The sequence below is a fragment of the Mycolicibacter sinensis genome, from assembly GCF_001667375.1.
In the GTDB taxonomy this organism is placed as follows: Bacteria; Actinomycetota; Actinomycetes; order Mycobacteriales; family Mycobacteriaceae; genus Mycobacterium; species Mycobacterium sinense_A.
Genome location: NZ_LZIN01000015.1, coordinates 1 through 57671, shown reverse-complemented (window position 1 = coordinate 57671; position 57671 = coordinate 1). Strand labels below are relative to the sequence as shown.

The 57671-nt window shown below is 69.6% G+C and carries 41 protein-coding genes and 1 pseudogene (1 of these 42 running past the window's edge); 30 read left to right on the top strand and 12 right to left on the bottom strand.

Annotation, left to right across the window (positions count from 1 at the left end; genetic code table 11):
- Positions 1-329 carry the 5' portion of a hypothetical protein gene (locus A5771_RS02765; protein ID WP_234782918.1) on the bottom strand. It extends 634 nt beyond the left edge of the window, so 329 of the gene's 963 nt are visible here — the first part of the coding sequence; it begins with the start codon at positions 327-329; its stop codon lies off the left edge, out of view.
- Between the two features lie 169 nt (positions 330-498).
- Here A5771_RS02765 and A5771_RS02760 point away from each other — a divergent pair.
- From A5771_RS02760 to mbtN, 3 genes and pseudogenes are all read left to right on the top strand, one after another.
- Positions 499-762, top strand: a pseudogene (locus A5771_RS02760) (acyl carrier protein); the annotation flags it as partial.
- Positions 759-2342 carry a long-chain-fatty acid--ACP ligase MbtM gene (mbtM, locus tag A5771_RS02755; protein ID WP_064853667.1) on the top strand — a complete coding sequence of 528 codons (1584 nt, stop codon included), beginning with the start codon at positions 759-761 and terminating at the stop codon, positions 2340-2342. The pseudogene A5771_RS02760 and the gene mbtM, both read left to right, overlap by 4 nt.
- Positions 2339-3490 carry a mycobactin biosynthesis acyl-ACP dehydrogenase MbtN gene (mbtN, locus tag A5771_RS02750; protein WP_064853666.1) on the top strand — a complete coding sequence of 384 codons (1152 nt, stop codon included), beginning with the start codon at positions 2339-2341 and terminating at the stop codon, positions 3488-3490. The genes mbtM and mbtN overlap by 4 nt, the downstream gene beginning before the upstream one ends.
- Here the strand turns inward: mbtN and A5771_RS02745 are convergent.
- A complete protein-coding gene (locus A5771_RS02745; protein WP_064853665.1) occupies positions 3454-4080 on the bottom strand; it encodes a GNAT family N-acetyltransferase in 627 nt (208 codons plus the stop codon). The two genes, mbtN and A5771_RS02745, sit on opposite strands and share 37 nt — an antisense overlap.
- Positions 4081-4208: 128 nt before the next feature.
- On the opposite strand from A5771_RS02745, the gene A5771_RS02740 reads away from it, so the two are divergent.
- The 3 genes from A5771_RS02740 to A5771_RS02730 all read left to right on the top strand — a co-directional run bounded on the left by A5771_RS02740 (position 4209) and on the right by A5771_RS02730 (position 9195).
- Positions 4209-6785 (top strand): ABC transporter ATP-binding protein/permease, encoded by a 2577-nt coding sequence (locus A5771_RS02740; RefSeq protein WP_064853664.1) that lies wholly within the window; start codon positions 4209-4211, stop codon positions 6783-6785.
- Positions 6782-8512 (top strand): ABC transporter ATP-binding protein, encoded by a 1731-nt coding sequence (locus A5771_RS02735; RefSeq protein ID WP_064853706.1) that lies wholly within the window; start codon positions 6782-6784, stop codon positions 8510-8512. The genes A5771_RS02740 and A5771_RS02735 overlap by 4 nt, the downstream gene beginning before the upstream one ends.
- A 74-nt stretch (positions 8513-8586) precedes the next feature.
- Positions 8587-9195: a DUF3060 domain-containing protein gene (locus A5771_RS02730; RefSeq protein WP_064853663.1), complete on the top strand. Its 609-nt coding sequence runs from the start codon at positions 8587-8589 to the stop codon at positions 9193-9195.
- Here A5771_RS02730 and A5771_RS02725 read toward each other — a convergent pair.
- On the bottom strand, positions 9192-10739 hold the full coding sequence (locus tag A5771_RS02725; protein WP_109400999.1) for a (2,3-dihydroxybenzoyl)adenylate synthase: 1548 nt from the start codon (positions 10737-10739) through the stop codon (positions 9192-9194). The genes A5771_RS02730 and A5771_RS02725 overlap by 4 nt on opposite strands.
- 71 nt (positions 10740-10810) lie before the next feature.
- Here A5771_RS02725 and A5771_RS02720 point away from each other — a divergent pair, with 71 nt between their 5' ends.
- Entirely contained in the window at positions 10811-14245 is a 3435-nt protein-coding gene (locus A5771_RS02720) for a non-ribosomal peptide synthetase (RefSeq protein ID WP_064853662.1), read from the top strand.
- Positions 14246-14929: 684 nt separating this feature from the next.
- On the opposite strand, the gene A5771_RS22935 is transcribed toward A5771_RS02720, so the two are convergent.
- From A5771_RS22935 to A5771_RS02710, 3 genes are all read right to left on the bottom strand, one after another.
- The gene (locus A5771_RS22935) at positions 14930-15205 is read right to left on the bottom strand and encodes a DUF7161 family protein (protein ID WP_428844378.1); all 276 of its coding nucleotides are present in this window, start codon (positions 15203-15205) and stop codon (positions 14930-14932) included.
- Positions 15206-16204: 999 nt separating this feature from the next.
- Positions 16205-16336, bottom strand: coding sequence for a YlcI/YnfO family protein (locus A5771_RS21580; protein WP_082947017.1), 132 nt, complete (start codon positions 16334-16336; stop codon positions 16205-16207).
- 264 nt (positions 16337-16600) lie between these two features.
- Positions 16601-17851 carry an HNH endonuclease signature motif containing protein gene (locus A5771_RS02710; RefSeq protein WP_064853660.1) on the bottom strand — a complete coding sequence of 417 codons (1251 nt, stop codon included), beginning with the start codon at positions 17849-17851 and terminating at the stop codon, positions 16601-16603.
- Positions 17852-18028: 177 nt separating this feature from the next.
- Here A5771_RS02710 and A5771_RS02705 point away from each other — a divergent pair, with 177 nt between their 5' ends.
- Positions 18029-18712 carry a cutinase family protein gene (locus A5771_RS02705; protein ID WP_082947016.1) on the top strand — a complete coding sequence of 228 codons (684 nt, stop codon included), beginning with the start codon at positions 18029-18031 and terminating at the stop codon, positions 18710-18712.
- A gap of 24 nt (positions 18713-18736) precedes the next feature.
- Here A5771_RS02705 and A5771_RS02700 read toward each other — a convergent pair whose 3' ends face one another.
- Positions 18737-19108 carry a nuclear transport factor 2 family protein gene (locus tag A5771_RS02700; RefSeq protein ID WP_064853703.1) on the bottom strand — a complete coding sequence of 124 codons (372 nt, stop codon included), beginning with the start codon at positions 19106-19108 and terminating at the stop codon, positions 18737-18739.
- Positions 19109-19319: 211 nt separating this feature from the next.
- Between A5771_RS02700 and A5771_RS02695 the strand changes: the two genes are divergently transcribed.
- From A5771_RS02695 to A5771_RS02665, 7 genes are read left to right on the top strand one after another with little or no spacing between them, the layout of a single operon-like run.
- Positions 19320-20060, top strand: a complete 741-nt coding sequence (locus A5771_RS02695) for an alpha/beta fold hydrolase (RefSeq protein WP_109400997.1) — start codon at positions 19320-19322, stop codon at positions 20058-20060.
- Positions 20053-21387, top strand: a complete 1335-nt coding sequence (locus tag A5771_RS02690) for a polyketide synthase (protein ID WP_064853658.1) — start codon at positions 20053-20055, stop codon at positions 21385-21387. The genes A5771_RS02695 and A5771_RS02690 overlap by 8 nt, the downstream gene beginning before the upstream one ends.
- Positions 21381-24308 carry an SDR family NAD(P)-dependent oxidoreductase gene (locus A5771_RS02685; RefSeq protein ID WP_082947015.1) on the top strand — a complete coding sequence of 976 codons (2928 nt, stop codon included), beginning with the start codon at positions 21381-21383 and terminating at the stop codon, positions 24306-24308. Before A5771_RS02690 ends, A5771_RS02685 begins: the two co-directional genes overlap by 7 nt.
- On the top strand, positions 24301-30795 hold the full coding sequence (locus tag A5771_RS02680) for a non-ribosomal peptide synthetase (protein ID WP_064853657.1): 6495 nt from the start codon (positions 24301-24303) through the stop codon (positions 30793-30795). Before A5771_RS02685 ends, A5771_RS02680 begins: the two co-directional genes overlap by 8 nt.
- Positions 30792-35243 carry a non-ribosomal peptide synthetase gene (locus A5771_RS02675; protein ID WP_064853656.1) on the top strand — a complete coding sequence of 1484 codons (4452 nt, stop codon included), beginning with the start codon at positions 30792-30794 and terminating at the stop codon, positions 35241-35243. The genes A5771_RS02680 and A5771_RS02675 overlap by 4 nt, the downstream gene beginning before the upstream one ends.
- Entirely contained in the window at positions 35240-36559 is a 1320-nt protein-coding gene (mbtG, locus tag A5771_RS02670) for an NADPH-dependent L-lysine N(6)-monooxygenase MbtG (protein ID WP_064853655.1), read from the top strand. Before A5771_RS02675 ends, mbtG begins: the two co-directional genes overlap by 4 nt.
- On the top strand, positions 36556-36786 hold the full coding sequence (locus tag A5771_RS02665; RefSeq protein WP_064853654.1) for an MbtH family protein: 231 nt from the start codon (positions 36556-36558) through the stop codon (positions 36784-36786). The genes mbtG and A5771_RS02665 overlap by 4 nt, the downstream gene beginning before the upstream one ends.
- Before the next feature lie 13 nt (positions 36787-36799).
- Here A5771_RS02665 and A5771_RS02660 read toward each other — a convergent pair whose 3' ends face one another.
- Positions 36800-38338, bottom strand: coding sequence for a xylulokinase (locus tag A5771_RS02660; RefSeq protein WP_064853653.1), 1539 nt, complete (start codon positions 38336-38338; stop codon positions 36800-36802).
- A 60-nt stretch (positions 38339-38398) separates the two neighbouring features.
- Positions 38399-39793 carry a pyridoxal phosphate-dependent decarboxylase family protein gene (locus A5771_RS02655; RefSeq protein WP_064853652.1) on the bottom strand — a complete coding sequence of 465 codons (1395 nt, stop codon included), beginning with the start codon at positions 39791-39793 and terminating at the stop codon, positions 38399-38401.
- 112 nt (positions 39794-39905) lie between these two features.
- Here A5771_RS02655 and hrcA point away from each other — a divergent pair, with 112 nt between their 5' ends.
- The 9 genes from hrcA (at position 39906) to A5771_RS02610 (ending at position 49131) form a co-directional block, all read left to right on the top strand.
- Entirely contained in the window at positions 39906-40949 is a 1044-nt protein-coding gene (hrcA, locus tag A5771_RS02650) for a heat-inducible transcriptional repressor HrcA (protein ID WP_064853651.1), read from the top strand.
- Between the two features lie 33 nt (positions 40950-40982).
- Positions 40983-42134: a molecular chaperone DnaJ gene (dnaJ, locus tag A5771_RS02645; RefSeq protein WP_064853650.1), complete on the top strand. Its 1152-nt coding sequence runs from the start codon at positions 40983-40985 to the stop codon at positions 42132-42134.
- A 3-nt stretch (positions 42135-42137) separates the two neighbouring features.
- Complete coding sequence (locus A5771_RS02640) at positions 42138-42881, top strand: 16S rRNA (uracil(1498)-N(3))-methyltransferase (protein ID WP_064853649.1); 744 nt, start codon at positions 42138-42140, stop codon at positions 42879-42881.
- 181 nt (positions 42882-43062) lie between these two features.
- Complete coding sequence (locus tag A5771_RS02635; protein ID WP_064853648.1) at positions 43063-44115, top strand: PhoH family protein; 1053 nt, start codon at positions 43063-43065, stop codon at positions 44113-44115.
- Positions 44112-44648 (top strand): rRNA maturation RNase YbeY, encoded by a 537-nt coding sequence (ybeY, locus tag A5771_RS02630; RefSeq protein ID WP_064853647.1) that lies wholly within the window; start codon positions 44112-44114, stop codon positions 44646-44648. Before A5771_RS02635 ends, ybeY begins: the two co-directional genes overlap by 4 nt.
- Positions 44645-45943, top strand: a complete 1299-nt coding sequence (locus A5771_RS02625; protein ID WP_064853646.1) for a hemolysin family protein — start codon at positions 44645-44647, stop codon at positions 45941-45943. Before ybeY ends, A5771_RS02625 begins: the two co-directional genes overlap by 4 nt.
- A 99-nt stretch (positions 45944-46042) precedes the next feature.
- A complete protein-coding gene (gene era / locus A5771_RS02620; protein ID WP_064853645.1) occupies positions 46043-46939 on the top strand; it encodes a GTPase Era in 897 nt (298 codons plus the stop codon).
- Positions 46940-46989: 50 nt separating this feature from the next.
- Complete coding sequence (locus A5771_RS02615) at positions 46990-47664, top strand: DUF5642 family protein (protein ID WP_165606125.1); 675 nt, start codon at positions 46990-46992, stop codon at positions 47662-47664.
- A gap of 9 nt (positions 47665-47673) precedes the next feature.
- Complete coding sequence (locus A5771_RS02610) at positions 47674-49131, top strand: flavin-containing monooxygenase (protein ID WP_064853644.1); 1458 nt, start codon at positions 47674-47676, stop codon at positions 49129-49131.
- A gap of 9 nt (positions 49132-49140) precedes the next feature.
- On the opposite strand, the gene A5771_RS02605 is transcribed toward A5771_RS02610, so the two are convergent.
- From A5771_RS02605 to A5771_RS02595, 3 genes are all read right to left on the bottom strand, one after another.
- Positions 49141-49995 carry a sulfurtransferase gene (locus A5771_RS02605; RefSeq protein WP_064853643.1) on the bottom strand — a complete coding sequence of 285 codons (855 nt, stop codon included), beginning with the start codon at positions 49993-49995 and terminating at the stop codon, positions 49141-49143.
- A gap of 13 nt (positions 49996-50008) precedes the next feature.
- Positions 50009-50347, bottom strand: coding sequence for a hemophore-related protein (locus A5771_RS02600; RefSeq protein WP_064853642.1), 339 nt, complete (start codon positions 50345-50347; stop codon positions 50009-50011).
- Positions 50348-50468: 121 nt separating this feature from the next.
- Positions 50469-51917, bottom strand: a complete 1449-nt coding sequence (locus A5771_RS02595) for an amidase (RefSeq protein WP_064853641.1) — start codon at positions 51915-51917, stop codon at positions 50469-50471.
- A 76-nt stretch (positions 51918-51993) separates the two neighbouring features.
- Here A5771_RS02595 and recO point away from each other — a divergent pair, with 76 nt between their 5' ends.
- The 6 genes from recO (at position 51994) to A5771_RS23230 (ending at position 57659) form a co-directional block, all read left to right on the top strand.
- Positions 51994-52788: a DNA repair protein RecO gene (gene recO / locus A5771_RS02590; RefSeq protein WP_064853640.1), complete on the top strand. Its 795-nt coding sequence runs from the start codon at positions 51994-51996 to the stop codon at positions 52786-52788.
- Positions 52789-52899: 111 nt separating this feature from the next.
- Positions 52900-53400 carry a hypothetical protein gene (locus tag A5771_RS24250; RefSeq protein WP_207545374.1) on the top strand — a complete coding sequence of 167 codons (501 nt, stop codon included), beginning with the start codon at positions 52900-52902 and terminating at the stop codon, positions 53398-53400.
- Between the two features lie 135 nt (positions 53401-53535).
- A complete protein-coding gene (locus tag A5771_RS02580) occupies positions 53536-54756 on the top strand; it encodes a class I SAM-dependent methyltransferase (protein ID WP_064853638.1) in 1221 nt (406 codons plus the stop codon).
- An 82-nt stretch (positions 54757-54838) separates the two neighbouring features.
- Positions 54839-55726 (top strand): decaprenyl diphosphate synthase, encoded by an 888-nt coding sequence (locus A5771_RS02575; protein ID WP_064853637.1) that lies wholly within the window; start codon positions 54839-54841, stop codon positions 55724-55726.
- Positions 55726-56118: a hypothetical protein gene (locus A5771_RS02570; protein WP_064853636.1), complete on the top strand. Its 393-nt coding sequence runs from the start codon at positions 55726-55728 to the stop codon at positions 56116-56118. The genes A5771_RS02575 and A5771_RS02570 overlap by 1 nt, the downstream gene beginning before the upstream one ends.
- Before the next feature lie 95 nt (positions 56119-56213).
- Positions 56214-57659, top strand: a complete 1446-nt coding sequence (locus A5771_RS23230; protein WP_064853635.1) for a PGRS repeat-containing protein — start codon at positions 56214-56216, stop codon at positions 57657-57659.
- Positions 57660-57671: the final 12 nt, after the last annotated feature.

Sequence of the window (57671 nt, the reverse complement as noted above, 5' to 3'; positions counted from 1 at the left end):
CCGGCCAGCGAGTCCTTGATGCTGTTACTGGCGACATCGCCGTAGTACGAGGTGAGCTCGCCGATGGCGTTGCCGAGCGGGTCCGGGTTGGCCGCGAAGATCTCCTGTAGGCTCGCCCAGTTGTCGGCGGCGGTGTCCCAGGTGCCGGTGAGCTGCACGGCGGGCTGTTGGCCCGCCACCGGGATCAGCGGTGCGACCGGGTTGACGGCGATCACGCCGGCGCCGGCCAGGGCGACACCGACGGCCAGGAGCCGGTTGGTGCGGGTCGTCGGAAGAAAGTCAGGTGCGGGAACGCGATCGAGGGAGCCGTCCGCGAGGGCGAGCTTCATTGCTTCTCCTTATTGTGACCTCATCTGGTATGAGGTTGCTGTGCGGGTAGAACGCTGGGCTACCTTAGGCAGATTCTTACTCAACAGGCAAGCCTTACCTAACCGTGTGTCGACCGTCACAAACTAGGGTAAGGCTAACCTTACTTTCAGTGGTCGTGTAGCGTCCCTCGACATGAGTTCTTCGCCGACCGATGCCGTCAGCGCCGCGCTGCGTCAGATCCTGCGCGACGACCTGAGTGTCGACCTCAATCGGGTGACTGCGGAGTCCCGGCTGGTCGACGACGTGGGCCTGGACTCCGTGGCCTTCGCGATCGGCATGGTGGCCATCGAGGACCGGCTCGGGGTGGCCCTGTCCGAGGAAGACCTGCTGACGTGTGACACGGTCGGCGACCTCGAGGCCGCCATCCGGGCGAAAGTGCCCGCCGACGCGTGAGCGTGCTGGCAAGCGCCCTGACCAGGGCGATGACCGCCTCGGACCAGGACCTGGTGATCTTCGATCAGGGCAGCGGCACTTGGCAGCATCACCCGTGGGCGCAGGTGCACTCGCGCGCGCAGGGCGTGGCATCGACGATCCTCGACTCAGATCGCCCCGGCGCGGTCGGACTGGTCGGGGAGCCGACCGTCGAGCTGGTCGCCGCGATCCAGGGGGCCTGGCTGGCCGGACGCAGCGTGTCGATACTGCCCGGGCCCGTCCGCGGCTCCGATCCACAGCAGTGGGCCCACGCGACTTTGAGCCGGTTCCGCGGCATCGGTGTCGACACGGTCTTCAGCCAAGGCGCACCGCTGCCGTTGCTGGCTGAGCACGATGCCGGCGCCGCGGTGCACGACGTCGCCGCCGCCGCCACCGAGCGTTCGGCCGCCTTCACGCCGGTGCCCGGCGCACCGGAGGTGCCGGCGGTGCTGCAGGGCACGGCCGGGTCCACCGGAACCCCGCGCACCGCGCAGTTGTCGCCGGCCGCGGTGCTGAGCAACGTCGCCGGACTGCTGGCCCACGTCGACGTCGACGCGTCCGCCGACGTCGGTTGTTCGTGGCTGCCGCTGTACCACGACATGGGGCTGACGTTCCTGCTCAGCGGCGCGTTGTCCGGGTCGCCGATGTGGCTGGCGCCTACCGCGGCCTTTGCGGCGTCGCCGTTTCGCTGGCTGACCTGGCTGCACCAGAGCGCCGCGACCATGACCGCGGCGCCGAACTTCGCCTACAGCGTGCTGGGCAAATATGCGCGCCGGATACCGGACGTCGACCTGGGCCGGGTGCGGGTGGCGATCAACGGCGGCGAACCCGTCGACTGCGCGGCGTTGCAGCGGTTCGTCACCGAGTGCGCGAAGTTCGGTTTCGACCCGGGTGCGGTCACCCCGTCCTACGGCCTGGCGGAGGCCACCTGCGCGGTGACCGCGCCGCGACCGGGCACCGGTCTGCGGTATGACGAGATCGCCGGCGCCGCAGACGCGGTGCGCCGACACGCGCTCCTGGGGGTGCCGATCCCCGGTATGCAGGTCCGGATCGCCCCGGCCCCCGGTCACGATGCCGGCCAACCCGGACGCGACGTCGGCGAGATCGAGATCCGCGGCACCTCGATGATGTCCGGTTACGTCGGCGAACCGGCCCACGATCCGGAGTCCTGGTTCGCCACCGGCGATCTCGGCTACCTCACCGATGAGGGCCTGGTGGTCTGTGGTCGCGCCAAGGAGATCATCTCGGTGGCCGGACGCAACGTGTTCCCCACCGAGATCGAACGGGTCGCCGCCGAGATCCGTGGCGTGCGGGAGGGCGCGGTGGTGGCCTTTGGAACCAGTGAGGCCACCGACGACGTCCGCCCGGCGCTGATCGTCGTCGCCGAATTCCGGGGCCCCGACGAGGCCGGCGCCCGCAGCGACCTGGTCTCCCGGGTCGCATCCGAATGCGGGGTGGTGCCGGCCAAGGTGGTGTTCCTGACGCCCGGCTCGCTGCCCCGAACGTCGTCGGGCAAGTTGCGGCGGCTCGAGGTCAAACGCAACCTGGAGGTTATGACGTGACTGACGATGCCTATCGCAATCTGCTTGACGAGGTCTTCGACCAGCAGGTGGTGGAGTGGACCGCGGAGGCCGAGGTCAGTGGGCGCTTCCCCCGCAAACTGATCGAACACCTCGGGCAGGCAGGGGTTTTCACCCGGAAATGGGCTGACGCGGCGCCCACCGACGTGGCCAAGCTGGTGGAGCTGGCCTACGCGCTGGGGCGGCTGGGGTCGGCCGGCATCGGCGTCGGGGTGAGCTTGCAGGACTCGTCGATCGCGATCCTGCATCGGTTCGGGCGGTCGGAGTACCTCAAAGACATCTGCCAGCAGGCCATCCGCGGTGAAGCGGTGCTGTGCATCGGCGCCTCGGAGGAGTCCGGCGGATCGGACTTACAGCGGGTGCAGACCGAAGTTCGTTCCTTGCGTGACGGTTTCGAGGTGCGCGGCCGCAAGAAGTTCGTCTCGCTGTCGCCCATCTCCGACCACATCCTGGTGCTGGCGCGCAGCATGGACCACGACGAGAACAGCCGGCACGGCAACGTCATGATGGTCGCGGTGCCGACCGCGCAGGTGCAGGTGCACGCGCCGTTCAGCAAGGTCGGGGCGGCCCCGCTGGACACCGCCCCGGTCGACATCGACACCTGGGTGCCGGCCGACGCCCTGATCGCCCGCCCGGGTACCGGACTGGCCGCGATCTCCTGGGGGCTGGCGCACGAACGCATGTCGATCTCCGGGCAGGTCGCCTCGTCGTGTCAGAAGGTGCTGGGCATCACCCATGCCCGGATGATGCACCGCAAGCAGTTCGGCGCCAGCCTGTTCGAGCATCAGGCGCTGCGGTTGCGGCTGGCCGACCTGCAGGCCCGGGTCGATCTACTTCGGCACGGGCTCAACGGTTTCGCCGCCGAGGGCCGGCTCGACCTACGGACCTCCGCGGCGATGAAGGTCACCGCGGCGCGGCTGGGCGAAGAGGTGATCGCGGAGTGCATGCACCTCTTCGGCGGCGCCGGCTACCTGGTCGACGAGACGCCGATCGGGCGCTGGTGGCGCGACATGAAGCTGGCCCGGGTGGGCGGCGGCACCGATGAGGTGCTCTGGGAACTGGTGGCCGCCGGGATGCGCCCGGACTACGACGGTTACGCCGAGCTGTTCGACAGCGGGTCGTCGGGGTAGCGCAGCACCGCGTAGAGCGCCATCCGTCGATTGCTCATGTCGTGCTCGCCGAGGAAGGTGCCCCCTACGTACTCGGCCAGCCGTCGCATGGCGGTGTTGCGGTACTCGGGGTCGAACATCATCCGCCGGCACTGCGGTTCGAGGTCGAACACGCTGGCCATCACGCGCGGCAACAGGATCGCGGCGAACCCGCGGTTGACCACCGCCAGATCAGCGACCGCGGCATGAACACCCAGATCGTAGGGATGTGCGGCATAGCGGGTGGCGATGCAATCCTTTGCGCCCCGGTATATCTCGACATAGCCGCCGTCTTCCCCGTTGCGGCTGACGATCAACGGCCGCGAGTAGCTGCCGGCGACCTGGGCGCTCAGGTAGGCATGCCAGCGCGCGGCCGGCCAGGCGGACTCCCACGTCTGCGCCAGATGCGGCCGGCTCATCCACTCGGCGACCATCTCCGCGTCGGCATCGGGGTCGGCCACCCGGATCGCGTAGGGGTCGGCCAATACCGGGATCGGAGGTGCCGGGACGCTGCGGACCTCGTCGGATATGTCGGTGAGCTCGCGGGGCAGGATGGCGGCGGCGTCAGTCATAACGAACGGTGAGCCTACCCCGAGGCCCTGTTCGGTTTAGTGAGGGTAGGGTAACCTAGGTCGGGCTTGGCGGCGCGAGTACCGGGTCTCACCCCGCGGGGCGGGAAACCGTAGGCGAAAGGACCTTGATGGCGCGCGGTTTGCAGGGCGCGATACTGCGGGGCTTCGGCGCCCGGGACCACGTCGCGACGGTGCTCGAAACCAGCTGGATCGCTCCGCACTGCATCCGAGTGTGGATGCATTCACCGACCTTGTTCACCGACGCGACCGTCGAACCCACTGCCTGGCTGCGGTTCTGGTTCCCGGACCCGGACGGCTCGAGCACCGAGTTCCAGCGTGCCTACACCATCGCCGAGGGGGATGCGGCCACCGGACGCTTCGCGGTGGACATGGTGCTGCACGAACCGGCCGGGCCCGCGACCCTTTGGGCGCGCACCGTCGAACCCGGAGCGCGCATCGCGGCGATGTCGCTGATGGGCTCGTCGCGCTTCGAGGTGCCGGACGCCGACGCGCAGCCCGCCGGTTACCTGTTGCTGGGGGACTCGGCCTCCATTCCGGGCATCAACGGCATCATCGGAGCCGTCCCGTCCGATGTGCCGATCGAGCTGTACCTCGAACAGCGCGAGGACAACGACCTGCTGATCCCGCTGCAAGAGCATCCCCGCCTGCGGGTGCACTGGGTGCCGCGCCGGGATGCGAACTCCCTGGCCGCCGCCATCGAAGCCCGCGACTGGTCGGACTGGTATGCCTGGGCGACACCGGAAGCCGCGACGTTGAAGGCTTTGCGGGCGCGGCTGCGTGACGAGTTCGGCTTCCCAAAATCCGAGATTCACGCGCAGGCCTACTGGAATGCCGGCCGCGCCATGGGCACGCAACGCGAGCTTCCCTCGTTGACTCTGCCGCCACCAGAGGAAAGTGCGAGTGAGCCCCCTGCTGAGCGCAGAGTCAACGCCAAGGGGGAGTGGCGCGCGCAGGCCGCGGGCCGGCTGCTCGCCCCGCTGAAAGCGCCGCTGATCGTCTCCGGCGTGCTGCAGGCCGTGATCACGCTGCTGCAGCTGGCCCCGTTCGTCCTGCTGGTGGAGCTGGCCCGGCTGCTGGTTTCCGGTGCCGACGAGTCACGGCTGTGGACGGTCGGCATCGCGGCGGTCTCGCTGCTCGGCCTGGGGACGCTGCTGGGCGCGGGGCTGACGCTGTGGCTGCATGTGGTCGACGCCCGCTTCGCCAGCGGTTTACGCAACCGGCTTTTGGGCAAGATGGCCCGGCTGCCGCTGGGCTGGTTCACCGCCCGCGGATCCGGATCGATCAAACAACTCGTCGCCGACGACACCCTGTCCCTGCACTATCTGGTCACCCACGCCATCCCCGATGCCGTCGCTGCGGTCGTCGCGCCGGTGGCGGTGCTGGTCTACCTGTTCGCGGTGGATTGGCGGGTGGCGCTGGTGTTGTTCGTTCCGGTGCTGGTCTACCTGGTGCTGATGTCGGTGATGACGACCCAATCCGGGCCCAAGATCAGCCAGGCCGTGCGCTGGGCGGAACGGATGAACGGCGAAGCCGGCACCTACCTGGAGGGCCAGCCGGTGATCCGGGTGTTCGGCGGGGCGGCCGCGTCGACCTTCCGTCGCCGCCTCGACGACTACATCGACTTCCTGGTGTCCTGGCAGCGCCCGTTCGTCGGCAAGAAGACGCTGATGGACCTGGTCACCCGCCCGTCGACCTTCCTGTGGCTGATCGTGCTGACCGGCGTCCCACTGATCGTGGCCGGCCGGATGGACCCGGTGAGCCTGCTGCCGTTCCTGTTGCTGGGCAGCACCTTCGGTGCCCGGCTGCTGGGCATCGGGCTGGGCGTCGGCGGTATCCGCGGCGGCATGCTGGCGGCGCGGCGGCTGCAGATCGCCCTGGACGAGCCCGAACTGGTAGTGGGTGAGCCGGAATCGGCGCCGGCGCAGACGCAGCCCGGCACGGTGCGCTTCGGGTCCGTCAGCTTCGGCTACCGCCCGGGTGTGCCGGTGATCTCCGAGGTGTCGCTGACGCTGCGGCCGGGCACGGTGACCGCGCTGGTGGGGCCGTCGGGATCGGGCAAGTCCACCCTGGCTGCGCTGCTGGCCCGCTTCCACGATGTCGAGTCCGGCTCGATTCTGGTTGACGGGCAGGACATCCGGTCGTTGACCGCCGACGAGCTCTACCGCCGGGTCGGTTTCGTGCTGCAGGAGACCCAGCTGGTGCACGGCAGCGTGCGGGACAACATCGCGCTGGCGGTTCCGGATGCGACCGACGAGCAGGTGTGGGCCGCCGCCCGCGAAGCGCAGATCCACGAGCGCATCCTGCGATTGCCGGACGGCTATGACACCGTGCTGGGTGCCGCCGCCGCGCTCTCCGGCGGTGAGCGCCAACGGCTCACCATCGCCCGCGCCATCCTCGCCGACACTCCGGTGCTCATCCTCGACGAGGCCACCGCCTTCGCCGATCCCGAATCGGAATACCTGGTGCAGCAGGCCCTGAACCGGCTGACCAAGGATCGCACCGTGCTCGTCATCGCCCACCGGCTGCACACGATCACCGGCGCCGATCAGATCGTGGTGCTCGACCATGGCGCCGTCGCCGAACAGGGCACCCACGAGGAGTTGCTGGCCGCGGGCGGGCGCTACCTGCAGCTGTGGGAGACCGGGCGGCGGGCGGTAACCGCTGGAGCGGAGGCGGCACCGTGATCCGCACCCTGATCCAGCTGATCCCGCACGAGCGCCGCGGCCGGGTACTCGGCTACACCGCGCTGACGTTGTTGTCGGTGGCGGTGCGGGCGGTGGGCACTGTCCTGCTGGTGCCGCTGGTGGCCGCGCTGTTTTCCGAGACCCCGCGGCACGCACTGACCTGGCTGGGCTGGCTCACGGTGGCGACCGTGGCCGGTTGGCTCATTGACTTCGCCTGCGCGCGAATCGGATTCGCTCTCGGATTCGCCGTCCTCGACCACACCCAACACGACGTGGCCGACCGGCTGCCGACGATCCGGTTGGGCTGGTTCACCCCCGACAACACCGCCACCGCGCGGCAGGCGATCGCCGCCACCGGCCCCGAACTCGTCAGCCTGGTCGTCAACCTGCTGACCCCGCTGCTCAGCGCCATCCTGCTGCCACCGGCGATCGCGGTGGCGCTGCTCGGGGTGTCGTGGCAGCTGGGTGTCGCCGCCCTGGGCGGGGTGCCGCTGCTGCTAGGCGCGTTGTGGGCGGCCAACCGGCTCAGCGCCCGCGCCGACACCGCCGCCGGGGAGGCCAACACCGCGCTGACCGAACGCATCATCGAGTTCGCCCGCACCCAGCAGGCGCTGCGCGCGGCACGGCGGGTCGAACCCGAACGCAGCACCGTCGGTGCGGCCCTGGCCGCCCAACACGGCGCGGCAATGCGACTGCTGCGCATGCAGATTCCGGGTCAGCTGTTGTTCAGTCTGGCCAGCCAGGGGGCGCTGATCCTGCTTGCCGGCGCCACCACCGCGCTGACCGTGACCGGCACCTTGAGCGTTCCACAAGCCATCGCGCTGATCGTCGTGATCGCCCGCTATCTGGAACCCTTCACCGCCATCAGTGAGCTGGCGCCGGCCCTGGAATCGACGCGGGCCAGCCTGGAACGGATCCGGGCCGTGCTCACCGCACCGGCCCTGACGGTGGGAGACGGCGGGCTAACCGACACGGCGCCGCGCATCGAGTTCGACAATGTCACCTTCGGCTACGACGCCGGCGCCCCGGTGCTCGACCGGGTCAGTTTTGTGTTGGAGCCGGGCACCACGACCGCGATCGTCGGACCGTCTGGTTCGGGTAAGAGCACGGTTCTGGCCCTTATCGCCGGCCTGCACGAACCGACCGGCGGCCGGGTCCTGCTCGACGGGGCCGACGCCGCCGGGCTGACTGCCGCGGCGCGGCGCGCGGCGAGCAGCATGGTGTTCCAGCATCCCTACCTGTTGGACGGCACGATCCGCGACAACGTCCTGGTCGGTGATCCCGGCGCGGATCCGCAAGCATTCGGCCGGGCGGTCGAACTCGCCCGGGTCGATGAGCTGACCGGCCGGCTGCCCGACGGCGCCGATACCGCGGTGGGGGAGGCCGGGAGTGCGCTGTCCGGCGGTGAGCGCCAACGGGTCAGCATCGCCCGCGCGCTGCTCAAACCGGCGCCGGTGCTGTTGGTCGACGAGGCGACCAGCGCGCTGGACACCGAGAACGAGGCGGCGATCGTCGACGCGTTGAGCGCCGAGCTGCGGCCCCGCACCCGGGTTATCGTCGCGCACCGGCTGGCCAGTATCGCCCAGGCCGATCGGGTACTGTTCCTCGACGACGGCCAGATCGTCGAAGACGGCACCATTGAGGAATTGCGTTCCGCCGGTGGGCGTTTCGACGAGTTCTGGCGGCAGCAGAACGACGCCGCCGGTTGGCAGATCCACACCGGGTAGCGGCGGTCGCAAGCGCGCCGGAGCCGGGCGCAACGGCCCACCGCCATCGCGTCGGTTGTGCGATCATCGCAGGTGTGAACGCCGACGACGACCCGGAAGCCCGGATTCGGGATCTGGAGCGCCCGCTGTCGGACTTCGCCAGGGCCGCGGAACTGACCGTGCCGTCCGCCGGCACCGAGGGGCAGGTGCTGCCGGCGCTTCGCGTCCGACGAAGAATCGCCGTTGCGGTCAGTGCGATGGCGGCGGTGTTCGCCGTCGGTGCCGCCGCTGCCGTGTTCCTGATCGCCGGCAGCTCGACGAACACCACGCCGGGGCACCCGGCCATGCCCAGCGGCGCGGCACCGGAGCCGCCGGCCGCGCCGGTCGAGGCCCCAGAGCCGCCCGTCGCGGCGCCCCCGGCCGTCCCGGTGCCCGACAGCGCCGCCACCATCATCATTTCCGGGGCCGGGGAGAACAAGACACTGGCCTGCGTCGGCCGCAAGGTCTCCGTAAGCGGTGTCAGCAACACGGTGGTGCTCACCGGGCCATGCGGCGACCTGACGGTGTCGGGAATCGGCAACGTCATCACTGTCGATTCGACGCCCAAGGTCACGGCATCCGGCCTCAACAACCGGGTGACCTACCGCTCCGGGAATCCGGAGGTACAAACCTCCGGGTTCGACAACGTCGTCGAACGAGGTTAAGCCGGGTGCCCCACCTGCCGCACGATCGCCTTCTTGTCGATCTTGCCGACCGCGGTCGTGGGCAGTGCCGGTAGCGGCGCAAGCTGATCGACCCGGACATGGGTGGCCGCGCCTTGGGCTTCGAGATGGCTGTTCAGCTCTGCAAGCGTCAGCGGAGGAGCATTGAAAACGACTGCAGCGCAGACCCTTTCGCCCAGGTATTGGTCCGGCAGGCCGACCGCGGCAGCCGATCGGATCGCCGGATGGCTCAGCAGATGCGCCTCCAGCTCGTCGGCCGCGATGTTCTCGCCGCCGCGGACGATGACGTCTTTGATCCGCCCGGTCACCTCCAGGTAGCCGTTGGGCAGGCGGCGGACTCGGTCGCCGCTGCGGTAGAAGCCGTCGGGGCTGAAGGATCGTTCATTCGCCTCGATTGCGTTGTAGTAGCCGTTGATCGTGTACGGCCCGCGCACCATCAGCTCACCCTCGGACGCCTCGGCGCCGTCCTCGTCCACCACCCGCACCTCGTCGTCGGCGCACAGTGGCCGACCCTGGGTGGTGTCCAGCACCTCCGCGGAATCGCCGGGCCGGGTGTAGCAGAGCAGGCCCTCGGCCATGCCGAACACCTGCTGCAGGCCCGGGGTCACTACCTCCCGAATCCGGCGGGCGTCGGCTGCGGCCAGCTTGGCGCCGCCCACCTGCAGCAATCGCAGCGTCGTCGGCTTCTGCGGTTCCCAATCGCAGGCCTGCGCCCACAGCGTGGCCAGTGCCGGCACCAGCGCGGTGACGGTCACCCGGTGGCGGGCGATGGTGGCGAATGCCGCCTCGGGACTGGGATCGGTGCCGAAGACGGTGGTCGCACCCATCGACATGGCGCCCAACAAGCCCGGGCAGGCCAGCGGAAAGTTGTGGGCGGCCGGCAACGCCACCAGGTAGACGTCCTCGGTGGTCAGCTCGCACAGCTGGGCGCTGGCGGTGGCGTTGTAGACGTAGTCGTTGTGGGTGCGGGGGATCAGCTTGGGCAGGCCGGTGGTGCCGCCGGAGACCAGCAGCACCGCCGGGGTGGCCGGATCGGGGCTGCAACGTGGTGCGGGCGGGCCGGCGGCCGTGTCGTCGATGGTGATGCGCCGCAGCCCCAGGTCGGCGGCCATCGCCGGGTAGTCGAAACCCGCAGTGGCATCAGGGATCACGATCCCGACCGCATCGCTCACCGCGGCCAGATGCCCGATCTCGGCGGCACGGTGACCGGGCAGGCACAGCACCGGGATGGCGCCCACCCGCAGCAGCCCGAACAGCGCGACTGCGAAGGCAGCGCTGTTGGGCAACTGCAGCAGCACTCGATCCCCGGGCTTGATATCCAGCGCGTGCAGGCCCGCCGCTGCCTTCTCGGCCGCCGCGTCCAACTGCGCATACGTGAGCGTCGTGGTGGCATCGATGACCGCCACGCGGTCCGGCCAGCTTTCGGCGGCGTCGTCAAGCAGCGATGCCAGCGGCCGGCCACTCCAGTAGCCGGCCGCGCGGTAGGCGGCGGCCCGCTCGGCCGGAAACGGTACGAACCCGTGCATGAGACTCCCTAGCTTTGCGGTGACCGAACCTAGATAGAGTAGCTTCGACGAAATTAGGGCAGCCTTCACTAATGAAAGGTGGCGGGGTGGGGCCGGACGACATTCGCGCGCAGGTCGCTGAGCTGCTCGGCGTCCCGGCCGGTGCCCTCGACAGCGATGCTGATCTGGTCGGACAGGGCCTGGATTCCATCCGGATGATGAGCCTGGCCGGGCAGTGGCGGCGCCGCGGCCTGGACGTCGACTTCGCCACGCTCGCTGCCGAACCGACCGTCGCCGCCTGGGCGGCACTGGTCTCGGGGGCGTCATCGGCAGCGCAGCCGACCCCGGGCCCCGAACCCGGCGACGAGACTGCACCGTTCCCGCTGGCTCCGATGCAGCACGCCATGTGGGTGGGACGCGACGACGACGTCGCGCTCGGCGGGGTGGCCGGCCACCTCTACGTCGAGTTCGACGGCCCGGGGCTCGATCCCGAGCTGTTGTCTGCCGCTGCCGACGCGCTGGCGGCCCGACACCCGATGCTGCGCGTTGAGTTCCTGCCCGACGGCACCCAGCAGATCCGGCCCGACGCCGGCCTGCCGGTCGCGGTGCAGGATCTGCGCGGTAGGGGCGCCGACGACGTTTCCGCGGGTCTTGCCGCTACCCGGGAGGCGAAATCCCACCAGCAACTCGAGGGGGCGGTCTTCGAGCTCACCGTGTCACTGCTGCCGGATGGCACCGCTCGGCTGCACGTCGACTTGGACATGCAAGCCGCCGACGCGATGAGCTACCGCACCCTGATGGCCGACCTGGCCGCCGCCTACCGAGGTGCGACGCTGCCGCAACTGGACTACACCTACCGGCAGTACCGCCACGCGGTGGCCGACCGGGCGCCCGACGAGAACCACCGGCAGTGGTGGACGCAGCGCATCCCCGACCTGCCCGACCCGCCCAAGCTGCCGCCGCCGGCCGGTGCTCCCGCCGACCCGCGCCGCAGCACCCGGCGCTGGCACTGGCTGGACCCGGCCACCCGCGACGCACTGTTCGGGCACGCCCGCACCCGCGGCGTCACCCCGGCCATGACACTGGCCGCATCGTTCTCGCACACCCTGGCCTGCTGGTCAGACGGACCGCGATTCCTGCTGAATGTGCCGTTGTTCGGCCGGGATCCGCTGCACGACGACGTCGATCGGCTGGTCGGTGACTTCACCTCGTCGCTGCTGCTGGATGTGGATCTGGGCTCGGCCGCCACCGGTGCCCAACGGGCCCACGCCGTGCAGGACGCCATGCGGACCGCCGCCGCGCACGCCGACTACCCGGGGCTGGCGGTGCTGCGGGATCTGGGCCGCCACCGCGGCACGCAGGTGCTGGCCCCGGTGGTGTTCACCAGTGCGCTCGGGCTCGGCGAGTTGTTCGCCCCGGAGGTCACCCAGACGTTCGGCACCCCGGTGTGGATCATCTCCCAAGGCCCGCAGGTGCTGCTGGACGCTCAGGTCACCGAGTTCGACGGCGGTGTGCTGGTGAATTGGGATGTGCGCGACGAGATGTTCCCGCCCGGCGTGATCGACGCCATGTTCGCCCACCACATCGCCGACCTGACCCGGCTGGCCGCCGGCGACGGCTGGGACGAACCGGCGCCGGCTGCCCTGCCGGCTGCGCAGGCGCGGGTGCGTGCTGTCGTCAATGCCGGCATGTCCGAACCGAGCCGGGAAGCCTTGCAGGACGGGTTTTTTCGGCGTGCCTCATTGGCGCCCGATGCGCCCGCCGTGCTGCATGGTTCGGGCGGGCTGAGCTACGGCGCGCTGCGTGACCAGGCCCTGGCGGTGACCTACACGTTGCGTGAGCGCGGCGTGCGGCCCGGCGACACCGTGGCACTGTTGGGGCCCAAGGGCACCGAGCAGATCCCGGCGCTGCTGGGCATTCTTGCCGCCGGGGCGGTGTATCTGCCGATTGCTGCCGACCAGCCCCGTGAGCGGGTGGACCGCATACTGGATCTCGGTGGTGCCTCGGTCGCGGTGGTAACCGGGGAATCGATTCCGGCGCTGCCGATTCCGGCTGTGAGCGTCCGGGAGGCCATCGCGCAGTCCGGTGCGGCCGACCCGGTGACGACCGATCCGGGTGCCTTGGCGTACGTGGTGTTCACCTCGGGGTCCACCGGCGAACCCAAGGGTGTGGAGCTCACCCACGACGCGGCGATGAACACCGTCGAAACCCTCAGCGCACGTTTCGGATTCGGGCCGGACGATCGCAGCCTGGCACTGCTCACCTTGGACGCCGACATGTCGGTGCTCGACGTCTTCGCCATGCTGCGCGCCGGGGGAGCGATCGTGATGGTCGACGAGGCCGATCGCCGCAGCCCCGAGATATGGGCGCGGCTGGTGCGACAGCACGGGGTCAGCGTGCTCAACTTGATGCCCGGCGCGCTGGAGATGCTGGTTTCGGTCGGGGGTGAACTGCCCTCGGTGCGTGCGGTATTGACCGGCGGCGACTGGGTGAGCCCCGAGCTGGCGCGCCGCTTTGCCGCCCTGGCGCCCGGAGTGCGGTTCGCCGGGCTGGGCGGGGCCACCGAAACGGCCATCCACGCCACCATCTGCGAGGTCGACGGCGAACCGCCGGCCGACTGGGCGTCGGTGCCCTACGGCACGCCGCTGCCCAACATCGCCTGCCGCGTCGTCGGCGCCGACGGGACCGACCGCCCGGACTGGGTGGCCGGTGAGCTGTGGGTGGCTGGGCGCGGTATCGCATCCGGGTATCGGGGGCGGCCCGACCTGACCGCCGAGAAGTTCGTCGAGCATGACGGCCGAACCTGGTATCGCACCGGCGATCTGGCCCGCTACCGTCCTGGCGGCATCCTGGAATTCGTCGGCCGCGCCGATCACCGGGTCAAGATCAGCGGGTATCGCATCGAACTCGGCGAGGTCGAAGCCGCGCTGCGCCGGCTGCCCGGGGTGGCCGAGGCGGTGGCGGTGGCGCTGTCGGAGGCCGGGCGTGAGGTGCTGGCCGCCGCGGTGCGGGCCGACGATCCGGCGCTGACCGTGACGGGGCTACGTTCCGGGCTGGCCGAAGCGCTGCCCGAGCACATGATTCCGCGGCAACTGGTGCTGGTTCCGGCGATTCCCTATACCGTCTCCGGCAAGATCGACCGGCGCGCGGTGACTGCCGAGCTGGCCGCGGGTGTCGCGGCCTCCGACGGCTACCGCGAGCCGGCTACGCCGTTGCAGCGGGCGTTGGCGGCGATCATTGCCGAGGTGCTCGGCGCGGATCGGGTGGGCGCCGACGACGACTTCTTCGCTCTCGGTGGGGATTCGGTGCTAGCCACCGCAGCGGTGGCACGTATCCGCGCTTGGCTGGATGCACCCGGCGCGGTGGTCGCCGATATCTTCGCCACCCGCACCGTGGCCGGGCTGGCTTCTCGGCTGGCCGCCGCGGAGGCCGATCCGGGCCGCCTGGATGCCGTCGCCGAGGTGTACCTGGAAGTGGCGCAACTGGATTCGGCAGCGGTGGCCGAGGCGCTGGCTGAAGTCGACTGATATTTCGTTGGCTCTTGGTCAATTCCTCGCATCGCGTGGTGTTAGGTCGTCAAGTTCACTGCTTAGATTGGCACGTGCCCGTGTTTCCCAGTTGTCGCGGGCATGCGGTGTTTGGTATATGGCGGGTCCCCTAAGCAGTGCGCGCAAGATTTTGGCCCGGCCAGCCCGGAAGGCAGTCGTCCGAGACGTGGGTGTACTCGGCGCGAACCGCGGCGACGTAGGCCGAGTATCGGTGGGGTGGTGCGGCGAGGATCGCCAGGTCGGCATCGGAGAGGGTTTCACCATTGCGGTCACCGGTTGCCGGGTCGTGAGACGCGGTTAGCCGGATCAACCGACAAACCTCCCGGACGAGAACAGGCGTTAGTCCGAGGGCATTGAGGTCGGCTTCGGCCCGACGCGCGCTGTTTTCCTCGTCGTCGGGTAGACCGCGGTAGACGACGTCGTGATACCAAGCGGCAAGTCGTACCGCGTCCGGGTCGACAGCATGTCCCGCTAGTTTGTCTACGCGAAGCAGTACCTCGCGAAGGTGGGCAGTGGTGTGATATCTCCCGTGCGGCTCACTCCACGAAGCCAACAGCTCCTGGCCAATGTCCGCAATTTCCGCTGCGCTGCAATGCGTTCGGATGAGCGCTCGCCATACCGAGAGCAGGTCCCTCAATTCCGCAACTCCTGACCCCGGCGGAATCAATCTTCGCTACAGAGAGCCAGCTGGTCGAACGCAACAAATGCGATCCGTGTGGGATCGCCCACAGGGTGGACTTGGAGGCTGAGGGTGACGTTAGGGGTGTCATCAACTGCAATGACATCCGTGATGCCTGCCGGCAGATCGGCATTTATCCCAGCGTCATCTGTGGGGTAGGCCGCCATCACGCGCAGTCTCCTGCCCCGCAGTCCGGTTGTGTCGTAGGGAAACGGCCGGAATTCGGGCTTTTGGCCTGGAACATGCTCTGCTCGGCTCATTCGTTCATGGTTCCTTATCCCGCGATGGCGGTGAGAAATGCGTGGTGGACGGCATCACTGAGGGCGATGATGTTGTCACGGAGTCTTTCGAGAGACCTCGACTCGATGAATAGGTCGTGCAGGATCAGGAGGCCGCGCCCCTTGTCGTAGTTGGCGACGTAGGTGCTGTGCTGTGCCCAAACCTGGAGTCCAGCGGTGTTGAAGTACCCGCTGCTGCGTAGCGCGATAGTGCCTGGGACGGGGGGAAGGGCGACGTCCTGCGTGTTGATCCCAGTAGCGCGGAGATCACGCAGGGTGCGGTCGGCCTCATCCCGAATGACATCGAAAGGAAGCACACCTGTGAAGCCAAGGATGCTGATGGTTTCGCAGCCGAGCCCCCGCGGCCGTCTGGCGGTAGGACCGCGATCCGTGAGGGCTGTGCGGCCGGTTCTTCCAGGTGCGCGAGATGCCAGCCGGCCGGTAAACCCAAGATAGCCAACCACTCCGGCAAACCCTCGGGATCAACTGGGGCGAGGTCATTCACATGGCCGGCCGCCACCTCGACTAGCGATGACACCGCCGCTAACCGCCCCCATTCGCCAGAAGGGTCTTGTGTTGTCGTGGTCATGGACTGAATGGGTGTACGAGCTTAGGCAGCTGGGACAAGATCCACACTCCGACTGCTCCAGCGCCAGCGAGTACGCCTCCCTTTGCTGGTGAAGGATCCTGTAACCAAGATGGGAGCGGGCGGCCGCGCCGGCCAGATCCGCGCACGCGCCAGCACGTGCGGTGCTCACCGCGGTTGCGTTGGTCTGCCATGTAAGGGCGGCCACTGCCGGCGCGGCAGCAGACGCGGAAAGCCCGCCGGCGATGGTGTCGCAACGCGCGCCCACCTGGCGCAGGCCGGCAGCAACTAGCTTTATGCGGTGGCCGGTCGTGTCGGCGGGTATGGGCTGAATATAACGCTTCATTCTCGGCGAGGATTACCGAGCAGGTCGGCGGCCAGCGGGCGGTGACCGATCACGAACCACGCAGTTCGTGCTCCACTGCCTGGCGCACCCACACCGATAAGGTGCGGTCATCAGCTTGGGCGGCCTTGCGGACACGTTCCAGCAGCTCGGGCGGAAGGTGCACCGATATGGGAACGGGCATCGTGCGGCGTCGTCGGACGGGCGTCCCTTGCGGCACTTGGTTTTCGGGTCGTGCATAGAACGCGTAGCCCTGGCCGGGGGTGAATCACCCATGGCATAAGCGTCGTCGCGCCCACGTCCTCCGGCTATGCGTTGCGCACTCCGACGGTTTGGCTTTCGGCCGTGATTCTGACGCTCGGTGACGGAAAGCGATGCAACGACCTGGTTATTCTCCAGCGTATTTGAGGATCGACGAGGCGGTGCGCTGGCTGGCCGGGGGGCGAACCTAGTTGGTGTTCGGTGGTGGTTGGGGTTGGAAGGGTTGGTACCACCACCATTGGGCGCGTTCGCCGGTGGGTCCGGGGCAGGGTGGGACGGCTGGTGGGGGTCGCTTGGGTGGTCGGGCTAGCGATGCCGACTCCAGTGGTCGGTTGGTGTTGTCGGTGATGGTGAGGTTGGCGGCATCGCCGGTGATGGTGATGATGCCGCGGTGGTGCAGGCGATGGTGATAGGGGCAGATCAGTACCAGGTTGGCCAGCTCGGTGGGGCCGCCGTCTTCCCAATGCTGAATATGGTGCGCATGCAGGCCGCGGGTGGCGCCACAGCCGGGAACCGCACAGCAGGAGTCGCGGTGCTCCAGGGCCCGGCGAAGCCGGCGGCTGATCGTGCGGGTCGATCGACCACAACCGATCACTTCGCCATCGCGTTGGAACCACACTTCGCAGGTGGCATCGCAGGCCAGGTACTGCCGTTCGGCGTCGGACAGCAGCGGGCCTAGGTGTAAGGCACCGACCTGCTGCTCGACGTCGACATGCATCACCACGGTGGTGTGGTGGCCGTGGGGGCGGCGGGCGGCCTCGGTGTCCCAGCCGGTTTCGATCAAGCGCATGAACGCATCGGCGGTGCTCGGCAACGGCGGCCGCTGCTCTGAGGCACCGCCGCCATCCTCGTGATCGCGCTTCCATTCAGCCATCAGCGCATCGAGATGGGACTGCAGGGCGGCGTCGAACTTTGCCGCATCGAGGGGGTTGAGTTTGATGCGCCAGCAGCTGCCGTGTTCGTCGCTGGTCTTGGTGATCGAGCGTTCCGGTTCGGCTCGCGGGTCGGGGTCGGGGCGTGGTTCGAGCTTGACTGCGGTGCGCAGTTGGGTGACGGTGGCGACCCCGACCAGTTGCGCGTAGTGCTCGTCGGATCCGTCGGCGGCGCGCTGCGCGATCACGCCGACTTGATCGAGGGAGAAGCGGCCTTCGCGCATGCCTTCAGCGCAGCGGGGGAATTCGTCGAGCCGGTGGGCGATCGTGGCGATGGTGTGGGCGTTGCTCGGCGACACCCCCGTTCGCCAGGCCACTAGGGCCGGGATTGAGCGGACGCCCGTGGCGCCCCACAGCTTGTCGCGGTCGATCTCGGCGACGATCTCCACGATGCGCCCATCAATGGCGTTGCGTTGACCGGTCAGCTCGGATAACTCCTCGAACAGCACGTCCAGACGCTGGGCAGGACCCCTCCGAGGGGTGCCGGACAGTGCGGTCGTTGACATGAGTTCATCATCGCAGCGGGGTCCGACAACTTCGGGCCATCGGGTCCTTGATGGATGGCCGACCCCACTTCAGGCGGCACATCCGCGTCTCGATGCCCGGAAAGTGTCTGAAAACCCCAGCTAGATGTCGCGATCAGGGGTGGTGGACCGCCGTCGCGGTGTGCCAGCATCGATGACATGACAACGGGCCGATCGATCGTATTGCTCGGTGTTCCGGTGCTGACCGCCGTGGCGACGCTGGCCGGTGCTCCAGCTCCCTCGGCGTCCGCTGCCGCCTGTCCCGACGTCGAGGTGACCTTCGCCCGTGGCACCGGCGAGCCACCCGGCCTCGGCGGAGTCGGCCAGAGATTCGTCGATGCACTGCGCCCCCAGGCCGGAGGGCGGTCCGTCGGGGTATACGCGGTCAATTACCCCGCCACCGACGATTGGCCGCCGTCGGCGTCCGCCGGCGCCGGCGATGCGAACGCTCACGTTCAATCCATGGTCGCGAACTGCCCCGACACCAAGCTGGTGCTCGGCGGATACTCCCAAGGCGCGATGGTCATCGACCTGATCACCATCGCGCGGGCATCGGTGGCGGGCTTCAACGCTGCCACCCTGTCGGAGGACGAGGCGCAACATGTGGCTGCGGTCGCTGTCTTCGGGAACCCGACCGACAGGTACCTGGGGGGACCGATCAGCGAGATCAGCCCGTGGTACGGCGCCAAGGCCATTGATCTGTGTGCGGACGGCGATCCGATTTGTACACCGGGCGCCCTGGCGCTGCCTTCACCGGAGGAGATGGTCTCCGCGCCGCACCTGTCCTACGCGCAGTCGCCGATGCCCGGTCAGGCCGCGACCTTCGTGGCGAGCCACCTCTGACGCAGGACGTATACCCAACCCGCTTTACCCGACGACCTCTGAAGCCCAGTACTCGCGCAGGCTGGCGATCCGCTCCCCGGCGAACTCCAGGATCGCGACCTCGCGCATCCGCTTGCGGTGGCCCTGCACCCGGTCGTCGAAGGTAGCCTCCCACTCGGCGATCACCGTGGTGCCGTCGGTGGCGGTGTAGAGGTTGAGCAATCGGGCGTCGATATTGGCCTGTCCCTCAACCACCTTGCTCTGCCAGTAGTCGCGGATCCCGGCCCGGGTGCGGATCGGTTCGCCCAGCACCCGCTCGTGATACGTCGCGTCGTCGGTGAAGATCGTGACGATCAGGTCCGGGTCCTGCTGCATCCAGGCCCGAAGGTAGGTATCGATCGTGGCGCGGACGTCCATCAGGGGAGTGTGGCCCATGGCGCGGCGCCGCCTTCGCCGAACGTGTATTCAGTGCGAAAAAACCGCGCTCAGTGCACGTTCGGCGCGGCAGAGGGGCCAGGGCCAGCCAAGAGCCCGCCCGGATTTCCGGCGCGCCCGCCAGAGGGGTAATCTAACCCGGGAAATTAGGGCAGCCTTTACTAACAGACTGACTTGCATGCGAGGGGACCGGATGGACGACACCTCGGCCGTCGCGCAGTTTCCGACCTGGATGGGCCGCTTTTCCGGGCCCGGGCCGGCAACCCTGGTATTCCCGCACGCCGGGGGAGCGGCGGTCAACTACCGCCCCTTGGCGCTGGCCTTGGCCGCCGGCGTCGACACCTACGTCATGCAGTATCCGCAGCGCGCCGACCGGTTCCGCGAACCGCCCGCCGAAACCGTCCCGGAGCTGGCCCGCAGCCTCTTCGACGCGGCGCCCTGGCACCAGGTCGGGCCGCTGCGGCTCTTCGGGCACAGCATGGGCTCGCTCGTCGCCTTCGAGTTCGCCCGGATCGCCGAAGAACGCGGCATCGAGATTCAGCGGCTGTGGGCCTCGGCCGCGCCGGCCCCGGGCGTGGTGGCCGGGCTGCGCAAGGTGCCCACCGGTGATGCCGACCTGCGTGCCGAACTGGAGGAACTCGGCGGCACCGACCCGCGCATACTGGCGGACGAGGAATTCCTCACGCTGTTGCTCACCCCGGTGCGCTCGGACTATCTGGCGTTCAACCGCTACCAGTGCGCACCCGAGGTGCGCATCCGCGCCGCCATCAATGTGCTCGGCGGCCGCTCCGACGACCGCGTCGGCACCGACCTGCTGGAGGGCTGGGCCGAACACACCACCGGCGCCTGCACCGTCTCGCTGTACGACGGCGGGCACTTCTACCACTACGAACACATCGACACTCTGGCGAATCGGATCATCGCCGATGCCTGATCGGTGCGAGGATCCGGTCGTCATCGTTGGCCTGGGCATCGAGGCGCCCGGCGGAATCGACACGGCCGAACAGTACTGGTCGCTGCTGGCCGACGGACGTGAGGCGCTGAGCACTATTCCCGAGGACCGGGACTGGGCGGTGCGCGAACTCATCGACGGATCACACCGCGACGGCTTCAAGCCCATCTGCAACGCCGGCGGATTCCTTTCAGGCGCCGCCGAATTCGACCCCGGATTCTTCGGAATCGCGCCGCGTGAAGCCATCGCGATGGACCCGCAGCAGCGGGTCGCGCTGCGGGTGGCCTGGCGTGCGCTGGAGGACGCCGGCATCAACCCCGACGAGCTCACCGGCCACGACGTCGGCGTCTACCTGGGCGCATCGGTCACCGGCTACGGCCCGGACATGGCGCAGTTCTCCGCCCACAGCGGTCACCTGCTGCCCGGCACCGCGTTGTCGGTGATCTCCGGCCGGGTCGCCTACACCCTCGGGCTGGCCGGCCCGGCCCTGACCGTCGACACCTCCTGTTCCTCGGCGCTCTCAGCGCTGCACCTGGCGATCCAGGCAATCCGGACCGGTGACGCCGACATGGCGCTCGCCGGCGGCGTGTGCGTGATGGGCTCGCCCGGATTCTTCGTCGAATTCTCCAAGCAGCACGCGCTGTCCGACGACGGACACTGCCGGCCCTACAGCGCCGCCGCCACCGGAACGGTCTGGGCCGAAGGCGCCGGAATCTTTGTGCTGCAACGCAAGTCAGCGGCTTTGCGCGATGGCCGGCATATCTACGGCGAAGTGCTGGCCAGCCGGCTCAACCAGGACGGTCACACCACCGGCTTGCTCACCCCCAGTGAGCAGGCCCAGCAGCGACTGTTCCGGCACGCGCTGGCCGACGCGGACGTGCACCCCGGCCAGGTCGGCATGATCGAGGGCCACGGCACCGGCACCCGGGTCGGCGATCCCGTCGAACTGCGGTCGCTGATCAACGTCTACGGCGCCGACACCGAGCCGGCCGCCGGCCCGCGGCTCGGCTCGGTGAAGTCCAACATCGGGCACACCCAGGCCGCGGCCGGAGCGCTCGGGCTGACCAAGGTGCTGCTGGCCGCCGAACACCAGATGATCCCGCCCACCCTGCATGTGCGCGACGGCTGGCACGACGGCATCGACTGGGACGGCGGGGCCGGCGGCGGCATCACCCTGGCCGAGACCATCACCGCCTGGCCGGCCGGCGACGGCCGCCGGATCGGCTCGGTGTCGGCGTTCGGGATGAGCGGCACCAACGCGCACGTGATCGTCGCCGTCGACGACGCGGAAATGGCGCCGTCGTGCTGAGCACCCACCCGACCGCCCTGCCCGACGGCCGCATCCCCGTCCTGATCTCGGCACACGCCCGCGACCTGGTCCAGGCCGAGGCCGGCGCACTGGCGCGCTACCTGCACACCCGCCGGCCCGGCGTCGCGGCCGTGGCGCAGACGCTGCGGGCCACCCGCCCGATCCGCCGCTACCGCGCCGTGATCCGGGCCCGCGACGCGGGCGAACTGATCAGCGGCCTCGACGCCGTCTACCACGACGCCGACCACCCGCTGGTGGCCCGATCCCATCAGCAGGAGGCCGCCCGCACCGCCTTCGTGTTCCCCGGCCAGGGAAACCAGTGGTCCGGCATGGGGGCCGACCTGTTCGGCATCGCGGCCTATCGCGCCGAGGCGGACCGCTGCGCGGATGCCTTCCGCCGCGCCGGGCACGCCTCGCCGTTGACCTATCTGCGCGGCACCGACGACCCCGACCCGGTGGTGGTGCAGGCCGCGCAGTTCACCCACGCCGCGGCGCTGGCCGCCACCTGGCGGCATTTCGGGGTGCTGCCCGACATCACCGTCGGCCACAGTCTGGGAGAGCTCGCCGCGGCCTACACCGCCGGCGTGGTGGACCTCGACGCCGCGGTCGCGGTGGTGATCGCGCGAGCGGAGTTGACCGATGACGCCCCGGGACGATTCGGAATGGCGATGATCGCGCTGGGCGCCGAGGCCGCTGCCGAATTCATCGCCGGCACTCCCGGCTGGGTGGAGCTGTCGGTGGTCAACGGCCCGCAATCGGTGGTGGTCTCCGGCGAATGGGCTGCGGTGCAGCAGATCCTGGCGCGCGCCGACCGTCGCGGGGTGTTCGCCCGCGAGCTGGCGGTGCGCTATCCGGCCCACACCAGCGTTTTGGAGCCCCTGCGTGATCGGATGATGGCACAGCTTCCCGACGCGCAATTCCACAGCGCCCCAGTGGAGTTCATCGGCTCGGTGTACGGCGGCCCGATCCCGCCGGGTAAGACGTTCCGGCAGTACTGGTTCGACAACCTGCGTCAGCGGGTACGGTTCGACCTGGCCACCGCGGCCGCGGTGGCGCGCGGGGTCACCACGTTCGTCGAGATGTCGGCGCACCCCACCCTGCTGGTGCCACTGGGTGACATTGCCGATTCCGCGCAGGTATTGGCCAGCGCCGACCGCGATCGCCCGGCCGACGAGGCGCTGTCGGCCAACATCGCTGCTGCGGCGATCTCCGATCCTGGCTATCGTTGGCGGGACTTCGCCGCACCCGGCGCAGGAGCACCGCTGCGGCACTTCCCGCACGCGCCGATGCACACCACCAGGCTGTGGGCCGGTGTCGAGCCGTCCGCGCAGCGCTACCGGCAGCCGGTCGTCATGACCGAACAGTGGGCGCCGGTCGATGAACCCGCGGACCGGCCCGTCGGGGTAGCCGTCATCGACTACACCGGCGAATCCGCTGACCTGGCCACGCGGCTGGCGGCCGGTCTGGACGCCGGTGCGGTCGCCCCGGCGGACGCCGAACTGCTGGTGCTCATCGCCCCGCCCGCCGAGGATGTTGAGATCACCGCGGCGGCAAGGGCCTTCGCCGGCCACGCGGGAAGACAGACACCGCCGGCGCCAGGCCTGAACTGCAGACGGGTGTGGCTGATCACCCGCGGCGCCGAACGGCTCGACAGTGATCCGCTGCCGCGGCCCGGGGCCGCCGCCTTGGCGGCGCTGCACCGCAGCACCGGATTCGGCTACCCCGACCAGACGTTCGCCCACCTGGACCTGCCGGCCCAGTTCACTGCCGCCGACCTCCGGGCCGCGATCACCGCACTGACCCTGACCGACACCGAGGTCGCGGTGCGCGCCGGGCGGGTGTGGGCGCGACGACTGGTCGAGTCTTCCACCGCCCCGGGAGTGCCCGCGATTCCGGAGACCGTCGTGATCACCGGTGGCACCGGCGCCATCGGAATGGCCTTCGCGGCGTTCTGCGCCGAGCGGGGTGCCCGCAACATCGTGTTGCTCAGCCGCAGCGGGGCCGCCGGTGCCACTGCGGCGCAACTGGATGCGCTGCGCGCGCGCACCGGGGCAAACATCAGCGCGCTGCGATGCGATATCACCGACGAGGCGGCGCTGGCGGCGCTGGTCGACGAGCACCGCCCGGCACCGGCCGGGCTGGTGGTGCACACCGCGTCGGCCGAAGCCGTCGCCGCCGAGCAGATCGGCGATGCTGCTGTTCGCGACGCCTTCGGCGCCAAGGTAATCGGACTGGACAACCTGGTGCGGCACTGGCCGCGAAACGCCGACGCACACGTGCTGGTCTGCTCGTCGGTGCTGGCACTGTGGGGCGGATCGGGCCACGGCCTGTACGCGGCGGCCAACCGGATGGCCGACATCCTGGCGGAGCGGCTTCGGGCAGCGGGCGTGAACGCGAACGCGATCCGCTGGGGGCTGTGGCAGGACGTCGCCGTGGTCAGCGGCGAAGAGAAGAACCGGATCGCGCGCACCGGCCTGACCCCGATGCCGCCCGAAGCGGCGATCACCGCCGGACTGCTGGCCGCGCCGAACAATCCGGCGATCCTGACCGCCGACCTCGACCGGCTGGCGGTGTTCTTCGACAGCCAAGGGGTGGCCAGCCCGTTCGCCGAATCACTGACCGCGTCATCGGTGGCTACCGACACCGGCCGCCCGGTCGGCGAGCTGGTGGCCGCCGAACTGGCGACGGTGCTCGGCCTGGACTCACCCGACGACATCGACATGCACCGGGCCCTGGTGGACCTCGGCCTGGACTCATTGCTCGCCCTGGACCTGCGCAGGCGACTGGGCCGGGCGACCGGCCGACGGGTAGCGCTCGGACCGCTGCTGGCCGGAATGACCGGCGCCCAGCTGACGGCGACGCTGCATGACGACACCGCGCCGGCCGCGGTGACGGAAAGGACTGTCTTCACCCATGACTGACACCGTCGACCAGTCGACCGACGCGACCGAGCTGCGGTTGGAGTTGCTGCGCCGCCGGCTCGCCGAACGCGGGCTGAGCGCCTCCGCGCCGGCCACCGAACCCGCGGCACCCGCGCAGCCGGAGATGAATGACGGGCAGCGCCGGATGTGGTTCGTGCAGGCCCTGGACCCCGACGGCACCCTCGCCAACATCTCGGTCTCCTACCGGCTGACCGGCCCGCTGGCGCCTGCCCGGCTGCGCTCCGCCCTGGCCGCGGTGGCCGCCCGACACCCGGTGCTGCGCACCACCTATGCCGTCGACGACAACGGGGAACCCCAGCCGGTGATCGGCGACGTGACACCCGGGTTCGCCGACCACGACCTCACCGACCTGGCCGAGCAAGCCCGGGCGCTGAGGCTGGAGGTGCTGGCTCAGCGCGAATTCGCCACCCCGTTCCGGCTGGAATCCGATGCCCCGCTCCGGCTCACCCTGATCCGGGTCCGGCCCGACGAACACATTCTGCTGCTGGTGGCCCACCACATCGCCTGGGATGACGCCTCCTGGGCGGTCTTCTTCGCCGACCTGACCGCCGCCTACGCAGACCCCGATGCGTTCGCCGCCCTGGCCCCCGTACACGCTGTGGCATCCACGCCCTGCGCCGATCACGAGGCCGACCTGAACTATTGGCGCACCCTGCTGGCCGATCCGCCCGACCCGCTGGAACTGCCCGGCCCGCGCGGCTCGGCGGTGCCCCACACGCTGCGTGCTGGAATATGCACTCGCGCAGTGCCCGCCGAGTTGATGGACGGCATCGCCGAGCTGGCACGCGACAACGGCGCGACGCCCTACATGGTGGTCGCCGCGGCGCTGTCCGCGCTGATTTACCGCTACACCGCCACCGACGACTTCCTCATCGCCTCACCGGTTCTCAACCGCACCGCCGGCACCGAGGACGCGATCGGCTACTTCGGCAACACCGTGGTGCTGCGCGCGAAGGTGGACGCCGCTGCCCGCTTCGTCGAACTGCTGGCTCAAACCCGCGACACCGCGCTGGGTGCGTTCGCGCATCAGGGCATCAACCTCGACCGGGTGGTCCGCGAACTCAACCCGGACCGGCGCAACGGGGGAGTGGAACGACTCACCCGGCTCAGCTTCGGCTTCCGCGCCGGCGACGGCGTGCACTCCGGCGGCTTTCGCCCGGCCGGAATCACCTGCGAGCGTGCCGATTACCGCGGCAAGATCGCGCAGCTGCCGCTGGGAATCATGGTCGAGACCGGTGATAACGGTGCGCTGATCGAAGCCGAATACCTGCACGATGTGCTCGACGCGGCCCTGGTCGGCCAACTGCTGCGGCATCTGGTGCAGTTGCTGGCCGCCGCGGTCGCACAACCGGAGACCATCATCAGCGAACTGGACATGCTCGGCGAAGCGGACCGCTCCTGGCTCGACGCGGTCTCGTGCGGACCGGACTTCGCCGGCCCGCCGATCACGCTGGGCGCGCTGGTCGCCGACCGAGCGGCGCTGACCCCCGACTCCATCGCCGTCGTCGACGACCACGGCCGCTACAGCTACGCCGAGATCAACGCCCGCGCCAACCGGATCGCCCACCACCTGATCGCGGCCGGCATCGGCACCGAGGACAAGGTCGCCGTGCTGCTGGGGCGCTCGCTCGACCTGGTGGTCATCGCGCTGGGCATCGCCAAGGCCGGCGCCGCCTACGTGCCCGTCGACCCGGAATATCCGCCGGACCGAATCGAATTCATCCTCGGCGACGCCCGGGCGAAGTTGGTGATACGCGAACCGCTCACCTCAGCGGAGTTGGCCGGCCGGCCCGACACCGACCCGACTGACGCCGATCGGGTACGCCCACTGCGGCCGGAAAGCCTGGCCTACCTCATCTACACCTCGGGTTCGACCGGGCTGCCCAAGGGTGTGGAGGTCGCGCACGCCCCGATCGCCGAATACCTGATGTGGTTCGGCGAGGAGTACGGCATCGACGACACCGACGTGCTGCTGCAGGTCGCCTCGCCGAGCTTCGACGTCTCGATCGGAGAACTGTTCGGCACCCTGGGAAACGGTGCCCGGCTGGTCATTCCACGTCCCGACGGGCTGCGTGACATCGGCTACCTGACCGACCTGCTGCAGCGCGAAGGCGTGACCGCCATGCACTTCGTGCCCTCGCTGCTCGGCCTGTTCCTGTCGCTGCCCGGAGTCAACCAGTGGCGCACCCTGCGACGCATCCCGATCGGCGGCGAACCGTTGCCCGGCGAGTTGGCCGACAAGTTCCACGCCACCTTCGATGCGCTGCTGCACAACTTCTACGGCCCCACCGAGACCGTGGTCAACTCCAGCCGCTACAAAGTCGAAGGCACCCAGGGCAACCGGATCGTGCCGATCGGCAGCCCCAACATCAACACCACCATCCGGCTGCTCGACGACGCGCTGCAACCGGTACCTGTCGGTGTGATCGGCGAGATCTACATCGGCGGAACCCATCTGGCCCGCGGCTACTTCGACCGGCCCGGCCTGACCGCGGAACGCTTCGTCGCCGACCCGTGGGCGCTCGGGCAGCGGATGTACCGCACCGGTGACCTGGCCCGCCGCAACGCCGCCGGCGACCTGGAATTCATCGGCCGCGCCGACGATCAGGTCAAGGTCCGCGGTTTCCGCATCGAACTCGGCGAGGTGGCCGCGGCCATCTCGGTGGACCCCAGTGTCGGGCAGTGCGTGGTCGTGGTCTCCGACCTGCCTGCGCTCGGTCGCAGCCTGGTCGCCTACCTGACCCCGGCCGGCGACGGGTCCGAAGTCGACATCCCACGGATCCGGACCCGGGTCGCCGCCGCGCTGCCGGAATACATGGCCCCGGCCGCCTACGTGGTGGTCGACGACATTCCGATCACCGCCCACGGCAAGATCGACCGCGCGGCCCTGCCCGACCCCCAGCCGATCGAGACCGCGGCGTACCGGGAACCGGAGACCGACACCGAACGCACGGTGGCGCAGCTGTTCTCGCAACTGCTCGGCCGCGAACGCGTCGGCGCCGACGACTCGTTCTTCGATCTGGGTGGCCACTCACTGCTGGCCACCAAGCTGGTGGCGGCAATCCGCGACCGGTGCGGGGCGGAGATCGGTATCCGTGACATCTTCGAGGCGAGCACGGTGGCCCGGCTGGCCGCCGCGATAGAGCGGGCGCTGGCCGGGGAGAACGGGCCGGGCCGCCCGCCGCTGGTCGCGGTGCCGCGGTCGGGTCCGGTTCCGGTGTCGGCGTCGCAGCTGCGCACCTGGTTCGCCTACCGGCTGGACCCCGACGCGACCGGCGACAACATCCCGCTATCGGCCCGGCTCACCGGACCCTGCGACACCGCGGCCCTGGTGCTGGCGATCAACGACGTGGTGGCCCGCCACGACAGCCTGCGCACCACCTTCTGCGAAATCGACGGAGTGCCGCACCAGATCATCAACCCGCCCGCTGCAATACAGGTGACCGAGCTGCGCTGCCCGGCAATCGATCCCGCAGAGGTGGCGCAGTGGACCCGGGCGCGCCTCGATGAGCAGCGCGGCGCGGGATTCGATCTGGAACACGAATGGCCGATTCGGGCGGCGCTGCTGCACCTGCCCGGTGATGAGCGGGTGCTCTCCCTGGTGGTGCACCACATCGCCGCCGACCATTGGTCGGTGGAGGTGCTCTTCACCGACCTGCTGATCGCCTACCGGTCCCGGGCCACCGGCGCCGAACCCCCCTGGGCCCCACCGGCGTTGCAGTACGCGGACTTTGCGCACTGGCAAGGCGAATTGCTGCGCGACGAGTCCGGACTGATCGAGACGCAGCGCCGCTACTGGATGGAGCAGTTGGCCGGCCTGGCCGACGACACTGGGCCCCGCCCGGACTTCCCGCGCCCGGCCACCGCGAACGGCGCCGGCGACTCCGTCGCATTCACCATCACGCCGCAGGTGCGGGCCGGACTGGCCAGCTTGGCCCGCGAGACCGGCGCCACCGAATTCATGGTGCTGCAGGCCGCTGTGGCGGTGCTGCTGCACTTGGCCGGCAGCGGCGAGGACATCCCGCTCGGCGTGCCGGTCGCCGGCCGCGACGACAACGCGCTGGACAACCTGGTCGGGTTCTTCGTCAACATCGTGGTGCTGCGAAACCGGTTGTCGGGCAATCCGACGTTGCGCGAGGTGGTGCTCCGGGCCCGCGAGGCCGCGCTGGGTGCCTACGCGCACGCCGACCTGCCGTTCGACCGACTGGTGGAGGCGCTCAACCCGGTCCGGACGCTGTCGCGCAACCCGCTGTTCCAGGTGGTGGTCCACGTCCGCGACGCCGCCGAGGTCAGCCACGTGGTGAACAGCAGCGCCGATGGGGACCTGGTGTTCCGCACCGTGATGCCGACGTTCGACATCGCCCACGCCGATCTGTCGGTGAACCTGTTCGCCACCGAGGGCGGCGAGGCCGCCGGGTACGACGGGCATCTGATCTACCGCACCGACCTCTACGAGCGCACCACCGTGCAGCGCCTGGCCGACTGGTTGGGCCGGGTGCTGGCCGCGATGGCCACGGCCCCGGAGCGAACCCTGCGGGACATCGGGCTCGTCGACGACGAGCAGCGTGAGTGGATCCTTACCCAGAGCCGCGGCGCCGAGATCCCGCAGGGGGATCCGCGCACCATCGCCGAGGTGCTGGCCCCGAGCCGAAGCTTCGACGGCGTCGCGGTGCGCTGCGCCGGTGCGGAGCTGACCTACCCGCAGCTGCACCACCGCTCAGATCGGTTCGCCGAACTGCTGATCAAGGCCGGCGTGCAGCCCGGGACGCTGGTGGGCCTGTCGGTGCGACGGGACCTCGACCTGGCGGTGGCGCTGGTCGGCATCATGAAGGCCGGCGCCGGCTACTTCCCGCTGGACCCGAGCTACCCGCGTCAGCGGCTGGAATTCATGGTCGCCGATGTCGCACCGAAGGTGATCGTGGTCAGCGCGGCGATGCGTGACGCGATGCCGGCGCCGGCCGGCGTGACCCTGGTGTGCCCCGACGATGTCGACGTGCAGGCGGAGCTGTCGAAAGACGCTGCCGCTGCAGATCTTCCGGTGCCGCACCCCGATGACCCGATGTATCTGGTGTTCACCTCCGGCTCCACCGGTGTGCCCAAGGGCGTGGTGGGCACCCACCGGTCGATGAGTGCCCGGCTGAACTGGCAACTGGCCCACTATCCGGTGGAGGGGCGCGACATCCGGCTGGCCCAGTCGTCGATGACATTCCTGGAGGGCGGCATGGAGCTGCTGGCCGGGCTGGCCGCCGGGGCCACAATGATCCTGGCCGATGACAACGAGTTCCGCGACCCTGAGGCACTGGCCCGGCTGATCGTCGATGAGCAGGTGGCCCAGGTGACCGCGGTCGCCAGCCTGATCTCGGTGCTGGTGGACTCCGCACCCCAGGCCGTGGCCGGCCTGAGGCGCCTGGTGTGCAGCGGTGAGCCGGTCTCGGCGGACCTGCTGGCCCGGCTGGCCGCGGTGCTCGGACCGAAGACGCAGCTGCTCAACAACTTCGGCGCCACCGAGACCTCCGGCGCGGTGGTGCGCGGCGAATTGGCACCGCCCACCCCGAAACTGGGCCGCCCCACGCCCGGCGCGCAGGCCTACCTGCTCGACGATGCGCTACAGCCGGTGCCGCCAGGAGTGGTCGGCGAGGTCTACTACGCCGGCCCGCAGGTTGTCCTCGGCTACTGGAAACGCCCCGCGCTGACCGCAACCCGGTTTGTCGCCAACCCGTTCAATCCGGGTGATCGGCTCTACCGCAGCGGGGACCGCGCCCGCTGGAGCAACGACGGCGTACTCGAATTCGTCGGCCGCACCGACCATCAGGTCAAGGTGCGCGGTTTCCGGGTGGAGCTGGCCGAGGTGGAAGCGACGTTGCGGGGCGCCCCCGGGGTTGCGGCGGCGGCCGCCCGCACCTGGGAACAGCGCGGCGGCACCACGCTGGCCGGCTACGTGGTACCGGCCGGCCCCGTCTCCGATGCGGCGGAGTTCATCGCGTCGGTACGTGCCGCGGTGGCCGCGACTCTGCCCGGCTACATGGTGCCGTCGTCACTGACGGTGCTGGAGACGATGCCGCTGACCGACTCCGGGAAGCTGAACCGGCCCGCACTGCCGCAGCCGGCGGTGGCCACCCGCGGCGAAGTCGACCCGCCGGTCACCGCCACCGAACAGACCCTGGTCGGCATCTGCGCCGAGTTGCTGGGCGCCGAGCGGATCGGGCGCAGCGACGGATTCTTCGAACTCGGCGGCGACAGCATCCTCTCGGTGCAACTGGCCGCCCGGGCGCGGGCGGCCGGAGTGGATATCGACCCGCGGATGATCTTCGAGAACCCGACGTTCGCCGACCTCGCCGCCGCCGCTGACAGTCGCGCCGTCGACGACAGCGAGCCGCACGACACGGCGTTCGCCCCGATGAGCGTCTCGGGTCTCAGCGGCGAGACACTGGCGGATCTGACCGCATCCTGGGGCGATTCGTCGTGACCGAGACATCCCAACGGCCGGTGATCGAGGACGTGCTGGCGCTGTCCCCGCTGCAGCAGGGATTGTTCTCGCTGGCCAAACTCGCCACCGACGACGGTGTCGATGTCTACACCGTGCAGTTCGTCATCGATATCGTCGGCACCGTCGACCCCGCGCTGCTGCGCCGCAGCGCCGAGGCGATGCTGGCCCGCCACGCCAACCTGCGGGCGTCGTTCTGGGATGTCGACCTGCCACACCCGGTGCAGATCATCCCGGCGACATCGGACCTTCCCTGGCGGGAGACTGCGGCTGCACCAAGCGAATTCGATGAGATCGCGCGCATCGAACGCACCACGAACTTCGACTTGGACCGCGGGCCGCTGCTGCGCTTCCTGCTGGTCCAATCCGCTTCCGAGCAGCACCGGCTGATCCTCACCGTGCACCACCTGCTGATCGACGGGTGGTCGATGGCGGTGTTCTTCGACGAACTGGTGGCGATCTATCGGGCCGGCGGCGTCGATCCGCTGCCTCCGCCGCGCCCCTACCGCGACTACATCGGCTGGCTGACCAGCCAAAACACCGAGGAAGCCGCCGCCGCCTGGCGCGATTACCTGGCTTCGTTGAGCGCCCCGACCATCCTGGCCGGCGGTGACCGGGCCGAATTGGGCAGCGTCCTACCGCAAACCCACGAGGTGGCCCTGGAGCCCGACGACACCGCTCGGCTGACCGAGTGGGCCCGCCGGCACGGCCTGACCCTGAACACCGTGCTGCAGTTCGCCTGGGCGGTGCTGCTGGGACGGCTCACCGATCGCAACGAGGTGGCCTTCGGTGCGGTGGTCTCCGGTCGGCCCCAGCAGCTCACCGGCGTCGAAACCATGGTCGGTTTGTTCATCAACACCGTTGCAGTGGTCGCCCCGACACCGCCGCGTGCCGAGGTCGTCACGACCTGCCGGGCGCTGCAACGTGATACCGCAACCATGCGTGACCTGGCCTATGTGAGCCTGGCCACGGTCCAGCGGGACAGTCCCAACGCGCTGTTCGACACCCTGCTGGTGTTCGAGAACGCCCCGATCGGCTCGGCGGCCACCGGGGTGACCACTCCCGACGGCGTGCGGTTCATTCCGGTCACGGTGGAAAGCCTCACCCACTATCCGCTGACCGTGGTGAGCTACCCGCCACGAGATGGCCGGCTCACCGTGCTGCTCGAGGCCATCCCAGATGCGCTGGGGGAGTTGTCGGTTCCGGATCTGGGGCAGCGGCTGCTGCAGGTGCTGCGCCAGCTGGCCGATCCCGCGCGGCCCCGCGTCGCCGATCTGGATGTGCTGCTGGCCGCTGAGCGGGCCCGGATCGCCGATTCGGCGGCGCCGGCGGCCACCTCGGTGCCCGCCCTGTTCACCGCGGCCGCCGCCGCGCACCCGAACAATCCGGCGCTCACCGGCGAGGACCGCAGTCTGACCTACGCCGAACTGGCGGCCGAATCGGCCCGGTTGGCGCGGGCACTGGCCGGCCGGGGGATCGGTCCCGAAGACCGGGTCGCGATCGCGCTGCCCCGTTCGCTGGATTCGGTCATTGCGATCCTGGCGGTGCTGCAGGCCGGGGCGGCCTACGTCCCCATCGACATCAGCTTGCCCGAGATTCGCATCGAATCGATCCTGCGCCAAGCCGATCCGAAGCTGACACTGACCGCCGAGGTGCTGGCCGAGCTGCGTTCGGAAGGTGCCGCGCAGCGCCCTACGCCGACCGAGATCCACCCCGACTCGGCCGCCTACGTGATCTTCACATCCGGATCCACCGGAGAACCCAAGGGCGTCGTCGGCACCCACCGCGCACTGACCTCGTACTTTGCCGACCACCAGCAACGCATGTATGCGCCGGCAGTGGCGCGCCTGGGCCGGGCACTGCGCGTCGCGCACGCCTGGTCGCTGAGTTTCGACGCGAGCTGGCAGCCACTGGTCGGCTTACTGGGCGGTCAGAGTGTGCACCTGTTCTCCGCTGAGGAGATGCGTGATGCCGACGCGATCATCGACGGCATCCGCCGCCACCGGCTGGACATGATCGACACCTCACCGTCGATGTTCACCCAACTGTTCGACGCCGGCCTGCTCGATGCCGAATCCGAGCACCGCCTCACGGTGCTGGCGCTTGGCGGGGAGGCGATCGCCCCGCACACCTGGGCGCGGCTGCGGGCGGTGCCCTCGACGGCGGTGCACAACTGCTACGGGCCCACCGAAACCACCGTGGAGGCCATCGTCGCCGACGTCGCCGACACCGATGTTCCGGTGATCGGAAAGGCGGTGCGGGGCATGAGCGCCCACGTGCTGGACTCCGCGCTGCGGGAAGTGCCCGACGGGGTGGCCGGCGAGTTGTACCTGGCCGGCGCGCAGGTCACCCGCGGCTACCTGGGCCTCGCCGGGGCGACCGCGGTCCGCTACGTCGCCGACCCGTTTCGTGCCGGCGGCCGGATGTATCGCACCGGGGACCTGGTCCGGCGTCGCGCCGACGGGCAGCTCAGTTTCCTGGGGCGCAGCGACGATCAGGTCAAGGTGCGCGGCTACCGAGTCGAAGTCGCCGAGATCGAAGCGGCGCTGTCGGCCAGCCTGGGCATAACCGCGGCCGCGGTGCTGCCGCTGCGGAGCGGCAACGGCACTCGTCTGATCGGCTTCATCGCGGGCCCGGCCGGTGCAGACCCGTCGCGGGTGCGTGCCGACATCAGCACCCGCCTACCGGCCTACATGATGCCGGCAAGGATTATCGCGGTGGACGCAATGCCATTGACCCCCAACGGAAAACTGGACGCTGAGGCGCTGCTGGCTCGGGCCGGCGACATCGCCTGGCAGGACGCCGGCCGAGCGCCGAGCACCGACACCGAACGGGCACTTGCGGTCGCGCTCGCCGAGCTGTTCGACGGTGCCGCACCCGGCGTCACCCGCAACCTGTTCGAGCTGGGCCTGGACAGCATCATGGCGATCTCCCTGGTGAATAAACTGCGTGGGCTGGCAGTGACACCACGCCTGGTGCTGGCTAATCCGACGATCGAACTGCTCGCTGCCGCAATCGATCTGGCCGAGGAAGCGCCGGCGTTGCCCGCCGCCGAGGACGCCGAGCGATTCGGTGAGGTGATGCCGGCACCGATCGTGTCGTGGCTCTATGAGTACGGCAACTTCCGCCGGCTGTCCCAGTCGATGCTGATCACGTTGCCGCCGGGTATCGAGGCGGCGCAACTGGAAATGGCGCTGCAGGCGGTGCTGGACCGGCACGATATGCTGCGCGCCCGCCTCGACATCGTCGACGGCGACTACCGGCTGGTCACCAGGCCGCCCGGTGCGGTGGCCGCGGCCGACGTCCTGACCCGGGTGGACGGTCCGGCGGCAGAGGCGTTGGCCGGCCACGTCCGCGAGGCGGTGGACGGCATCGATCCGTTCGCCGGGACAATGGTGCGGGCGCTGTGGTGTGACGCCGCGGCGGGGGGCCACCTGCTGCTGGTGGTGCACCACCTGGCCACCGACGTGGTCTCCTGGTATGTGCTGCTGGCCGGGCTCGCCGCCGCCTGGGCACAGCTCGATGAACACGAATCGCCCTGGCTGACAGGGGAATACACCACTTACCGGCAGTGGACCCACGAACTGGGGCAGCGCGCCGAAAGGCCGGAGGTCGCCGCGCAACGCGACTACTGGCTGGAGCAGTTGCGCGGCCCCGACCCGGCGCTGGGCGCCCGACTGCCGGACCCGCGCCGCGACACCTGGGCCTCGCTGCGAACCACCGAGGCCCTGAGCGAGGTGCGCGACACGACGGTGATGCTGGACAAGGTGGCCGCGGCCGGTGTGGGGGTGCGCGAATTCCTGCTGACCGCGCTGACGATGACGCTGACGGCATGGCGGGCCCGGCGCGGCGAACCCACCGAACACGGCGTGCTGGTGGCCCTGGAGGGCCACGGTCGCGAAGACGACCTGCTACCCGGGCTGGACACCTCGGCCACGGTGGGCTGGTTCACCAACGTCTTCCCGGTGAGACTGGGCGGCGGGACGCCGGTGGACATCACGTCGGCCCGGCGCGACCCGGCCGCCGCGCGTGCCCTGCTGCGTGCGGTGGCCGACCACGTCGCCGCGGTGCCCGGCAACGGACTGGACTACGGGCTGCTGCGCTACCAGCGCCGCGACCCCGAACTGGCCGCCGCGCCGCACCCCCAGGTGGAGTTCAACTACGTCGGCCGACTCGACCTGACCCCGCAGTCGGCGCCGTGGACGCTGTGCACCGATCCGGAGGTGACCGCGCTGCTGCCGCTGGTGTCCGAACCCGACCTGCCGCTGCGCTACACCTTCGATGTGATCGCGGCGATCCAGGTCGGCGCGGCCGGCCCGCAGCTGCGGACCACCTGGTGCTGGAGTGACCAACTGACCACCGCGGCGGAAGCAGCCGACCTGGCGGCGCTGTGGCGCGACGCGGTGACGACACTGGGGGAGGCGCTGTGAGCACACTTGCCGTGGTGGGCGCCGGGGCCAAAGCCGTCGCGGTGGCCGCCAAAGCCGCCGTGCTGCGCGAGATGGGCGTCGCCGCACCGGACGTCGTCGCCGTCGAACGCACCGAGGTGGCCGCCAACTGGCGCGCCTCCGGCGGCTGGACCGACGGCGCGCACCGGCTGGGCACCAGCCCGGAGAAAGACGTCGGCTTCCCCTACCGGTCGGCGGTGGTGGCCGGCCGCAACGCCGAGATCGACGAGCGGATGACGCGCTACAGCTGGCAGGCCTACCTGATCGCCACCGGCCAATTCGCCGAATGGGTGGATCGAGGCCGGCCCGCCCCCACCCATCTGCGGTGGAGTAAGTACCTGCGCTGGGTCGCCGATGCGGTGCAGCTGCACGTCATTCCCGGCGAGGTGGACCGACTGTCGGTCAACGGCACCGGCTGGTCGTTGCGGACCCGCGAGACCGAGGTGGCCGCCGATGCGGTGATGATCACCGGCCCCGGCCAGGCCGAGAAGTCGATCCTGCCCGGCAACCCGCTGGTGCTCTCGATCGCCCAGTTCTGGCACCGGGCCGCCGCCGACCGGATCAGCGCCGAGCGCGTCGCGGTTATCGGCGGCGGCGAAACCGCCGCCTCGATGCTCAACGAACTGTTCCGCCACCGGGTTTCGACGATCACGGTGATCTCCCCGCAGGTGACGCTGTTCACCCGCGGGGAAGGGTTCTTCGAGAACTCGCTGTTCTCCGACCCGACCGATTGGACCGCGCTCACCCTCTCCGAGCGCCGTGATGCGCTGGCCCGCACCGACCGCGGGGTGTTCTCGGCGCGAGTGCAGGACGCGTTGCTCGCCGATGACCGGATCCGGCATCTGCGGGGCCGGGTCGCGCACGCGGTAGCCCGGGACAGCCGAATCCGGCTGACGCTGAGCACGAACCGGGGCGGTGAGAACTTCGAGACCGTGCACGGCTTCGACCTGGTCATCGACGGGTCCGGCGCCGACCCGCTGTGGTTCGTGCCGTTGTTCGGCCAGGACACTCTGGATCTGCTGGAGCTGGGCCTGGGCGGCCCGCTGTCCGGGGACCGGCTGGCCGAGGCGATCGGCCACGACCTGTCCGTCGCCGGCGTCGCCCCGAAGTTGTTCCTGCCCAACCTGGCCGGACTCACCCAGGGGCCGGGTTTTCCGAACCTGAGCTGTCTGGGACTGCTGACCGACCGGATCCTGGGCACCCATATCCCGGCGAGCAGTCGCGAAAGCTCCCTTTCGGCGGCGTCTGAGGGGGCTTTGGCGACTGCTCGCGGTCAAAATAACGAGGAGAACTCATGAGCACCAACCCCTTTGACGACGAGACGGGCACCTTCTACGTGCTGGCCAACAACGAGGATCAGCACAGCCTGTGGCCGACTTTCGCCGACGTTCCCGCCGGCTGGCGAGTGGTCTACGGAGGCGAACAGGGTGCCGACCGCGCGGCGTGTCTGGAGTACGTCGAACAGCATTGGAACGACCTGCGGCCCAAGAGCCTTCGGGATGCCATGGCGGCCGACCAGCGGTAGCTCTGCACAGGGGTCAACGGGCCGGCGCCAGCCGGGCGAACATGCCTTTCTGTGTCTTGTAGAGCCCGGGGAACTCGGCGAAGAGCCGGTCATAGACCGCCCGGTTCGCCGCGACCGGCTCGAAGACGCCGTCGAGCGGGATCAGATCGCGCAACTCGTCGCGGTCCAGTTCGCCCATCCCGATACCGGCGAACAGTGCGGCGCCGCGCAATTGGGCGTTGAGCGGGTCGGCGACCCGTTCGCAGGTACGGCCGCTCACGTCGGCGATGATCTGGCACCACAGATCCGAGCGGGCACCGCCGCCGACGATCCGGATCGGCCCGGTAGTGCTGGTGAACCGGTTCACGCAGTCGAGCAGCCAGCGGCTGTTGTACGCCACCCCTTCGAGCACCGCGCGCACCAGATCGGCGCGGGTGGTGTCCAGCGACAGGTTATGGAAGCCGCCTCGGGCGTTGCGGTCGTCGATGGGAGAGTGTTCGCCTTTGAGCCACGGGGTGAAGATGACCCCGTTGGATCCGGCCGGTGCGCTGGCGGCCAAAGCGGTCAGCGCGTCGTAATCCAGATCGTCGAAAACGTTGTCGCGCAACCATTGCAACGCCCGACCGGCGGTGTCCTGATTGTTGACCAGCAGGTAGCTCGACGGGTCCAGACCCGGCACCGTCGCGAGCTGGTGCAGCGCATCGGTCTTCTTGACCGCCACCGGGCAGCTGATCCATGAGGTGGTGCTGATGGTCATGTGCAGCTCGCCGAGGCGTACCGCGCCGGAACCCACCGCCGCGCTGTGCAGATCAGGGGTGCCGGTAACCACTTGCGCCGCAGGCGAAATGCCCAGATCGGCGGCGACCGCCGGGGCTACGATCGAGATGATCGAACCGGTCGGAACCAGCGGGGGCAGCCGGAACCGGTCGACGCCGGACAGCCGCACCAGCACGTCGTCGTAGTCGAGCACACCCAACCGGCGGTTGTCGGTGAGCCAGGCGCCCATCATCGAGGCGCGCGATGCCGCGGCGCGCCCGGTGAAACACATGCTCAGGTAGTCCACCGGCTCCAGAAACCAACGGACCCTGGCGAACACCGCCGGATCGCCGTGCGCCAGATACAGCATGTGTCCGACCGGGTCGTCGCCGCTCGGACTCGGGATGCCGCCATTGCGCCGCAGCCAGTGCAGCAGCGCCCGTGGCCGGTAGCCCTGCAGGCGCCCACCGAAGGCCTTGCGGCTGTAGGGCGCTCCACGGGTGTCCATCCACATCACGCACGGGCCCACCGGACGGCCGTCGGCGTCGACCGCGACCGTGCTGGCCCACTGCCCGGTGATCGAGACCCCGGTCACCTGATCGCCGCGCACCCCGCTTTCGGCGAGTCCGCGGCGGGTGGCGTCGCGGATGATCGCCCACCACAGACCGGCATCCTGGGTTGCCGCCCCGCCCGGCCCGTAGGAGGTCGGCACCGCGACGAGGTCGGACCACAGCACAGTGCCGTCCAGGGCGACGAACCCGACCTTGGGGCCGCCGGTGCCCAGGTCGACGGCCAGGACGACGCGGTCGCGGTTCATAGGGCGCCGCTTTTCCTCATCACTCCGCCGGCGTTCCGTTCGGCATCGTCTCGGCGCGGGTCATAGCGGCGGCAGTGACTGCTGGGTGTCGAGCATCTGCTCCATGAAGCCCTCGATGAATTGGGCTGCCTCATCGGTCATTCCGCCGGGCACGCCGCCGTAGATCGCGGCGCTGATCGGCGCCTGGCCGGCGGCGGTCTGCTTCTTGGCGTATTCCACCGCGTCGGCCAGGTCGGCGGCGAAGGCCTCGGCCACGCCGGCCTGGGTCTGCGGCCGGGTGACCGCCATATGGATGGCGTTGGGGTACTGCTGGCCGTTGAACCGCCAGCCCTTGGGCTTCATCGCGTCGGCGACGTGGTAGATGTCGAACTCGTCGGAGCGGAAGGCGAAGCAGAACGTCGGCGAACCCATGATCGTCAGCTCCGGGTGGCTGCGCACCGCGCCCTGCATGGTGAACGCGGTCTCCAAGATGGCCTTGGCATACGACCGGTAGCCCTCCCGGCCCAGCTGCACCATCGAGGCCCACGCCGCGGCGATCAGGCCACCCGAGCGTGAGCCCTCGATGCCCGGCGAATGGTATTTCCCGCCGCTCCATTCCGGCAGGTAGAAGTACTGCGCGTTGCGGTAGGCCTTGTCGCGGAACAGCAGGGTGGAGGCGCCCTTCAACGCATAGCCGTACTTATGGTTGTCCGCCGAAATGCTGGTGACCCCGGGCACCCGGAAATCGAACAGCGGGACGTCATAACCGAGCTCCTGGGCGAAGGGCAGCACGAACCCGCCCAGGCAGCCGTCGACGTGCAAACCCACCCCGCGCGACAAGGCCAGCTCGCCCAGCGCCGGGATCGGGTCGACGGTGCCATAGCCGTAGTTACAGGCCGAACCCATGATGGCGATGGTGTTTTCGTCGATGTTGTCGGCCACCCAGTCGACGTCGACTTCGGTGGTCTGCGGATCGATCGGCGCGGTGCGCATCTCGATGCCGAACAGGTGACAGCCCTTGTCGAAGGCCGGATGACCGGTCTCGGGCTTGATGAAATTGGGCCGGGTGATGCCGCGGTGCGCCGCGGCGTGCTCGCGGTAGGACAGCAGGGCGTGGATGATGCTGCCGGTGCCGCCGGTGGTGACCATCCCCACCGGTTCGGTGTCGGTGACGGCGTCGGCGTGCATCAGGTCCAGGGCCATCGCGATGATCTCGCCCTCGAACTTGGTCGCCGACGGGCAGATGTCGCGCTGCAACACGTTCACATGGGCGAACAGCCCGAACGCCTCGTCCAGGAAGCGGTAGTGCTCATGGTCCCCGCAGTACATGGTCCCGGACACCTTGCCGGTCTCCCAGGTGAGATCTTCGGCCCGTGCCATCTCCCGCAGCTCGGCCAGCACCTCCTCACGCGGCCTGCCGTGCTCCGGTAACACGCGATTGACGGTGAAGCGGTCGGTGTAGGGAAAGTCGGACATGCCGATCCTCTCGTCTGCGCCAGCGTGCGGAGATGTACAGAAATCGCGGCGTGTCAGCGTGCAAACCCGCACGTTCGCGCCGGGAAATAACCCAGAACGTAATCTAGTGCCTATGAGTGTGGCTGATGATCGTCGCTTCGAGGTGCTGCGCGCCATCGTCGCGGATTTCGTCGCGACCAAGGAACCGATCGGGTCCAAAGCCCTGGTCGAGCGGCACAACCTCGGGGTGTCCTCGGCCACCGTGCGCAACGACATGGCCGTGCTGGAGGCCGAGGGCTACATTGCCCAGCCGCATACCAGTTCGGGGCGGGTGCCCACCGAGAAGGGCTACCGGGAGTTCGTCGACCGCATCGACGAGATCAAACCGCTCTCGAGCGCGGAGCGCCGGGCGATCCTGTCGTTCTTGGACTCCGGTGTCGACCTGGACGACGTGCTGCGCCGCGCGGTGCGCACCCTGGCACAGCTGACCCGCCAGGTGGCCGTGGTGCAGTACCCCACCCTGTCGGTGTCCACGGTGCGCCACCTCGAGGTGATCGCGCTCACGCCGGCGCGGTTGCTGCTGGTCGTGATCACCGACTCCGGCCGGGTCGACCAGCGCCTTGTCGAACTCGGGGACACCATCGACGAGCACCAGCTTTCCCAGCTGCGGGAGCTGCTCGGCGTCGCCTTGGAGGGCAAGCGGATCTCGGCGGCCTCCACCGCTGTCGCCGAGCTCGCCGGGCACCTCGATGGACGCAGCGGCCTTTCTCCGGGCCTGGCCAACGCGGTCGGGCGGTCGGCGACGGTGCTGCTGGAATCCTTGGTCGAGCACCGCGAGGAGCGTCTGCTGCTGGGCGGGACCGCCAACCTGACCCGCAACGCCGCCGACTTCGGCGATTCGCTGCGCTCCGTGCTGGAGGTGCTCGAAGAGCAGGTCGTGGTGCTGCGGCTGCTGGCAGTGCAGCAGGAAGCCGGTAAAGTCACGGTGCGCATCGGTCACGAGACCGAGGCGGAGGAGATGGCCGGGGCATCGGTGGTGTCCACCGCTTACGGTTCCCAGGGCACCGTATTCGGCGGTATGGGAGTGCTGGGCCCCACCCGGATGGACTATCCGGGAACTATCGCCAGCGTCGCTGCAGTTGCAATGTACATCGGTGAGGTGCTCGGGAGCCGATGATCTCCGGTCGGCAGAAGTTGGGAAAGGTCAGGCGTGGCACGCGATTATTACGGACTGCTCGGCGTCGATAAGGGCGTCAGCGACACGGAGCTCAAGCGCGCATACCGCAAGCTGGCTCGCAAATACCATCCCGACGTCAATCCCGACGAGGCGGCGCAGCACAAGTTCAAGGAGATCAGCGCCGCCTACGAAGTGCTGTCCGACCCGGAGAAGCGCCGCATCGTCGACCTCGGCGGCGACCCGCTGGAGAACGGCGGTGGCGCCGGCAACGGCTTCGGTGGGTTCGGCGGCGGCTTCGGCGGCCTCGGGGACGTCTTCGAAGCCTTCTTCGGTGGCGGCGCCGCCTCGCGCGGGCCGGTCGGACGAGTCCGGCCGGGGTCGGACTCGCTGCTGCGGATGCGCCTGGACCTGAGCGAATGCGCGACCGGGGTGACCAAGCAGGTCACGGTCGACACCGCCGTGCTCTGTGATCGCTGCCAGGGCCGCGGCACCCACGGCGATTCCCGCCCGACGGCCTGCGACACCTGCCACGGCCGCGGCGAGGTGCAGAGCGTGCAGCGCTCGCTGCTCGGCCAGGTGATGACATCGCGACCGTGCCCGACCTGCCGCGGCGTCGGTGAGGTGATCCCGGATCCCTGTCACCAGTGCGGCGGCGACGGCCGGGTGCGGGCCCGCCGCGATATCAGCGTGAAGATTCCCGCCGGCGTAGGCGACGGCATGCGGGTCCGGCTGGCCGCCCAGGGCGAGGTCGGGCCCGGCGGCGGCCCGGCCGGTGACCTTTATGTCGAGGTGCACGAACAGCCGCACGAGATCTTCGCCCGCGACGGCGACGACCTGCACTGCCACATCTCGGTGCCGATGGTCGACGCGGCGCTGGGCACCACCGTGGCGGTGGACGCGATCCTCGACGGCCCCACCGACATCACCATCCCGGCCGGCACCCAGCCGGGGGCCGTCATCGCGCTGCGCGGCCACGGCATGCCGCAGCTGCGGTCCGGGTCGCGCGGCGACCTGCATGCCCACATCCAGGTAGTGGTGCCCGAGCATCTGGACCACCACGACGTGGAGTTGCTGCGCTCGTTCAAGCAGCACCGGGAACGCGAGACCGCCGAGGTCCGCTCGGCGAACGCCCCGCACAGCGGCGGGCTGTTCAGCCGGCTGCGCGAAACCTTCAGCGGCCGCTGAGTCTTGGGCGGCCTGTTCTACGTCGAGGCGCTGCCCGAGGTGGGTGAGCTGGCCGACGTCAGCGGCGATGCCGGCTTTCACGCCGCGACGGTGCGCCGGATCCGGCCCGGAGAAGACCTGACGTTGAGTGACGGCGCCGGTGCGGTCGCCGAATGCCGGGTGGAGGAGGCCGATCGCGGCGGGTTGCGGGTCCGGGTGCTGCAGCGCCGGATGGTCGAGGCGCCCGCACCGCCGGTCACCGTGGTGCAGGCCCTACCGAAATCCGAACGCTCCGAGCTGGCGGTGGAGCTGGCCACCGAGGCCGGCGCCGACGCGTTCGTGGCCTGGCAGGCCGAGCGCTGCGTGGCCCGCTGGGACGGCGCGAGGGCCGACAAGGGCCTGCGGCGCTGGCGGTCGGTGGCCCGTGCGGCGGCCGGACAATCCCGCCGGGCCTGGGTGCCGCCGGTGGACGGCGTCTGGGGGACCGCCGCGCTGGTGGCGTGGGTCGCCGAACAGGTCGCCGGAGGCACGACGGTGCTGGTGCTGCACGACGCGGCGGCGGCCGGGTTGCCCGACGTTGCCGCTGCTCCGGCGCTGGCTGTGGTGGTCGGCCCGGAGGGCGGGATCACCGAAGCCGAGATGACGGCGCTCACCGGCGCCGGGGCCGTCGCCGCGCGGCTGGGACCGGCCGTGCTGCGCACTTCGACCGCGGCAGCGGTCGCGCTGGGCGCGCTGGGGGTGCTGACCCCGCGCTGGGGCAGTGCGTAGCCCCACGCACCGAAACTGCGGTTTGTCGCTGATAGCCGGGCAAACGCGCATATGGCCGCGATCCAGTTACTGCCGTGGCGCTTGTCCGACACCGCCTGGCGGTGCCCGACGGTAGACTCGCAGCAATCGTCTGGCCCGCGGATCACCCGCGAAAACCAAGAAAGCAGGTATCGGAAACCCCGTGACACCCCGCGATACCCCCGCTGCCGGACCGGCCTCACAGGTTCGCAGCAGCGTCGAGATTCCGCCTGACCTGGTCGTGGGTCTGCTGGGTTCCGCCGACGAGAACCTGCGCGCGCTGGAACGCCTGCTCGCCGCCGATCTGCACGTGCGCGGCAACGCCGTCACCTTCTCCGGCGAGCCGGCCGATGTCGCTTTGGCCGAGCGGGTGGTCTCCGAACTGGTCGCGATCGTGGCCCGCGGCCAGGCCCTGACCCCGGAAGCCGTGCGGCACAGCGTCGGCATGCTGGTGGGTGTCGGCAACGAGTCGCCGGCCGAGGTGCTCAGCCTGGACATCCTGTCCCGGCGGGGTAAGACGATCCGGCCCAAGACGCTCAACCAGAAGCGCTACGTCGACGCGATCGACGCCCACACCATCGTGTTCGGTATCGGTCCGGCCGGCACCGGAAAGACCTATCTGGCGATGGCCAAGGCGGTCAGTGCGCTGCAGAGCAAGCAGGTCACCCGCATCATCTTGACCCGGCCGGCCGTGGAAGCCGGTGAGAGCCTTGGGTTTCTGCCCGGAACGCTGAGCGAGAAGATCGACCCGTATCTGCGCCCGCTCTATGACGCGCTCTACGACATGATGGACCCGGAGCTGATTCCCAAGCTGATGAACTCCGGGGTGATCGAGGTGGCGCCGCTGGCCTACATGCGCGGACGCAGCCTCAACAGCGCCTTCATCATCCTCGACGAGGCGCAGAACACCACCGCCGAGCAGATGAAGATGTTCCTGACCCGGCTGGGGTTCGGCTCCAAGATGGTGGTCACCGGCGATGTCACCCAGATCGACCTGCCTGGTGGCGCGAGGTCGGGTCTGCGGGCCGCCGTGGACATCCTCGACGACGTCGACGACATCTGCGTCGCCGAGCTGAGCAGCGTCGATGTCGTGCGGCACCGGCTGGTCTCCGAGATCGTCGACGCCTACTCCCGCCACGAAGCCGACAGCACCGGGCCGGGTCTGACGATGAACCGGGCGGCCAGGCGCGCGTCGGGCGGCAGGTCGCGCCGGTGAGCATCGAGGTCTCCAACGAATCCGGCTTGGACATCTCCGAAGTCGAGCTGGTCAGCGTGGCCAAGTTCGTGCTGGCCAAGATGGACGTCAACCCTGGCGCCGAGCTGTCGATGGTGCTGCTGGACACCGCCGCGATGGCCGACCTGCACGTGCGCTGGATGGACCTGCCCGGGCCCACCGACGTGATGAGCTTCCCGATGGACGAGCTGGAGCCCGGTGGTCGCCCCGACGCGCCCGAGCCCGGCCCGTCGATGCTCGGCGACATCGCACTGTGCCCGGAGTTCGCCGCCGAACAGGCCGCGGCCGCAGGCCATTCGCTCGGCCAGGAACTGGCCCTGCTTACCGTGCACGGCGTGCTGCACCTGCTGGGCTACGACCACGCCGAGCCGGACGAAGAAAAAGAGATGTTCGCCCTGCAGCGCCGGCTGCTCGAGGAATGGGTCGCCGATCAGGTAGAGAGCTACCGGGCCGAGACCCAGACCGAGAAAGACCGCAGGCTGCTCGACAAGTCCCGGTACTTCGACGAACTGTGACCGGAACACCGCTGCTAGTCGGCGTGATCGCGTTGATCGGTCTGGGTGGACTGTTCGCGGCGATCGACGCCGCGATGAACACCGTCTCGCCGGCCCGCGTCGACGAACTGGTCCGGGCGAAACGTCCCGGCGCGGTGTGGCTGTCCACACTGATGGCCGAACGGCCCCGCTACATCAACCTGGTGGTGTTGCTGCGCATCACCTGCGAAATCACCGCCACCGCGCTGCTGGTGTTCCTGTTGCACGCGGTGCTCGGGCTGGACTGGGGACTGTTCGCCGCCGCCGCGGTCATGGTGGTGATCAGCTTCGTGGTGATCGGCGTGGGGCCTCGTACCCTGGGCCGGCAGAACGCCTATTCGATCGCGTTGGCGTCCGCGCTTCCGCTGCACGTGCTTTCGGTGTTGCTCACCCCGATCAGCCGGCTGCTGGTGGTGCTGGGCAACGCGCTGACGCCGGGGCGCGGCTTCCGCAACGGGCCGTTCTCCTCGGAGGTCGAGTTGCGCGAGGTGGTCGACATGGCCCAGCAGCGCGGAGTGGTTGCCGCTGACGAACGGCGCATGATCCAGTCGGTCTTCGAACTCGCCGACACCCCGGCCCGTGAAGTGATGGTGCCGCGCACCGAGATGGTGTGGATCGAAAGCGGCAAATCCGCGGGTCAGGCGACCTCGCTGGCGGTGCGCAGCGGCCACTCCCGCATCCCGGTGGTCGGCGAGAACGTCGACGACATCCTCGGTGTCGTTTACCTGAAAGACCTTGTTCAACAAACTTATTACTCGACGAACGGCGGGCGGGACACCACGGTCGCGCAGGTGATGCGCCCGGCGGTGTTCATGCCGGACTCCAAGGCGCTCAACGCGCTGCTGCACGACATGCAGCGCGGCCGCTACCACATGGCGCTGCTGGTCGACGAGTACGGCGCGATAGCCGGGCTGGTCACCATCGAGGACGTGTTGGAGGAAATCGTCGGGGAGATCGCCGACGAGTACGACCAGGGCGAGGTGGCCCCGGTGGAGGAATTGGGCGCCAACAGATTTCGGGTTTCTGCTCGGCTGCCCATCGAGGACGTCGGCGAGCTGTACGGGGTGCAGTTCGACTCCGCTCTCGATGTCGACACCGTAGGCGGCTTGATGGCGCTGGAGCTGGGCCGGGTTCCGTTGCCCGGCGTCGAGGTAACCTCACACGGGCTGCGACTGCAGGCCGAGGGCAGCCGCGACAGTCGGGGGCGGGTGCGGGTCAGCACCGTTCTGATCAGCCCGGCGCAACCCGCCGGTGAGGAGACCGCAAATGAGCAGTGAACCGGCCAAGCCGGCGGTGAGGATGCGCCGAGTGTGCGGTTTCGTACGCGACACACCGGTGCGGGCTTACCAAAGCGCACACTCGGCGGAAGGCGGCTTGTGACCGAGTTCCATTCGGGCTTCGTGTGTTTCGTCGGCCGGCCCAATACCGGCAAGTCCACCTTGACCAACGCCCTGGTCGGCCAGAAGGTGGCGATCACCTCCAACCGGCCGCAGACCACCCGGCACACCATTCGCGGCATCGTGCACCGGGAGGACTTCCAGATCATCCTGGTCGACACCCCGGGCCTGCACCGCCCGCGCACGTTGCTGGGCAAGCGGCTCAACGAGTTGGTCAAAGACACCTACTCGGAGGTCGACGTCATCGGGTTGTGCATCCCCGCCGACGAGGCGATCGGCCCGGGAGACCGTTGGATCGTCGAACAGATCCGGGCGGTCGCGCCCAAAACCAAGCTGGTGGTCGTCGTCACCAAGATCGACAAGACCAGCCGCGACAAAATCGCCGCGCAACTTGTCGCCGTCGGCGAACTGGCCCCCGAGGCCGAGATCATCCCCGTCTCGGCGGTCAGCGGCGAGCAGGTCGACGTCCTGATCGACGTGCTGGCCGCGGCGCTGCCGGTCGGCCCGGCCTTCTACCCCGACGGTGAGTTGACCGACGAGCCCGAAGAGACCCTGATGGCCGAGTTCATCCGGGAAGCCGCTCTGGAAGGAGTGCGCGACGAACTGCCGCATTCCCTGGCGGTGGTGATCGAGGAGGTGCGCCGGCGCGAGGACCGTGACGATCTGATCGAGGTGTACGCGCTGCTCTACGTCGAACGGGACAGTCAGAAGGGGATCGTGATCGGCCGAGGCGGCGCCAGGCTGCGCGAGGTGGGCACCGCCGCGCGCGCCCAGATCGAAAAGCTCTTGGGCACCAAGGTTTTTCTCGACTTGCGGGTCAAGGTGGCCAAGAACTGGCAGCGCGACCCCAAGCAGCTGGGCCGGCTGGGCTTCTGAAAGGGGTGTGCCAACCAGCGCCGCAGACTGCCATTGGGTACATTCCAGGGGTGCTGGAACCCAAGTCGTTGGTCGTCTCCTCTGTTGCCCTGATCATGTGCGCGCAAGCACTGACCGGTTGCGGGGGATCCCACAAGCCGTTCGATACCACCAAGCTGTTCAACGTCGAGTCGACGTTCGGCTCGGACTTCAAGACGCAGACCAAGGGTCCCAACGAAATCGATCCCAAGATCCTCGGGCCGCAGAAGATGCCCCCCGGCGTGATCTTCGACCCCGCTGACTGCGCCGACTACGCGGCCAGCAGCGGTCGGCCGCCCAAGGGCATCCGGGGCAAGATGTCGATGGTGTCGGTCGTCGGCAACGGCAACCAGTTCGTCGCGATCGCCATGCAAGCCGACCAGGACCTGCCGTTCGACTCCGCGGCCGCCGAGAACTGCAAACACGTCTCGTTCCAGGCCGGCAAGCTCACGGGCTACCTGGACGAGACCGACGCCCCACACATCGACCGCGCCCAGACGACCGGTTCGCACTCGGAGATCGAGATCACCGGCAAGGACGGCCAACAGCAGTCCCGGGAGTCCTACACCTTCACCGCCTACCTCGGCAGTGCGCTGGTGCAGGTCACCGCGAACCCGCAGCCGGTGCGCGGGCAGCCGCTGGCGATGGTCGACGCCGACCGGGCCCGCCAGCTGCTGGTCGATGCGGTGTCGGCGCTGCGCAGCTAGCAGGCCGCCGTGGCCGCACGCGAGCCCCGGGTCATCGTGATCGGCGCGGGCATAGCCGGTATCACCACCGCTTATGTCCTGCGTGAGCGCGGTTTCACCGACATCACCGTGCTGGAGAAGGGTTCCGACGTCGGCGGCGTCTGGTACTGGAATCACTATCCGGGACTGCGCTGCGACGTGCCGTCGCAGGCCTACCAGTTCGGGTTCGCGCCGAAGCCCGACTGGCGGGACACCTGGGCGACCGGTGCGACGATCCAGCGCTACCACCGCGACGTCGTCGATCGGCTCGGACTGGCGCCGCTGATCCGGCTCGACACCGAGGTGACCGCCGCGCGGTGGGACGAGCACCGGCATTGGACCCTCACCATCGCCACCGGTGAGGAGCTGATCGCCGACTTCGTGATCTGTGCGACCGGCGTCCTGCACCACCCGTTCACCCCCGACATTCCCGGCCTGGCGGACTACGCCGGGCCGGTGGTGCACACCGCCCGCTGGGACGACGATCTCGACACCGCCGGGAAGCGGGTCGCGGTGATCGGTACCGGGTCGACCGGTGTGCAGGTGGTATCCGCACTGCAGCCCGACGCCGCGTCGATAGACCACTACGTGCGGTCGGCGCAGTGGATCCTGTGGGCGCCCACGGCGCTGCGGCAGCTTCCGGGGGCGGCTGCGGTGCTGGCGCGGCTGCCCAAGATGCACCGGGCGCTCTACCGGTTGCTGGCGCTGGGCGGGTCGGCCCTGCTGACCGACGTCACCACCCGGGAATCGTGGCGGCGCCGGGCGGTGCAGGCCTATGCCCGGGCCTGCCTGCGGATCCAGGTGCGGGACAAAGCCTTACAGGCCAAACTTGAACCCGACTACCAGCCGCTGTGTAAGCGCCAGGTGGTCTCCGGAAGCTACTACCGGGCGATCCGCGCCGACAACGCCGAGCTGATCACCGACCGCATCGCCGAAGTCACCCCGCGCGGTATCCGCACCGCCGACGGCACCCACCGCGACACCGACATCATCGTGCTGGCGACCGGATTCCACGCCCACAACTACATGCGCCCCATGCGGCTGATCGGCCGGGACCGGATCGACATCGACGACGCGTGGGCCAAGGGGCCGCGCGCCTACCGGATGACCGCGATCCCGGGGTTCCCCAACCTGTTCACCGTGCTGGGCCCGAACTCACCCACCGGATCGATCTCGCTGCAGTACACCTCGGAACTGACCGCGCGTTACATCGCGCAGTGGCTGGAGAAGTTCCGGGCCGCCGAGCTGACCACCGTCGAGGTCACCGAACAGGCGACCACGCGGTTCAACGACGACGTCGCCACCGCGATGGGCCCGACGGTCTGGAACACCGGCTGCAACTCGTGGTACCGGACCGAGGGCGGCGCGGTCGACCTGTGGCCGTTCGACCGCGCGACGATGGACGCCATGCTGGGCAGCCCGAACCCGGCGGATTTCCACCTGGGCTGAGGGGAGTTCTCAGTCGTCGCCGCGGGCAACCGGGCGGGACGGGTCCGAACTCCACTGCGACCACGACCCCGGGAACAGCGCGGCCGACCGGCCGGCTGCGGCCAGCGCCGCCACGATCACCGTGGCGCTGATTCCCGATCCGCAGTACGCGCCCACCGCGTCGTCGGCGCCGACGCCGCGTTCGGAGAGCAGCCGGGCGAGATCATAGTCGGGCAGGAAGGTTCCGTCGGGTGCCAGCAGGGCGGTGAACGGCAGGTTCTTGGGGCCGGGTATGTGGCCGGCGGCCGCATCGACCGGTTCGTTGTCGGCGCGGAACCGCTCGGGGGCGCGGGCGTCGAGCAATGTCACGGCGCCGGAGCCGGCCTCATCGGCGGTCAGCGTGGGCCGGACGCCGTCGTAGAGGTCTTCGGGCAACACGGTGACGTTGCCCGGTTCGGGACTGATGTCGCCGGTTTCCAGCTCGCCGCCGGCCGCGGTCCAAGCCGCCAGGCCCCCGTCGAGAATGCGCACGTCGCGCAGGCCGGACGTGGTCAGCAGCCACCACAGGCGCCCGGACGCGGCGCGGTTCCAGTCGTCATAGACCACCACCGGCCTGGTGCGCCGCACCCCCCACCGGCGGGCGGCGGCTTCCAGGTTGCGGCCGGTCGGCAGCGGATGCCGACCGCGGCCGGGGACCTCGTGGTCGGACAGCTCGTCCTCGAGCGAGACGTACACCGCACCCGGGATGTGACCCTGCAGATAGGCGGGACGCCCGTCGGGAACCTCCAGGCTCCAGCGGACGTCGAGGACGGTCACCGGATCACCGGCCCGCAGCAGCTCAGCGAGCTCGGCGGCGCTGATCAGGACCTTGTCACGCAGGCCCATGGCGACGATCCGCTCAGTAGTTGTTGCAGGAACCGGCGACCGAGGTGATGGTGCCGATGTACGGCTGCGCCTCCGGCATGCTCTGGATCATGGTGGCGTACTTCTGCCGCTTGTCAGGAGGCGAGTTCAGGAACATCTGCAACATGCCACTGGCGTTGCCGGACGCGTTGAACTCCGCGGCCGCTGCGGGGTTCTCCGCATTGAGGGCAGCCACCACCTGCGAGTAGCTGCAGGTGGTGTTGATGATCGGGCCGAGGTCCGGGCTCGCGGAAGCCAACCCGGCTCCTGCGGAGAGCGCCAAAGCCAGTCCGCCGGTTGCGACAGCGAGCTTGGTCAAGGACAGAGTGGCCATATTGCAGACGCCTTTCCCCTGTTGGACTGTTACGTGATTTACGAAGTCCAAAACGACCGTGTCAGCTTAGCGGAGAGTCGAATACGACGCAGAAGGCAAAGGTGACGGGCTTTTCGGTGGGTTACCGGCAGGTATCGGGCTCGGTGCGCCACCACGGTGTGGGCTGCTGCGCCGCCCAGCCGCTGATGCCCTCCAGCTCCGCGGCCAGCGACACCAGCAGACCGTCGCTGTGGGCCGGTCCCATCAATTGCACCCCGATCGGCAGTCCTGCGGAGGTGAACCCGGCCGGCACGTTGATCGACGGCCACCCCAGCAGGTTCCACGGCCAGGTCACCGGGCAGGCCGCGACGATGGCGCGGTCGGTCTCCAGGGCGGTCAGGTCGTCGAAGGCCTGCACGAGCGGCGGAGGTTGGGCGGTGGTCGGCGCCAACACCACATCGACGATGCGGAAGATCGACCCCACCCGGCGCTGGTCCTTCGCCTCGTGGGCGCGCGCCTTACGCAGTACGGCCTGCGACAGCAGCCGGCCGGTGCGCATATGGGCCAGCGTCCGCGGGTCCAGCGTGACCCCGCCGCCGAGGCTGCTCGCCGCGGCCAACACCCCCGCGGTGGAGCGGGACAAAAAGTTCCACGACAGCCGCACCCCGTAGTCGGGATTGCCGGGCAGCACGACGTGCCCCAGTAACCGCAGCCGCCCGGCCACCTGCTCCAGGGCCGCGCCGATCTCCGGGTGCAACCGCGCCGGGAACGCGGTGTAAGGAAAGCGGGTCGACAGCGCGATCCGCAGTTGGCCCGGTGCGCTTCCCACGTAATCGGAGGCGGTGACCGGCGGCGGTTTGTGCCGATCGCCTTCGGCGTTGCCGGCGGCCGCGTCCAGCACCAGCGCCGCATCCGCCACGGTGCGGGCCAGCACCCCGTTGACGGTGAGGCCGTTGAACGCCTCGGGCAGCGGCCAGGTGGAGATGCGGCCGCGTTGCGGTTTGATGCCCACCAGATGCGTCCATGCGGCGGGGATACGCACGCTGCCGGCGGTGTCGGATCCGATCGCCGCGGCCACCAGGCCCGCGGCGACTGCGGCGGCGCTGCCCCCCGACGAGCCGCCCGGGGTGTGCCGGCGCGACCAGGGATTGCGGGTGTGGCCGAAGCCGGGGCCGCTGGTGAACGGCCACTGGCCCAGCTCGCAGGTGTTGGTCTTGCCGACGATCACCGCGCCGGCGGCTTTGAGCCGCCGCATCACCTCGGCGTCGCTGCCGGCGGGTTCGACGTAGCCGGCCGTGCCGAACCAGGTTGGCACGCCCGCGATGTCGGTGTCGTCTTTGACCGCGATCGGGACGCCCAGCAGTGGGGCGCGGTGGCCGGCGGCCCGGCGCCGGTCGGCTTCGGCGGCACTGCGCAGCGCCGACTCGGTGAACACGACCCGGAAGGCGTTCAGCGTGGACTGGCTGTCATCGATGGCGTGCAGGCAGCGGCGGACCAGACCGACCGAGGTCACCTCGCCGCTGGCCAGCTGGTAGAGCTGCTCGGTGAGAGTGGGAAAGCGGGTGCCGGGCGCCGCGGGCGGGTGGGTCATCGGTGACGAGAGTATCCGGCGTGCCACGCCGGTGACCGTCCTCGAAACGTCCCTGCGGTGATGCGAAACTGTTGCGATGCGGCTGTACCGGGACCGGGCGGTGGTGCTGCGCCAGCACAAGCTCGGCGAAGCCGACCGGATCGTCACTTTGCTCACCCGCGACCACGGCCTGGTCCGCGCGGTGGCCAAGGGAGTGCGCCGAACCCGCAGTAAGTTCGGCGCCCGGCTGGAGCCGTTCGCCCACATCGACGTGCAGCTGCATCCGGGCCGCAACCTCGACATCGTCACCCAGGTGGTGTCGGTGGACGCGTTCGCCACCGACATCGTCAGCGACTACGGCCGCTACACCTGTGCCTGCGTGATGCTGGAGACCGCCGAACGCCTCGCCGGCGCCGAGCGGGCCCCGGCGACGGCGTTGCACCGGCTCACGGTCGGTGCGCTGCGGGCGGTGGCCGACGGCAACCGCCCCCGCGAGTTGGTGTTGGACGCCTATCTACTCCGTGCGATGTCGGTGGCCGGCTGGGCGCCGGCGCTGACCGCATGCGCCCGCTGCGCCACCCCCGGCCCGCACCGGGCATTTCACGTCGCTGCCGGCGGCAGCGTCTGCGGCCACTGCCGACCGGCCGGCGCGACCACCCCGCCGCTGGGGGTGCTGGATCTGATGTCGGCGCTGCACGACGGGGACTGGGAGGCTGCACAGGCTTCGACACCGGCGCACCGCAGCCACGCCAGCGGATTGGTGGCCGCCCATCTGCAGTGGCACCTGGAGCGCCGGCTGCGAACATTGCCGCTGGTGGAACGGATTCAGCGGGCAGCGGGACAGGCCGCCGCGGCGGATGCTGACACCAAGGCGACCGGCAGCGACGGCTGACCCACCCCTACCGACCTGGCAATTGTGTCCGTTTCGGTGGACTACCCACGCGTCGGCGGTAGGCTGATGCGACTTCACGATCTCCAACGCTCAATTTGGAAGGCAGGCCGAATGATTCACGACACCGGGTGGGGGCGCTGGGCGCACTACACTGCGCCGCGTTACGCGGCCGGCCTCGGCGCCGCGGCGGGCGCCCTGCTGGTCGCGGGAATGGTCCCGGTGGTCGTACCGGTCGCGCAGGCGGGCATCGGACCCGTCCCCGGATTCGGGATCATGGCCCCACTACCGGCGCATGGCCCCGGCGCTGACGGAGCCGACGGCGCCGACGGCGCTGACGGGGCTGACGGTGCTGATGGCGCCCCGGGTGCTGCCGGCAAGGGTGGTCAGGGTGGCAAGGGCGGCAAGGGTGGCCAAGGCGGCAAGGGCGGCCAGGGTGGCAAGGGCGGCGACGGTGGCAAGGGCGGCGCTGGCGGACACGGCGGTGCCGGGGGTGTCGGCGGCAAACCCGGCGCGGGCGGTGCCGGTGGCGCGGGCGGTGCTCCCGGAGCAGGTGGAAAGCCCGGCCAGCCCGGTCTGCCGGGCCAACCCGGCCAACCCGGGCACGCCCGCTGAGATCGCAAAACAGAATCAACCGGCGCGTCTGGCATGCCGCTCCGAGGTGAGCCGCACCCGTCGCGCCGGCCCGAATGACCCCCGCTAGAGTCTGACTCGATCGCCGGGGGCTACGCAACAAGGAGCCACAACGAAGTGACCGAGAACCCACGCGCCGACGTCGTCTCCCGTCAGTACGAGCGGTGGACGTACCCGCCGCCCATCCACGACCTGCAGGCGTGGTCGGCCGGCAACTGGGAGTGGTTCGACCCGAGCCATGCGCACCGGGTGCTGTGGCCGGACCGGGACTACCGGCCCGACCTCGACATCTTGATCGCGGGCTGCGGCACCAACCAAGCGGCGGTCTTCGCCTACAACAACCCCAAGGCCCGGGTGGTGGCCGTCGACATCAGCCAGTCGTCGCTGGGGCATCAGCAGTACCTCAAGGACAAGCACGGACTGTGGAATCTGGAGCTGCACCAGCTGCCGATCGAGGAGCTGTCCACGCTGGGGCAGGACTTCGACCTGGCGGTCTCCACCGGGGTGCTGCACCACATGGCCGACCCGAAGGTGGGCATGAAGGCGGTGGCGGACTGCCTGCGGCCCGACGGCGTCGCCGGCATCATGCTCTACGCGCGCTACGGCCGGATCGGCATCGAGATCCTCGAGGGCGTCTTCCAGGACCTCGGGTTGGAACAGAGCGACGAGTCGATTCAGACGGTTCGCCAGGCCATCCGGATGCTGTCGCAGGACCATCCCGTCCAGCCGTACCTCAAGATCGCCGGCGACCTGGCCTCCGACTCGGGTCTGGTGGACACCTTCCTGCACGGCCGGGCCAAGAGCTACGACGTCGACGGCTGCATCGACCTGGCCAATTCGGCCGGGCTCGACTTCCAGGGCTGGCTGCTCAAGGCGCCGTACTATGCCCACGATGTGGCCGCGCCGGGCGGTGGCTTCTACGAGAAGGTGAACGCGCTGCCGGAAGCCAAGATCTGGTCGGTGATGGAGCGCATCCACACCCTCAACGCGCGGCACTTCTTCATTGCCACCCGTCCCGAGCGTCCCAAGAACAGCTACGTGATCGACTTCTCCACGGCCGATAGCCTCGACTACGTGCCGCTGTACCGCTTCAAGTGCGGCCTCAACGGCAACGAGATCTTCCGGCCGGGCTGGCGGATGCCGCTCAACGCCACCCAGCTGCCGTTCGTCCAGAGCATCGACGGCCGCCGCAGCATCCGGGAGATCGCGGCGAACCTGGCGCAGGCCGGCGGTTCGGTGCGGGCGAGCGCGGCGGACCTGGAGAAGTTCGGGCGCAGGCTGTTCCAGTCGCTGTGGCGGCTGGACTTCGTCGCGATGGACCTCAGTGCCGATTCCTGATCGTCGCGCTGACAGGTAAGCCGCCGCGGCGGATACGTGATCGCCGCGGGCGGCGCGGTACCGGTCGGGCAGGATAGGGCAGATGGTGTTGAATCGGGCTGGGCGCAAGGCTGCGTTCCCGCAGCTTCCCGCGGCCCCCGACGACTATCCGGTGTTCCCGGACAAGTCCACCTGGCCGGTGGTCTTTCCGGCGTTGCCGGTGCCGCCGGGAGGTGGACCGTGCCGTCCGCCGCAGCACACCTCCAAGGCGGTGGCCCCGCAGATCCCGGCCGAGGCGCTGCCCAACCACGTCGCGGTGGTGATGGACGGCAACGGCCGCTGGGCCACTCAACGCGGGCTGAGCCGCACCGAGGGGCACAAGATGGGCGAGGCGGTGCTGATCGACATCACCTGCGGCGCAATCGAACTCGGCGTCAAATGGCTGACGGTGTATGCGTTCTCCACGGAAAACTGGAAGCGCTCCACCGAGGAGGTGCGCTTCCTGATGGGGTTCAACCGTGAGGTGGTGCGCCGCCGCCGGGAGAACCTCAACGCGATGGGGGTGCGGATGCGCTGGGTTGGTTCGCGGCCGAAGATGTGGCGCAGCGTCATCAAGGAATTCGAGATCGCCGAGGACATGACCGTCGGCAACGACGTCATCACCATCAACTACTGCGTCAACTACGGGGGGCGCACCGAGATCGCCGAAGCCGCGCAGGCGATCGCCGCCGAAGCCGTTGCGGGCAAGCTCAAGCCGAACCGGATCACCGAGGCCACCGTCGCCCGGCATCTGCACCGGCCGGACATGCCCGATGTCGACCTGTTGATCCGCACCTCCGGGGAGCAGCGGTTGTCCAACTTCATGCTGTGGCAGGCCGCCTACGCGGAGTACATCTTCCAAGAGAAACTGTGGCCGGACTACGACCGCCGCGACTTGTGGGAGGCGTGCGAACAGTACGCCTCACGCCAGCGCCGATTCGGGACGGCGTGATGACAGGGCTGGCCGACCGCCTCGCCACGGTGCTGGCCACCGTGCTGACCACCGACGCCGAGCCCGACGGCGCGTTGACCATCCACCACGAGGGCACCCTGGCCTCCTTGCGGGTGGTGCCGATCACCGACGAGCTTGAGCTGGTGTCACTGACCCAGATCTTGGGCTGGGATCTGGCGCTGACCAAGAAACTTCGCGAGCGGGCGGCCGAGCAGGCGCGGCTCAGCCAATTCGGGACCGTCACGGTGGTCGAGAAGGGCACCACCAAGACCGCAGATGTGTTGCTGCGCTACAACTTTCCCGGCTCGGGCTTGACCGACGACGCGCTGTGCACGCTGGTGCTGCTGGTGCTGGCCAAAGGGGTTGACATCCGCCAGGCGCTCACGTCCTGAACGGGGCTTCTTTGACGGCCCCCCTCCGAAGCGTTAGCTTAACGTGATCTGAGGGTTCACTGATCTGTCCCCAAAGGCGGGAGATTGGGGGCGACGTGATCGCCAAGCATCGCGGCGGCCGGGCCGCGGTCACTGCCGTCGGCACCGTGCTGGCATTCGGCATGTCCCCGGCAGCCGTCCCGCCGGTACGGGCCGACGTCGTCGATACCGACTGGCTACTCGACCTGCTGGCCCCCGAGCCGGCTCCGGCGGTCGCCTTCGACCCCGTCGATCTGAGTCACCTGTTCGACCAGTGGTTCTACACCCCGCTGCATGCCGGGGTGGCGGAGTGGCTCGACAGCGCTGCCGGCCAGCAAATCGCCGACGCGGTCAACGTGGTGCTCGGCAGCTTTGCCATCGGCAACGGCGCGGCCGGTACCGCCGATCACCTCGATGGGTTCGCCGGTGGCTGGCTGCTCGGTGACGGCGGTGCCGGGTACGACGGCGGCACCGGCGGCGATGCCGGGATGTTCGGCAACGGCGGGGCGGGCGGCGCCGGAAGCGACGGCTTGGCCGGCGGCGACGGCGGTGCCGGTGGCTGGCTGCTGGGCCGGGGTGGCGACGGCGGGGTCGGCGGCGCCGGAATCACCGGGGCGGCCGGCGCGGCGGGAATCAACGCCGCCGGCGGCGACGGTGCCGACGGTGGTAACGGTGGCGCCGGCGGCCGCGGCGGCGCGGGTGGGCTGCTGTTCGGCATCGGCGGCCGGGGCGGTTCCGGTGGTGCGGCCGGGACCGGGGGCAACGGTGGTACCGGTGCCGACGGCGCCGACGGGCACCTCGATGGCTGGGCGGGCGGCGCCGGCGGCAATGCCGGGCTGGCCGGCATCGGCGGGCGCGGCGGCATCGCCGGTCTGTTCGGGGCAACCGGGTCCGACGGGGCGACCGGCGATGCGGTGGACGGGATCAGCGGTAACGGCGGCGACGGCGGCAACGGCATGGACGCCGGCGTGGACGGCGCGACCGGAGGCAACGGTGGCGCCGGCGGCGCCGGTGGCGATCACGGCGACGGCGGCGCCGGCGGGAACGGCGGTAACGGCGCCGGGGGCGCGGATGGATCCGATGCCGAACCGACCATGACCGGCGGCGCCGACGGCGAGGCAGGACAGGCCGGTCAGACCGGGGGCGCCGGCGGTGACGGCGGCGCCGGCGGGGCCGGGGGCGCGATCGCGGGCAATGGTGGCGCCGGCGGCCGCGGCGGTGACGGTGGCCGGGGCGGCGTCGGCGGTGTCGGCGCAGACGGCGGCGACGGGGTATTCGGCGGCAACGGCGGCAATGCCGGGCTGGGTGGGGCCGGCGGCGACGGCGGTTCCGGTGGCCGGGGCGGCGACGGCGGGGCGGCCGTCCACGGGCTGGCCGGCGCCAACGGCGGTGGCGGAAACGGCGGAGCCGGCGGGAATTCCGGCTCGGGAGGCAACGGCGGCGACGGCGGCGCCGGCACCGCGGCGCACCCCGCGGGCGGCAACGGCGGCGACGGGGCCCGCCCCCGCGCCGGGGGTAGTTAAAAAAATAACCCA

Bases quoted from the DNA above. Each gene is read 5' to 3' on its own strand.
- A5771_RS02655 (WP_064853652.1), bottom strand. From the start codon at position 39,793: ATGTCCGACTTTCCCTACACCGACCGCTTCACCGTCAATCGCGTGTTA.
- A5771_RS02575 (WP_064853637.1), top strand. From the start codon at position 54,839: ATGGTGTTGAATCGGGCTGGGCGCAAGGCTGCGTTCCCGCAGCTTCCC.
- A5771_RS02660 (WP_064853653.1), bottom strand. From the start codon at position 38,338: ATGAACCGCGACCGCGTCGTCCTGGCCGTCGACCTGGGCACCGGCGGC.
- A5771_RS21580 (WP_082947017.1), bottom strand. From the start codon at position 16,336: ATGCCCGTTCCCATATCGGTGCACCTTCCGCCCGAGCTGCTGGAACGT.
- A5771_RS02665 (WP_064853654.1), top strand. From the start codon at position 36,556: ATGAGCACCAACCCCTTTGACGACGAGACGGGCACCTTCTACGTGCTG.
- A5771_RS02710 (WP_064853660.1), bottom strand. From the start codon at position 17,851: ATGTCAACGACCGCACTGTCCGGCACCCCTCGGAGGGGTCCTGCCCAG.
- A5771_RS02680 (WP_064853657.1), top strand. From the start codon at position 24,301: ATGACTGACACCGTCGACCAGTCGACCGACGCGACCGAGCTGCGGTTG.
- A5771_RS02600 (WP_064853642.1), bottom strand. From the start codon at position 50,347: ATGGCCACTCTGTCCTTGACCAAGCTCGCTGTCGCAACCGGCGGACTG.
- A5771_RS02605 (WP_064853643.1), bottom strand. From the start codon at position 49,995: ATGGGCCTGCGTGACAAGGTCCTGATCAGCGCCGCCGAGCTCGCTGAG.
- A5771_RS02570 (WP_064853636.1), top strand. From the start codon at position 55,726: ATGACAGGGCTGGCCGACCGCCTCGCCACGGTGCTGGCCACCGTGCTG.
- A5771_RS24250 (WP_207545374.1), top strand. From the start codon at position 52,900: ATGATTCACGACACCGGGTGGGGGCGCTGGGCGCACTACACTGCGCCG.
- A5771_RS02745 (WP_064853665.1), bottom strand. From the start codon at position 4,080: ATGACTGACGCCGCCGCCATCCTGCCCCGCGAGCTCACCGACATATCC.
- hrcA (WP_064853651.1), top strand. From the start codon at position 39,906: ATGAGTGTGGCTGATGATCGTCGCTTCGAGGTGCTGCGCGCCATCGTC.
- A5771_RS02740 (WP_064853664.1), top strand. From the start codon at position 4,209: ATGGCGCGCGGTTTGCAGGGCGCGATACTGCGGGGCTTCGGCGCCCGG.
- A5771_RS02690 (WP_064853658.1), top strand. From the start codon at position 20,053: ATGCCTGATCGGTGCGAGGATCCGGTCGTCATCGTTGGCCTGGGCATC.
- A5771_RS02695 (WP_109400997.1), top strand. From the start codon at position 19,320: ATGGACGACACCTCGGCCGTCGCGCAGTTTCCGACCTGGATGGGCCGC.
- A5771_RS22935 (WP_428844378.1), bottom strand. From the start codon at position 15,205: ATGAGCCGAGCAGAGCATGTTCCAGGCCAAAAGCCCGAATTCCGGCCG.
- A5771_RS02700 (WP_064853703.1), bottom strand. From the start codon at position 19,108: ATGGACGTCCGCGCCACGATCGATACCTACCTTCGGGCCTGGATGCAG.
- A5771_RS02595 (WP_064853641.1), bottom strand. From the start codon at position 51,917: ATGACCCACCCGCCCGCGGCGCCCGGCACCCGCTTTCCCACTCTCACC.
- A5771_RS02705 (WP_082947016.1), top strand. From the start codon at position 18,029: ATGACAACGGGCCGATCGATCGTATTGCTCGGTGTTCCGGTGCTGACC.
- A5771_RS02720 (WP_064853662.1), top strand. From the start codon at position 10,811: ATGAAAGGTGGCGGGGTGGGGCCGGACGACATTCGCGCGCAGGTCGCT.
- A5771_RS02725 (WP_109400999.1), bottom strand. From the start codon at position 10,739: ATGCACGGGTTCGTACCGTTTCCGGCCGAGCGGGCCGCCGCCTACCGC.
- recO (WP_064853640.1), top strand. From the start codon at position 51,994: ATGCGGCTGTACCGGGACCGGGCGGTGGTGCTGCGCCAGCACAAGCTC.